The following is a 46,318-nucleotide window of genomic DNA, read 5'->3' as shown; positions in this document are numbered from 1 at the left end:
ACCAATTGTCCCTTGGCCAGCCATTACTTCTACATCATCATATGGATGTAGGTATGTTTCTCCTGTTTCTTTTATAATCTCTTCACATTTCGCCTTTGCATCATCAAACGTATCACCGTATAAAATAACTTCAGAACCATATCCTCTAGTCGCATCCACTTTAGCTTGCGGTGCGGAAGTTGGCATCACAATTTTGCTTTTGATTTTAAGTAAATGAGAAGATAATGCCACACCTTGTGCATGATTTCCAGCTGAACAAGCGATTACACCACGTTCTTTTTCTTCATTTGTTAGTTGGGAAATTTTATTAAATGCACCACGAAACTTGAATGAACCTGTTAACTGCATATTTTCTAACTTCAAATAAATTTCTCCACCGGTTTTACTGGTTAAATAGAAAGATTTAACCAAAGGTGTTTTTCTAGCATTTCCATCCAAAATTTCTTGTGCTTTTTTTATATTCCCAATGTTGAGTGGTAAAATTGCATTACTCATAATAACACTTCTTTCAATGGCTTATAATCTAATTCTAGTGTTGTTCCTAAGTTCTCATAAGTTATCGTACCCTTATAAATATTTATACCAGTTGCCAAAGCTGGTTTATGTTGAATTGCATTTTCTAATCCATCTTTAGCTATCGCTAGTAAGTAATCAATATTCCCCTTAGCCAATGCCATAGTAGAAGTACGTGGGGTAGCACCAGGCATATTGGGTACTGCATAATGGATTACATCATGTTTAATAAATACAGGATCATCGTGGGTTGTATAATGATCGACCGTCTCGATCGTACCACCTTGATCTATTGCAATATCCACAATAACACTTCCAGGCTTCATGGATTGTACCATATATTCTTTTACAATTTTCGGAGGTTTAGATCCTGGTATTAAGATTGTTGAAATAAATAAGTCAGCTATTTGTATATGTTTTTCTAAGTTTTGAGTATTAGATTCAATAACTTCAACAGGATCATTTATATATCTCTCTTTTAAATATGTTATTTGTATTTGGTTCAGTTCTAAGATAGTTACACTACACCCAATGCCAATTGCCATATCACATGCATTAATTGCAGCATTTCCTCCACCTAAAATGACTACATTTCCGGCAGGGATTCCCTCAATACCTGATAATAAAATCCCTTCTCCTTGATGTTGTTTTTCTAAATAATATGCTCCCATAAATACGGCACGACGGCCAGCAATTGCACTCATTGGCTTTAATAATGACAAAACACCATCTTCGCTAATTGTTTCTCCTGCAATTGCAGTAGTTCCTGCGTTTCTCATCGCCTCCACACATTCTTTAGAGGCAGCTAAATGTAAAAACCCCCAGACTATAAGGTCTTTTTTAAAGTAATGATACTCTTCAGGTAATGGTTCTTTTACTTTTACTACCATATCAACTTCCCAAGCTTCTCCTTGTGCTACCAAATTTGCTCCTGCATTTATATATTCATCATTTGAATATCCAGAACCTACACCAGCATCTTTTTCTACTAAGATTTGGTGCCCTCCTCCAACTAACTTCCGAACATTTTCAGGGGTCATTCCTACACGTGCTTCTCCTTTTTTTATCTCTTTTACTACTCCAATTCTCATTTCTAACACATCCTTTTACAAACGATTTGATTTACATAGACTTACCTGCGAGTGAAAATAGGTAATGGCTGAATACACCAAACTTATTATGTCCATTTATGATATTCTTATCGCCTGTTTGCCCTTATAAGATAGAAACATTCAAAATCACATTTTGTGATTTATTCACATGAATTCATATCTGTTTGTAATTATTTTCATTCATTATAAATTTTTAAAACAATATTAATGTTGCTTCCTTTTATATAAAAGTACTCCTTAGGTAAAAATCAGATTAAAACAATAAATAATATTCTATACAAGGTAGGAGATACTATCTAATTATCAACAGAAAAAGCTTAAATTTATTACAAATTGTGTTTATAACAGGAGTGATTGTTTTGTCAAAACAACAATTAAAAAAAGAAATTGGCTTCTTTGCTGCTCTAACTACTGTTATTGGTACTGTAATCGGAGCTGGAGTTTTCTTCAAACCGACTGCAGTATATGGTGTTACTGGAACAGCAAGTTTAGGGCTACTTGCATGGGTAATAGGTGGAATATTAACCATTTGTGCAGGCTTAACAGCAGCTGAACTATCTGCTGCTATTCCTGAAACGGGCGGAATGATGGCATATCTAAAACGGACTTATGGTAGCTTAACTGCTTTCCTTCTTGGATGGGCACAAACTGTCATATACTTCCCTGCAAATATTGCAGCACTTGCTATTATTTTTGGGACCCAAACTGTTAGTTTATTTGGACTAAATGCTAATGATAACAAAATGATGATTGTAGGAATCGCAGTCTGTATTGCGACCTTTGTAACCCTTATGAACTTTTTAGGTGCGAAAGCAGCTGGAAGCATTCAGATGGTCTCCACCATATGTAAACTACTTCCTTTAGCCCTTATTATTATTTTCGGTTTGCTACACAAAGGGGATGTACCTTTTCAATTGTTCCCAATTGAAGCTGGAGCAAATAAACCTTTTATATCTGCTCTTGGTTCTGGTTTACTAGCAACAATGTTTGCCTATGATGGATGGATTCACGTTGGGAATATTGCTGGAGAAATGAAAAATCCTAAAAAAGATTTACCTAAAGCAATCATATCGGGATTATCAATTGTTATGGTCGTTTATTTATTAATTAATATTGCATTTCTAATGGTGATGTCTGCAACAGCACTTGCAGGAACTGATACTCCTGCATCCGAGGTAGCAACGATTATTTTTGGTACTTTGGGTGGAAAATTAGTTAGTATAGGTATCTTAATCTCTGTATTTGGAACAATTAATGGATATATTATGACGGGAATGAGAATTCCTTATGCAATGGCAATAGAAAATAAATTACCTTTTAGCAAATGGTTTGCTACATTATCTAATAGAAGCATCCCTTATAATTCTGGAATATTTATCCTATTCATTTCTGTTATTATGATGCTCGTAGGTGGGTTTAATACTTTAACAGATATGTTAGTGTTTGTTATATGGATATTCTATACCATGACTTTTTTAGCTGTTTTTATTTTGCGTAAAAGAGAACCTGAGCTCCTACGTCCTTACAAAGTACCTCTATATCCATTTATACCGACAATAGCTTTAGTAGGTGGATTATTTATTGTTTTTAACACCCTGTTTACACAACCGTTACTAGCATTGTATGGAATAGGATTAACTGCTTTAGGTCTCCCTATTTACTTTATAATGCGTGATAAGCACATCAATATACAGAAAGAAAAGCCGTGATCCATTTATCATTTTAGCCAATTGATCTCCCTCCTCAAAAAACGTGAAGGATATATCCCCGTGAGTAGGAGGGAGATCAATTGGGCTTTTTTCGTTAGCAAAAAAATGTGGTGTTTCGGTTCATACAATAAACATCATGCGCTGGGTTCATGACCTATCAAATGTGAAAAAGAAAAAATAAACACGTACAACTGTCTTAGAAATTGGATAAGGCCTAAAATTTCTTAAGTTGATGGGCATAGACCATTTCACATAATGGATTAAAAACTACAAATTAGACAAAAATAGCTACAGTCTATTGATAAATAGGCTGTGGCTATTTTGAGTAATCTCCAAAAGAAGTAATCGTTGCCGTGCTCCTTATTTATCTTAATTTCAGGAATATATCATAATATACCTATTAAAAATCAAGAGATTTTAATACATCTATGTGTTACTTTGTATTAAAAATTACATTTCATTATAGTAAATACTAGTTATTAATGTATACATTTTATAAAATCGCCTAAAATTGTGTCATTATATACTATGAAGCTATGAGTTATATGTTTTCCGTACCATTAAATTCGTTATATCGTATGTTTAGGTGAGCATAACATTTACCGTTTTGGATGATGAAGAAAATCTAAAGCTAGTCTTTGTATTTTCAACATCTACTAAAGGAATCTCTGTCTATTGCATATTTATTTTTGCAATACCTTCTTTATGAAAAATCTTATAAGAATAGGAGCTATACCATGAAAAAAAATAAAAATATAAAAAAAGAATAGCCGCTACGTCTTCTATTATTACTTTAGCTACATCAATTGCATTCACATCACCTGAATTAGCAAATGCAGGTTCCATTAATATTAATAGTTTTGAAAAGCAACAGCATTCTATAGTCCCTGAATATGTTATACCTGAACGTGAAGATGTTAAAGGGTTTGAAGATTATCTCACAGAAACAGATACGTTATTATCAACTTTACAAGGTCTTACCAATTGGAATGTAAAGAAAATCACTGCTTACCAATTTATATATTCTAAATTTCCTAGTTATTCTGTTGAAGTAGTTCCAAATACAAAAAAAGATGAATTACTTTCTCCTGAATTTGTAGGAACGAGTGAATTATCCCATACTGGGGGAACAAATAAACATTATATTCATCATCGTTTTCTAAAGCAATTACATCTACAGTGACCTCTACTACCACTCACGGAGGAAAAGTAGGATCAAAAGCTGGCGGAAAACTTAAGCTTCCTCTTGTTGCAGAAGGATCTGTAGAATTAACTGCAGAGTATAATTTTGCACAAGCATGTTCTAAAACCGATACAGAAACTATAACATATACGGTCCCTGCACAGCCTGTAAAACTTAAGCCTAATGAAAAAGCAGTAGTAACCGCAACTTTAAAGATGATGGAAAGTACAGGAGATGTAAAACTTCGTACAGCATACAGCGGAGAAATAAACACAAATTATATAAATTATGCAGACCAAAAGATGGAACATAGTGAATTAATGGGTAACTGGGTAAAAACGCTGTTAGCTCAAAGAGAAAATCACGGATTAAATGGGATTCTAGATTATTCTCGAACAGAGCCAAATGTTGCATACCAAGATGGTAAGGGAACATATCAAGCGAAATATGGATCTAAAATGACTATAGAAGTAAATATTTTACCCAAAAATACAAAAACTGCAGATGGCACGCCAATTAGGAGTTACTCATATGAAGTAACTCCAGAAATCATAGAAATTAATTAGTCTTTTTAGAGAGTGTTGCAAAATTGTTTTAGTACAAGAATTGAACTTACCCCTATCTCTCCTCTAATTGAGCTTGAGGTGGGGGCTAGTATTTCTGTCGAAACAAAAAGCTTCCTCTCGATAAATTTTTTTGTTTTATCCTGGTTAACATACTGTATATGCAGAGCTATAGGTTTTTGCTTCTTCAGGTGTATCTTTATCACGTGGGTGAACATAGAATTTACCTTTTGCTGTACCAACTCTCTCTAGGTCATTACTATTTCGAGATAACCCATCTAAACATTGATTTAGCGAGTCTATACACTCCATTAAATATCCTTCAACTCTGAGCGGGGCCCCTAATACAATTACTGTACCAGAGCTCCTTTCAGTATTTCAAACTATAAACGATTTTTCCACGCCACTTGTTAATTCAATACTGACATAACTTCTTATCTTTTCAGTTTTATAATTCAAATACTTTTATTCTTGTAGATACTGGATAGCATGTTTTGTCTTTTCTAATTGCTCCACTGTGAATTCATATTGCGAAGAAGAGTATGTAAAGAAGACAACATCGATTACTAATAGTTGAGCAAATCGAGAACTTGTTGCTGCACTACGAATTTCCGCTTCAGGTGCACGTGCTGTAAATAAAGATACATCTGCTAACTCAGAAATTTTACTATTCCCTAAACGAGAAAGACTAATTGTTTTCAGCCCAAGCTCTTTTGCTGTTTTCATTAGTTCTATTACGTCTCTTGTTTCTCCACTATAAGAAATCCCCCAAAATAATGCATTTCCTGATTGAGTAGCCATCGCTACTGCTAACAAATGGCGATCAGAAATTGCATAAGCTTTTTTACCTAGACGAATCCATTTCTGCGCTACATCCTCTGCAATAAGAAAAGACGCCCCTATTCCATAAATATAAATAACTTCTGTAACTCTTAGCAATCCAACTGCTTCTTCAATAGATTTTGCTTCTAATTGTCCGACTGTATCATGAAGAGTTTGAACTGTATTAGATAACGTCTTATCAATAATTGATTGCACTTTTTCATTAGGTTCAATATCAAAATATCCTACATGATGTATATGCTCTACTTCAGCGTATAGACGGGCTTTCAAATCTGGAAAACCAGTTACTCCTAATGATCGACAAAAGCGAACAACAGCCGCACTACTCGTTTCTGCTTCTTTTGCTAATTTATGTATTGTCATCTGGGTTACTTCTTTTTTATGAGAAAGAATATATTCTCCTATCTTTTTCTCTGAGACAGGTAATCCATCTAAAACTAATTCTATTTGTGTTCCAATACTATGTACCGCCAATTATTTCAGCTTCTTTCTATTTATACTTTTCCTCTTGAACTTTAGCGTTTCGCTTCCTTTATAAAAAATTCATACCGTTTTTCGCGGACATTCATACTTCCACCTCAAATTCCGGCGAAGAAGTTAAGTGGAGATAATGAAGAAACTCCATTGATTAAAGATTGACTTTATCTATTACTTGTACCTAAATTATTAACAACTTTCTATGTTTATTATATAAAAAAAGTACGACTATCCAAAGGATTAATCGTACTTTCACAAAATTCCGCACTATTATTCTTGTTCCACCATTGCTTCTTTTGGTACACCAAAGAAATATGTGAGAATAAATCCCGCAGCATACCCAGCAAATAATCCAATGACATAGTTCAACCATGCTCCATTTGAAATTAATGGAACTAAAGCCATACCCGATGGTCCAATTGCAATTGCTCCAACTTGACCCAATAAACCAATAACTGCTCCGCCAATACCTCCGCCAATGCAAGCGGTAATAAACGGACGTCCTAGTGGTAATGTCACACCATAAATAAGCGGTTCACCAATCCCGAGGATACCAACTGGAAGCGCACCTTTTATCATATTTGTTAATGACTTATTCTTTTTACAGCGAACCCATAACGCAATTGCTGCTCCAACTTGTCCGGCACCTGCCATTGAAAGAATGGGAAGTAATTGTGTCGCACCTGTTGAATTAATCATTTCAATATGAATTGGTATTAATACTTGATGTAGACCTAACATAACCAGTGGTAAGAACGCCGCTCCAAGCACAAACCCTGAGAATACACTACCATGTACTAATACCCAATTAATTGCACCAATTAAATTATTTGATATAAACCCAGCGAATGGCATGATTAAGAAAATTGTAATCAATCCTACTACTAGCAATACAATTGTTGGTGTTACAATAATATCTATTGCATCAGGAACAAATTTACGTAATTGCTTTTCAACAATTGATAAAATCCAAACAGCTAATAGAACTCCAAGTACCCCACCTTGACCTGGTGATAATGGATCACCGTTGAATATATTGTTTATTTGAAGGTCAGCTGTTACTCCCGTTAAAAGGGGTACACCACCGATGACCCCACCAAGAGATGGTGTTGCTCCAAATTCTTTTGCCGCATTAATCCCTACATAAATAACCAAATAACTAAATATTGCATTTTTAATAACATTAAAAATAGTTACATACTGCTGCCAAGTAGCACTGTCTAGATTCCCTGCAGTAATATTATTTGACAAAATCGATGCAATACCCGCGATTAAACCGGCTCCAACAAAAGCCGGAATTAAAGGGATGAATATATTCCCGATTTTTCTTAAAAATGTTTTAAAAGGTGTATTATTTTTTTTCTTTTGTTCAGCCTTCATTTCTGCACCTTTTGCTTGTAGATCTTCAGCGGAAGGTGTTGTTGAGCTAACAGACTTTTCTTTCCCTTGCGCTAAAACAATATCGAACTGTTCAGCTACTTTTGTAACAACACCTGGCCCAAGAATAATTTGATAGGTTTCATCATCAACAACTCCAAGAACTCCGTTAATTTTTTTTACAGCTTCTTCTTTAATGTGGTCTCGATTTACAGGTATTATTCGAAGACGTGTCATACAATTTGTATAAGATGCTACATTATTACTTCCACCAATAGCTTCTAATATTTCTGATGCAATATTATGATATTTACTCATGATAAACACCTCGCTCGTTTTTGGTTATTTAACTGCTTGACGAATAAAACCTTGAGTCTCTTTTAATCGCTGTATAGCTTCTTCTTTGGAAAAACCTGCTAAGATCATTACAATTGCAATCTTAGGTTTATTATCAGCCTTTGATAAATATAATTCAGCTGTTTCATAGTCACAAGACGTAGCTTCCATTACAATATGTTTTGCACGTTCTACAAGCTTTTCGTTTGTTAATTGTAAGTCTACCATTAAATTTCCATATACCTTTCCTAACCCAACCATAGATGCTGTTGAAAGCATATTACATATTAATTTTTGAGATGTTCCCGCTTTCAATCGAGTAGACCCAGTTAATACCTCCGGTCCATTATTAACTTCAATCACAATATTTGCTTCTCTTCCAATTGCCGAACCTTTGTTACAACTTACTGCCACTGTTTGTGTTCCAATAGAATTCGCATATTCTAAACCACCAATCACATAGGGAGTACGTCCACTAGCAGCAATTCCTACTACAATGTCTTTATTTGTTAGATTGATGTCCTTTAGATCTTGAATTCCCAATTCCTTATTGTCTTCTGCACCTTCTACTGCTTTAATGAATGCTTTCTTGCCACCAGCAATTAATCCAATCACCTCTTCAGACTCTGTACCAAAAGTTGGTGGACATTCAACAGCATCTAGTAAACCAATGCGCCCACTTGTTCCAGCACCAATATAAATTAAACGGCCTCCTTTTCTTTTTGCTTCTACAATTGCCTCTACTGCTTTTGCGATTTGTGGAATTGCTAATTTTACTCCAGCTGCCACTTTTGCATCCTCATCGTTTATTACTTTAAGAAATTCTATTGTTGACATTTCATCTAAGTTCATCGTTTTTTCATTACGAGTTTCTGTTGTTAAATTTTCTAACATATATACCACCCTTTTTTATCGGAATTTTTTATTTGTATCATTTCGCGAAAACGTTTTCTTAATTACAAATATAGAATAGCATTTTTGAAATATAGTTTCAACATTTTTATATTTTTACTGAAATTAAATTTCGAAATTGAGAATATCTATAATATTCCAAACAAAAAATGTGGATTTATCATGCTATATAGTAAATCATCAGTTTCTAGCGTTGATTAATAAATTATTCTTCGCGGAATGGTATTTTATACTATAAAGAGAATGAATTACCCCAATAAAAAAAGTTTTTTAAAAATAACCTAATATAGGGGTAAGTAGTTTTAATATGAGATAGATGAATGCAAAAGATACAAAAAACATTATGAAGTTTTTATTAAAAATGAGAGGAGATATTTATTGTTTAGTATTGGTGTTTCAAGCGTTGGAAGTTGGGTTTACCGTACGTTAAGAAGGTTACTTAAACGATATTCAATGTTTGTTATTGTACTTTGTTTTTGATAACGAGTTTCGGAAGTTATTTCCAACTTTATTTCAGTCCGTTTCGATAGAAATAAATAAAGTCCCTTAAACGGTCGTTTATGGGACTTGTTATATAGAATTTAACACTCATTATAAAGGGATCAAAAAAATTATTAAAACCACTTAAAGCGACTTAAAATAAGAGATATTTACGCACTTTATCACTTAAATAAACTTGCGAATAGACTTAAGGCGACTTAAATAAGCTTAAGGAGGTTACTTATGAATCAAGAAGAACGATTGATACGAGTCCTTAATTATTTACAAACACATAAAACCATGAATATAAAACAAATGTGTGAAATCTTTCATATCTCACGAGATAATGCAAGAAGAGATATAGTAAAAATCCCCAACAATAAGGCAATAGTTAGAACTTATGGTGGAGTCGCCTTAGCAACTGTTCATAAGAAAATTGATACTTATCAAGAGCGGTCACAGACTGAATTAGAAAAGAAAAAATCGATTGGAATGAAAGCTGCAAATTTGATTGAAAATAATGACATGATTTACTTAGATGTTTCAACAACAGTCAATTTTGTAGCTCAACATTTACAATCAAAGAACGTAACTCTTGTGACGAATTCGATTGATAGTGCATATATGTTAGCTCAATCTGAAGATGCGACTATTCACCTTTTGGGGGGCGCTGAATAAAAACTCTCGACATACTACGGAGGCTACCACTGAAAAACTCAAAGATTATCACTTCCATAAGGCGTTTATTGGAATCGCTGGTATTACGGAAGACGGAATATACTATGGTTTTGAAGAAGATATTTATTTCAAGCGTGAATTAATAAAACATGCTGATCAAATTATGCCTAATGATTTATATAACACTTTGAAGGAAAACGGTGTTGAAATAGTAATTGCAAGTGAAGAGTAAAAAAATTGGGAGGTTTTATTTTGATTACATCTCTTATCTTTGACGTGGATGGTACAATTTTAGACACAGAAAAAGCAATACTAAAATCGTTACAAAAAATTTTAAAAGAAGAATTAAAGGAGGATTATGTGTTACACGATTTAAGATTCGCATTAGGAATTTCAGGGAAAGAAACGTAAAAAAATTAAACGTACCAAATATAGAAGTTGTTCATCCTAAATGGTCCAAAGCTGTACTAGATTTTTCTCATGAAGTTTCCGTATTTGAAGAATTAGAAGACGTTATTAAAGAGTTATCCCTTAGTAAATTAAAGCTTGGTATTGTTACATCAAAAACTAAGCAAGAATTAATAGATGAGTTCGAGCCATTTGGTTTAAGTGGTTACTATGAACATACGATTTGTGCATGTGATACTGATAAACATAAACCACACCCTGAGCCATTATTAGCTTGTTTGCAACAGTTAGATATTCCTAATAATGAGGCAATTTATATTGGGGACTCTATATACGACATGCAATGTGCAAAAAGTGCTGGTATTAAATTCGCACTCGCTTTATGGTGTTCAAAGACAAGGAAAGGTTTTGAAAAAGCTGATTATGTATTAAATACACCAAAAGATATTTTGGATTTAATTTAACCAAGCTCAAATCTAATAAAGCCATTAAGTTACTCATTAAAAAGTCATTTTCTTAACATACAGGTGCATTTTTTATGGCTAAATTTTCTTCAACAGAGAAAATCCAAGCAGTGAAACGATATTTAGATGGTACAGAAAGCGGAAAAACAATTGCTAAATCTATAGAAGTTACTCCTAGCTTACTTCGTGAGTGGATTAGACGATATGAATCTTCAGGTGAAAATGCTTTTGAAAAACGCTATACATCCTACTCTACCCAGTATAAACTAGACGTACTTAATTATATGAATGAACACGGGACATCTATCAGAGAAACAGCGGCACTTTTCAATATTCCGTCTTATGAAACACTTCGGAAATGGAAAATAGCTTATGAAACAGGAGGATTGGATGCCCTACATTCAAAGAAAAAGGGGCGTCCAACCATGAAAGATAAAAAAATAAAACCAGTAGTAGAGGGCTCAATAGAAGCACTACAAGCGGAAAATGAGCGTTTACGTATGGAAAATGCATATTTAAAAAAGTTGAATGCCTTAGTTCAAAACAAGAAACAATCACCAAACAAGACAAAGCCCAAGTAATCTATGAGTTAAGGCATGAATTTCCTGTCAAAGAGTTACTTCAACTCGCAAACATTCCACGTAGTACGTACTATTACTGGATCAAACGGTTCAATCGTCCTGATTCAAATGCGGAGGTAAAAGAACTGATTCAAGCTATTTATGATGAACATGGTGGGTGTTATGGGTATCGGCGTATTCGTGATGAACTGATGAATCGTGGACACAAAATAAATCATAAAAAAGTGTATCGCCTTATGAAAGAATTAGGGTTGAAATGTCTTGTTCGTATGAAAAAATATCGCTCTTACAAAGGGACAGTTGGGAAAATTGCGCCGAATATTTTAAATCGCAACTTCCAAGCCGACAAACCAAATGAAAAGTGGGTTACAGATATTACGGAGTTTAAGTTATTTGGGGAGAAGTTATACCTATCACCAATGTTAGATTTATTTAATGGTGAAATTATCACGTATACAATTGGTTCAAGACCGACCTATTCCCTTGTTTCAACAATGTTAGACCAAGCCCTTGCACGTGTAACAGATCAAGACAAACTCCTCATTCATTCTGATCAAGGGTGGCACTATCAAATGAAACAATACCGTCATTCTCTTAAGCAATGTGGCATAACACAAAGTATGTCTCGCAAAGGAAACTGTTATGACAATGCCGTTATTGAAAACTTTTTCGGTATTATGAAATCGGAATTTCTGTATCGAAAAGAATTTGAAAGTATAACACATTTCAAACAAGAATTAGCAAAATATATAGACTACTATAATCATAAAAGAATTAAGGCAAAATTAAAGGGTATGAGCCCGGTACAATACCGGGCTCATACCCTAGAGGCTGCCTAATGAAACGACCTGTCTAACTTTCGGGGGTCACTTCAAGGAAATCGACTTTTTATTTATGAAATTAGGATTAGAGTACGAAATTCGCGTATTGTTGGTGCTATCTTTTCAGTGAAGTTTTTATTGATATTCTAGTTTTTTTTAAGCATAAAAACACCTTAACTCTTGGCAACTTTATGCTTCTTATTAAAAATTTCCGGCAAGTTTACGGGTTACTAATTAACTTACGGCCAATTTATAGGTAAAGTGACATGGAGAAATTGCAATACCTCTTGGATTGTTCCATATATATGGCAAAATTATATATGAGATAATTTGGTCAATTGCAACCTCATAAACGCAGATGTACTTGTATTGCTTATTAAGAAATCCCTTCAAAGAAAAAAGCCCTGATTAGGGACTCTTATTCTGCTTTTACAGCAAGGTTATCTAAGAAATTGCTAATTGAAAAAGCTTGAAAAATACGTAGATTAAAAGATCTAATATCATAATGCTTTTCAGTAATTATAAGTATTGATGGAAAGAATTTAGATTCTTTTGGCTGCCAAGATTCGTTATGCCAATTCTGACTCTGGAAGTACAACTCATACCTATTTATTTTATCTTGCATAACTTTTTTACTGTAAACTGAATTCTGAACTTCAATGAAGAATGGAGATCTACGCCAAATTGTAAATGCATCAGGTTCCATGAAATCTTTACCGTACTTTGGCTCCACTTTAAACAGTTTCGGTTTTTCATAATGGATAAGCTGTTTATAAACATCTACGATACCAAGAAAGTGGGGAATCTTCTGGCTAGTTTTGCAAAGTGTGCTGGGTTGAGGGAAGTAAATGTATGGCTGCTGCGAGATATTGGCATCCACATGACCATCTCTTCTTAATCGTTTCATCACCGTATTACAGCAAGTCACTGCGTTCTTTAATCCTTGAAAATGCAAATCAACAATATCATCACGAGACATACATCTAAAACGTTTCAGATTGCTAAGTATCGCTTTGTCTCTACTCATCATAATTCAACACCCCGAATAATTGATTTTCTTCTTGTGGTGGATTTTGAACTTTTATATTCTCTTTCAGAACACGATAAGGTTCAACTATCTTCTTAGCTTTACTTAATTCTAAATATGGAGCTTGCACTTTCTTTAATCCACTTAACTTTAATATCATTTGGCCCGATTGTTCTAACTGTTCTGAACCAGGTGTACCCATGATGTTACTGTTAATTGCACTATCACATTTAAAACCCATTCTAACTGTCATATTGAGCTTTAACTTACCGTCCAATACTTTTGCGTCGGGTCTCTGCATACTGAGCATGAGAAAGACTCCGAGTGCCCTGCCGACTGCTGATATTCTTTCGACTATAGACATGCATTCTTTTTCGTCTTGCAACATGGCAACTTCATCTATGGCGAGTATGATATATGGTTTCTGATTGTCAGTGTTCAATTTGTTATATTCATCGATATGATCCACTTCATATTCTTCCATCAGCTTTCTACGTTCGCGTATTTGCTTCCACACTTTCTGTAGCATGATCTTCATTTCAATTTCTTCCATGCAAACCTCTTTTACGTGTTTCACTCTTCGCAAGAAATGAAATTCAGAATTTTTCAGGTCACCTAGGTACAAATGCAATTTATCAGAGGACATATGCTGAACAAGTGTAGATAGCACAACACGTACCATACTACTTTTCCCACTCCCTGTTTCTCCTGCAATTAGAAGATGTGGTGTATTCGAATCGACCAGGTCATACGTAATCATTTTGCCGAATTGGTCTCGCCCTACCACAACAGGAAGACGATGCTCTTTTAGCAACGGCTGCCATTTCTTATAACTGTAATTGTATGTTTGTAATCCTGCATCCGAATGAAATACATTTAGTACAAACCGTTTAATATCACCTTCAATTGCTACATTGCGTCCTAATATTTGTTGAAAGCAAAACCATTTCTTTTCGATAATCTTCGGATCCAAACCATTTGGAATGGTAAATATATATCGAACTTTTTCTTTCGAAGAAGCAATGTCATGTATCTTCGGATAAATGGATACTTTCCCACCCCGTGTTTGATGGTCTACATATAAACCCGCTTTTCTAAATACCTCTATAAGTTGATTCCTCAAACTTTGTTTATGAATCCATTCTTTGATAAGTCCCATGTAACACCTCCTAGAACATGATTAAGATCTTGACAAATACATAGCCAATGAAACAAACTCCACCTATTCTCATCCCATGATACATTCCATCATTTAAAAGTTTAGCTGCTGCAACGTGATCATTTTTTACAAGATGCTTTTCTAGCAGCACCCCTCCGATTGTCGTTACTCCTAAAACTCCTAAAGAGATAAATGTAGTTAACATATAAATCTCCCCTTTATAAACAGAATTTTGAATGCTGATTAAATATAGGTTTATAGGCCAAATACCTTTGTAGCATTACTTTGATAGCTACTTTGATAACAGGTTTGATAGTTACTTTGGTAGCGACCTTGATAAAGCATATTGCTGATGGCTTGGACAATATGCCAAATCTTTTGTGCAATTGCGTATAGTTTTTGGCGTTTTGGACAATGATGGTTAAAAAAGATTATGGAGGAGATTCGCGTGTGGGGTAGAGGTATTGGGAGACATAAAACAAAGCTAGCCAAATTTATGGCTAGCTACGATTATTCAATTCTAGATTTTTCAAAGGCTAGTAAGGTAAATAGAAATACATTAGGACAACTGTGTAATGACAAGGATTATGTGCCATCACCAAATACAATGCAGAAAATAATGAAGGTAGTTAGAAAACACGATCCACGAAAACGAGTAACTGACTTTTGGCATATATAGGGATATTAATCTCGCTATATACTGTTTTTCCTGCAAACTTTACATTGGCTTTTATAGGCTTTTCCCTGTTTATGAAATTGATCCACATGCAATATTTTTTCGCATTTACTACATATTTTCAGTGCAGATATTTCTTGCGGACTTAAAAATTTATCCGATTTATAATAAAAGCTACCTATCCTGTAAACTAAATTTTCTTCGAGTAACTTTAAATTGTCGTGTTCATGAAGGATATTATAAAAATATCGTTCAAAAGATTTATTTTTTTACATCATCTATTTTGAAAAAACCTCTTTATAAAAGAACTGACATTCGCACTTGGTACGAACTAACACTCTGTTGTTTAAGGGGGATCATCTGGATTAAATGCAAAATTTACATTTGAAGAGTTAGTGAGGATAAAAAAGCGTCCAATTAAGGATGATTCTGACTTATCGCTTCAGATATACATTGCTTTATGATAGTTTGATAACTTTTGTTCATTGCTATGTACCTGTTTCTGGATAGGTTGAGTTACACAAAATGACCTGTGTGTTACATGAAGCTCGTTATCTCTTTCTCCGTATGAGCCTTTAATTTATTTTTGGTAGTGGAGAATTGTTTTCTTCAATTAAATCATTAATAAATTTGTCTAGTACACTTCCTACTGCTTCTCGCATTTGATTTGGTGTTGAATTACTAAACACCTTTTCTATCTCCCGGAGTAGTTGCCTTAAAGAATGATTGTTCTCGCTATTTTCTAGGAATTCCTCACCCAAACCTTGAACAAATGTGCTAATAACAATTACCTTTTCCAATTTAGTTAGTTCCATCTCTATTCCTCCTAATCAAATCATCATTCTCATCAAGCATGATATTTTCACTATTTAATAAAGAGTTACCAAACGCCTTTGTGTTATAACAATGTAGACTTTCATGAATCAATGTGGTATCTCAGCTGTATATATTCTGTGGTCTACAATCAATGGTATGGTTTCCATTATTCCCCTTCTGTTCTTTATCATAAATATGTGAGATGTCATTTAGAAAAACTACAGAATCTCATTACAAATTTACTCATAAAAACCGAATTACAATTTTTGATTTATTCCTATTTCATGAAACATTTACTACCTTAATATAGTTTTTAGTCTAGAGCACCCTAATCTTCAATGGTTCTCTTTTAAATTCAAATAACCCCTATCTATTTTGGACAAATTTACCGGCTGAATTAGCAGAAACTTTGTGTTATTCTGAACTTGTTGGATATCCCAATACATTCAACAATGCTCAAAATTGCATATTTATTATGCAACCATCCATCCAGATACCTTAGCTAATACTTCTCCCTAATTGTCGTTATTGCTAAGGTATCTTTTTAGATGTCCTGTGTGCAGGGCTTTTATCTCAGTGATAAAACTATTTTCCCCATCATGTTATCAATATTTTTATTACATTTTCTTAACAAAATTCAATTCCGTATTTTTACTTTATATATTGATTTTAAGTTTTCAAGTTTTGTCCTTACCATTTTGAAATCTTATTCTAAAATCTAAACATATTTTTGCGACCACTAAACTAATATATAAAGTTTAAATAACTAACTTTTATTTCATATAAAATGGTTGCCATAAAGATAAGGCAAATATCCAAGTAGGATCTCCATTTCCTTGATAGCTTTGAACCGCTTCATAAAATTTCCCTTGATATTCTACTTTGTCCCCTTTTGTATATGCCTTTTTCGGATCCCATTTTTCATAAGTTACATTTTGACTCTTTGTTGTTACTGTAAGGATGTTGCTTTGAGCCGAGATATTTCCAGCCGCATCTACAGCCTTTACAGTATATTTATATTCTTTATTAGCTGTAAGATTCTGATCAGTAAACATTGTCCCTTGTACAGTTTGAATCAATTGTCCATCGCGTAACACCTGATATCCCTTTACACCCACATTGTCTGTAGAAGGATTCCATTTTAGCTCTACACTGTCTGATGCAACATTGCTTGCATATAATCCTTGTGGCTGTGTTGGAGATTCTGTGTCCGGTTTCGGATTAACAATTTGATTTACTTTCTTCAGGCCATCCTTTGTAACTTCATATATTACTTTTTTATCAAAGCTTTCGCGTTTATTATTATCCAGATTTGTTAATGTTGCCCTCTCTCCACCTTCTAGGTGTGTAAGTTCAATAAAATTGCCCACTTTTACTGGGACTGTTTTTGTTTCAGCATTTTGTCGGTTATTCCCATAAATCTCTTTGTTATATACCACTTTACCTGATGTATCCTGTACATTAATACTTGCATACGTACTATCAAAATAATTGTGTGGTGTCCCTGCTATTAAATTAACTTGCAATTCTTCTGTTGACTTATTTAAATTGACTTTTGCAAATTCAAAATCTCCTATACCTTTCATCGACCATGCAAACTTATCCCCTTCTAAAATGTTTGGAGATTCATTTTTGATTTGTACCTTTTTCTCAACAATTTGATCAAATATATCCGTTAATACAATTTTTGCATAAGCATTTTCTGGTAATGATATAGATTGACTGATTCCATTTTGATAAGATTTAATATCATCAATTATGTTAATAGGTTGGCCCGTCATATTTTCATTATTATAAATTTCAATTTTTCCATTAAATTGAGGTGTACTACTCTCTTTTAATTGCCAAGATATATTTAATTTTTCATTTTCATAATACATAGACTTTATATCATAATCTAGTTTTCCTATTTCAGGTTGGCTAGGTTGATTTAACGTGAATGTTTTTCCTGTACCAATAGTTGATTGAGAGTTCCCACCAGCCTTAAACCAAAGATATTCTGAAGTAGCTCCCCCATCCCAATTATTATTTAATGGCTCTTGCCCATCTATTGATTGAGTATTCCAAGATACCCATTTTTTATCTGAGATATTTCTTCCATATCCATTTTTTACGCGTGCCTCTCTTACATCTTGTCCATTACCAGCCCAATCTTCTTGAAACAACGTTTGTCCGTAGTTGAATGTAACGTTTGGAACTGGAAAGTCCATAATCCCAATAAGCTTCCATTGATTTTTTGAAATATCTTTTAACCACTGTCCAAATTTTGTGTGTCCATTCTCTTGCCAAGAACGCATTGTCATGCGATACCAATTATAATTCTTCCAATCATATGTCGTCTGAATTTTAAGACCCGTTCCCTCTCCGCCAAAATTACTTGCAACTGATGTAGGGGATACATATTCTGCTTTTATTGCTTCCTTAGAGGAAATTGGATCCCAAACTGCAAAATGTAAAGTACGCTTTCCATTTTCGTCAAAACCGCTTTGTTGTTGAAATCCAGCATACCCACCAGCTTCTCCTCCCTGGTTCCAGTTATGTACAGCCCAATATGTATATGGTGCTGTTTGAACAGGGGACCAGTCTATACTAATAATATCTGAGGAAACACTATTTTTAGGTGTAACATAAACTCCTGGAGCGTTCGTATGAGACGCCGCCTCTATGCTAGAAATAGATGATCCAAACATTGAAAACATTGTGCTAGCAGCTGTAATCGTTAGGATTTTTTTGACGCCTTTTCTTGTTCTTTGACTGAACATAATTTTTCCTCTCCTCCTTCATTAGTAATAACCTTTTAAAATAATAACTCTGCATATTAAATTAAACAAATTTCTAGAAAATATAACACTCTCTAAATAAAACGAATATGTTTAATGTTATTTTCACTGTTATTCAATAAGCAATTGTAGTATTTCATTATAATTTTAAGTTATATATCGCTGGATTTATCCTAATAACAACAGAAAGATTCATAAAAATAAAGATATTTCAGAACTTTCCAAGCACTTATTAATTAAAAACCCCCATTTTTTACAAATGAGGGCATAATGAGTTAAAAATCTTATAGTGTACTTTCTACATCTTACTTGTCTACAAAATATTGAATTTATTTTTAAGTATTTGATGATATTGTTTCTCTGTTATTTCTTTTTTAGTTTTCTTTCCATGCCGGGTTTCTGTAAAACTTTGCTTAGTAAGTGCAATATGCCCGTGTTCAATTAATTTACAAATAATATTACCCTTATTTACTGGCGATTCTGGATGCTCTATAACCATGTTTTGTATAGCATTCACTTTCTTTTCATTAATTGCATTTAAATAAAAAGCATAGCCGATAGACCAGGTATCTGTAAGATCCGAATCAAAAAAATGCGAAGTTTCTCCATTTTTTCCTTTTTTCATTTCAAACACATGGGTTCCTTTCTCCGTATTTTGTTTACGAACACGATATTCACCCGTTACAGAAGTCACGCTGGCACCATTAAAAGGAACAGGGTATAAAGGAAGATAGGATGCGAAACCCGCATCTATTATATAGTTCTCATTTTTGTGTTGTAAAACGATAAGTGCGTGGCCATCATCAGGGCTCCACTTTCTTGTTTTCGAATCATAAAGAGTCCCAGCTATTCGATACACATTAAATCCACAATCACACAAAAAATAATATAATAAAGAATTAATTTCATAACATAATCCGCCACGATTCTTTAAAAGCAGCTTTTCTTCAATATTTTCTCTAGAAAATTCTTTCATATTTCCTTCCATAATGTCTATGTTTTCATAAGGTAATAAGTGCCCCATCTGTAAAAGAATTGTATGTAAATCTTCAAATTTCACATTTTCTCTTGGTGGAATTTTTAATTTTGAGAAAAAATTTATTTGTAATTCAGTTAACATTATATATCTCCTCCATTTACAGAAATAATATATATATACCTATATATTAAGACTATTAATTATATATGGCGTACAGCTTGATTAATACATTTCAGAAGAGTGTGTAGCAATAAACATTAGCGGACATTAAGGAGAAAGTGCTCAAAAATTCCTTAAATATTTTTTCAAATGTATATTTTTGATATTTTGGTATCTTTACAAATCCCCAAAGCTAAATTAAAAAAAATTTTAAATGTAATGTCTAAAAGTGTACATTGTGACAAATCAAAAAATAAAGACTTTTAGACGCAGTTATTATTCAGATTAATAATCTATACAGCCTTTAATCCTTCTACTTATACATATAATACTCTTTATATCGTTCAAACTTCGATTTTTTTGTTTTTGCTGGTATTATGGGTGACCTTAATGTTTTAGAGGATGCTGCTTGCTTTGGCATTTCTAATACTCCACGTTTCTTCAGCTCTCTATACAAACTACTCACTTTGCATCCTACTATTTTCGCAATATCTGGATATTCAGTCCCTTGATTAAATAATTGAACTGCTTGTTTACATCTTTCATCCCATTTTTCTTCTGTCGTTCGATTTTTAACTGATTTTTTGTCTTGCTTGATACACTCTCTTTCTATATTACATTGCTCGGCATTATACTGTTCTGCGTCCGCTTGACGTTTACAATTCTCCTCCCCCTGTAAGCGTATCATTTGTTCTTTTTTCGCAAGCGTTTTCATTTTTCATTCACCTCATTTTGTTTGATAAATTCTCGCATCCTACTGCGTTATCTGCAATTCCTACTAGTTTTTCAGATAATTCTTATAAGAAGGCCATTAATACTTCTATTTCTTATCCTTCTATCACAACTTTTAATTAATTATTTACAATCCACATTGATTTAGTTGTTTACTCAAACTACTTACGTAACATCCAAATTGGTAAAGATTTTTTATATGTAAATATCCATTCCTTCTGGATGGAAAATGAAACAAAAATTTCTTTAAATCTTTATTAGTGATAAATTTTAAAGAACAATCTACCTTGGTTATAGTTTTACATAATTGTAAACTATAGTAAATTGATATTATTAATATTGAATATTCTTAATATTAATTCCGTTTATACACATCAACAAACAAAACATTAACATTAATTTCTACTAGTTTTTGTAAACATACTAAATTATCACCTTTTTAATGGATTTACACAACTTAATTTATATATTAGATTTTTATATTATTAATACCTTTTTGTATTTAATATTTCTTTTACGAATACAGGTAATCTATTAAATATAGTGAATCTGAATAAGGGATATGAATTTTACACATCCCCTTTAATTTCTATCATTTCTAATTTGAAAAATATATAAGTAACTATTTATTATAGTTACATTTTTTCACAGCGCATCCTTACTTGAATAAATATTCTGTTCTTATAGGTCCATAAATCCTCTTTCCTTTAATGCTTTTACGTTATCTGAGTCTTCTCATGTAAATGTATTATTTATTTCTCTCTCTCGTATTCAATCTCCCTTGAATCTGTTGGTATAAGGTTTCTCTAGAAATATAGTCTAGGATATATAGGATTTTTGTGTACGAAAGAAAGTATTGTAATCTCAACCCAAAACCATTTATTTAGCTATTTTAGGTTTCTAAATTTGTATTGATAATTCTTAGCTTTAGAAGTATCATATACATATTCAAACATTTGAAGATGTATATGATACTTCTGAAATGTTAAATGCAAATAAATACTAGAGGTGTTTTAATGGGGACTGAAATGCAACAATTTAAAGCAGATTTCTTTAAAGCTTTATCGCATCCTTTACGAATAGGGATTTTAGAAGTTCTATCAGAAGGTGAAAAAAGTGTAAATGAAATTCAAAGTATTCTTAAAAAAGAAGGTTCTGCAGTTTCTCAACAATTAAGTGTATTACGCGCGAAAAATATTGTTGTTGGCACTAAAGATGGAAAACGAGTATTATACTCCCTTCGAGATCCTATGATTATGAATTTATTGGTGGTTGCGAGGAAAATTTTTAACAATCATTTAATTGATACAATTTCTATGTTAGAAGAGATAGATGAAGTAGAAAGTGAAATGATAAAGGAGGAATAAATTGAGCATTGAGGCTAAAAGAGAAGATATCATCCAGCATGGAATTGAGATATTTCACTCTATAGGAGCTCATCATGTTTGTAATGTTTGCATTACAAGTGGGTATTCTTGCTGCGTTTCATGTCAACATTTACAAGATGGTATTGGATGTCAAAAAAGGAACACAGCTTGTACAGCATGGTTATGCGGCATTCAGAACTTTTTGTTTGATCAAATAGGATTATTAGAAGACTGGAATAGTTTTTGGGCTGATATTCCAGGACAGATGTTTCGTAGAGATATTACCCCAGATAAAATAAAAGTCACATCGTTTATTGATACGAAAAAGCTAGATAGTCGGGCTGGAGAACTTCTAGCGGAAAAATTACAATTCCATGTACAACAAGGTGGAGATATAGGGAAATTAGAACGTCATTTAAGCAAAACTTATAATAAGTATTAGGATGTCGTTCTATTTTATGAAAATAAAAATCTCCTGTATAAGCGAATGAGAAACACATTTTTAATCCGGATTTATTAAAAATAGAAAAGAAGGGTTTGTAATGAGAGGTTTATTTACGGGAAGATTTGAAGGATATTCATTAGGGCATTTACAAAAAGATCTTCTTTCAGGAATGATTGTTGGAGTTGTTGCAATTCCTCTTGCTATGTCTTTTGCTATAGCTTCTGGTGTAAAACCAGAGTATGGAATATATACAACATGTATTGCAGGAATACTTATTTCTCTATTTGGTGGTTCAAGGTATCAAATTGGAGGACCTACAGGTGCTTTTGTTCCCATACTTTTAGGAATTGTCATTACTTATGGGTATGAAGATTTACTACTTGCTGGTTTACTTGCTGGAATTATCTTATGCCTTATGGGAATTTTCAAATTAGGTTCGCTGATTAAGTTCATCCCACGTCCTGTAACAATTGGTTTTACGTCAGGTATTGCTGTTATTATATTCACTGGTCAAATTGCTAGTTTTTTAGGTTTAACAGGCATAAAAAAACATGAGGCTTTTATAGCAAACTTGAAAGAAATCAGTACTCATATCGGTACCACTAATTTTTATAGTGTAGTGACTGCTCTTATTTGCTTTTTCGTTATACTCGTAACACCAAAAATTTCGCCAAAAGTACCTGGTTCATTAGTAGGTGTTGTGATTTCAACTGTAATTGCAACTATATTTTTCTCAGGTCATGTGCCTACTATTGGTACAGCATATGGTACGATTCCAAATACACTACCTCAGTTTGATATACCAGAGATTACAATAGAGCGTATCCAACATTTAATTGGCCCTGCATTTGTTATTGCTATGTTGGGTGGTATTGAGTCTCTTTTATCTGCTGTCGTCGCGGATGGTATGACAAATAGTAAACACAGCAGTAATAAAGAACTTATTGGGCAAGGAATTGCTAATATTGTTACCCCGTTATTTGGAGGAATTCCTGCGACTGGAGCGATTGCTCGAACAGCAACGAATATTAAAAGTGGCGCTGTTTCACCTATGTCCGGTGTGATTCACGGAGTATTTGTGTTATTTACGCTTCTACTGCTAGCTCCATACGCTTCGCACATCCCACTTGCTAGTATGGCTCCAATTTTAATGGTTGTAGCATGGAACATGAGTGAGCAGAAGCATTTTGCTCATATACTTAAAATGAAGACAGGGGATTCTCTTGTATTATTGGTAACATTTTTTCTCACTGTATTTACCAGTTTGACAACAGCTGTGGAAATCGGTCTTATTTTAGCTATTATTTTATTTACAAAACGTATGAGTAATATGCTTGTCATGTCAAAAGTTCTTCCTGATCATACAACAAAGAATGAAAAATTATTACCGCATGTGGTAAATAAAGCTCATGATTGCCCGCAAATTAGTATTTATACAATAGAAGGGCCATTATTCTTTGGAGCTGCGCAAACATTTGAACAAAACATTTTAGCGACGATTCATTATAAACCCAAAATTCTAATCTTACGTATGGGCAAGGTTCCTTTTATTGATACAACAGGCGAAGCCTACTTTAGGAATATTGTCCAACATTTTAAAAACCAAGGTGGCGTACTTCTCATTTCAGGGACTCAATCAGAGTTAAAAACAACACTGATTAAAAATGGATTATACGCTGAGATTGGAAAAGAGAACTTTTTTGCTCATACTGGAGAAGCAATTAACTGTGCTTTAAGACATTTGAATACAGCAAAATGTGTAGGATGTAAACATTTTGCTTTTCATGAATGTGCCAAGCTCTCCCAGCAATGCCAGGATATTAATACAATAAAAAATAAATCAAATGCATTAGAATTTTAAAAAATATATTTCATATACCAAGTTTACTGGTTTTAATTTACTCTTTTAGATATTTTGTTAAAAAGTAGAAAAGGAGAATGTTTAATTTGGAGAATGCGAAGAAGATTTTTGTAAAATTTGAACAAGAAGGATTTTCATACATTCAACAAACAATCATTAAACAGCAAGAAGAGAATATATTCCTTACATTTCAATGCAAAAAAAATTGTACAAATAGTGCCCTTTCAATAGATGATAAAAAGAATTACGAAAAAGGTATATCGTTTTTTTCTCATGCTTCTGGTGGTGTAATTATATGGGGAATAGTTTCAAATAAAAATAAAAATGGTGTTCACATAGCTAAAAAAATCCAACCTATCTCTAATGGAAAAGAATTTTTTAGTAATCTAAATGATTTATTATTTAAAAATCCCAACACTACAAACCAGAATGTTAAAAATATATATATTCCTTTTCCTAAAGAAGAAAACCGTGGATTTGTAATCACCTACGTGCCAAGGAAAGACTATCTGTTAAAACTTAATGACTACTATACAAAGACCAGAGATAACTTTGCAATGATGATGGGACAGATTCTTTTAAATGATATGTTAGAAAATAGAAAACCATTAAGGGAATCAATATAAATCATGTATATAGAGGAGTAGAAATAATGTCTGAATTTAAAAATCAAGTTTTAAATGTGCTAGAAGAAGTATGTGAAAATGATATTGTACAAGATAACCTAGATGTACAATTATTTGAAGAAGGAATTCTAGATTCTTTTGCTACAGTATCTTTATTAGTAGAGTTTCAAGAACGTTTAAACATTGAAGTATCCATTTCAGACTTTGATCGTGATGAATGGGCAACACCAAATATGATTATTGCGAAATTGAAAGATATGCGATAAAAGTTGGTTCTTAAAACATTTATAAGAAGAAAATTTGATAAGGCTAATTACAATGAATAATAACAAGTGGAGGAATTTAAAATATGTCTAACTTACCTAATTGTCCTAAGTGTAATTCAGAGTACACTTACGAAGATGGAAATCTTTTTGTTTGCCCAGAATGTGCCGAAGAGTGGACTTTAGAATCAGAACCTGAACATAGTGAAGATACAAAGATAATTAAAGATGCAATTGGAAATGTTTTAAACGATGGGGATTCTGTTACCGTAATTAAAGATCTTAAAGTAAAAGGAACTTCATCAGTTGTGAAAATTGGTACAAAGGTTAAAAAGATCCGTTTAGTAGATGGGGACCATGACATTGATTGTAAAATTGATGGTTTTGGAGCTATGAAATTAAAATCTGAATTTGTGAAAAAAGTTTAAAAGCTGGATGTATACAGCAGTACTAATTTGAGTTAGTTGTTTTAGACCAGTATATATAATTTTACAAGGTAGTAATCAAGTGACTTAATAAAAAGAAAGATCTTACTCAAAATAATATTTTGAATAAGGTCTTTCTCTTTACTTTAAATTTAATTTTGAGATAAATTATTCTCTTTTCATAACAGCGATGTATAGCAGACATTACAATATTTAACCTGATTTCCAAGCCTTCAATTCATCAATAAATGTCATTTGACTGTCTGTTTTATTTATGGATTTATAATACAAACAAGAGCACCCTTTTAAAAAGGATTCTGTAACAAGAAAGAACGAATATATAATAATAAAAAGAATTTTTTAATTAATTTAGATCGATTAATTCACAATCAAAAATAAGATGGAGGGATTGGAAATGTCAGATTATTCAAGTATTGCTCGGATTGATTTAGTAGAGCGATTTAATTTTATTACAATTGATTTGGAAAATAAAAATTTTTATATTCAAGTCGTAGATGAAAAAAGCAATAATGTGCTGTTAGGATTAACTATGGATTTAATGAAAGGTACAACAAAAGTTGCTGGGAATGGAAGTGTAAAAAAATATACTGATGAAGAAATAGAACACCTACTAATAGGGTTGAAAATAACAGCACAAACTTGTATAGATAATAATTTGTATAATGCTTACGAACTTAGAAAATATCTTGAAAGGTGAACTACCTGCCACTTTACGTCCTAACGGACTGTTTGAAGTGGGGGCTTCTCGGTTAATCATAACAAAACTTTTGTTCAGATAGTTGCTGGTTCATCATGAATCATAATAATTCTGTGGTTTTACAATAAATAATTTTTTTAATATGCTATTCATTATTGAGGTTGGAAAATGCTTTAACATTGCAATCTTAAAATACTTCATTAAATGATGGTCAGATGAAGAAAATTTCGCAGCTTTGATAGACTTTTGTTGTATTTTTTCAATTTCATATTTTAAATAAGATTCATAGTTATAGAAGGCTTCTTCATAAGAAGGACAATTTATTAATTCTTGAGTCAGCCGGTATGCCCCCAACATAGACTTCCCTCCACCAGTTCCGGACATAAATGTCATAGCATGAGCTGCATCGCCGAGTAATGCTATACGTCCCTCACTCCATTTGTGTAACTGGACAAGGGTCATTTTATCTTGAAAAATAAGATCTACGTTACTTATATTTTCTATTACATCACGTATCCCCCATTGAATGTCTTTGCACAATTCTAATAAGAATTCTTTATTATTTTTATCCTGAAACCTTTCTCGATATTTATTTTTATAAATAAACATTCCCCAAATGTAAGTATCATCCATCCCACAATGAATATAGCATCCTGGTAAAAGAGTCTCTAATGTTTGATTTTTCTTTAATTTCTCAGGAATAAGGACTGGCCTTGGTATAGTAAATACAGAAAAACCTATATCAAGTTGTTTCATATATTCGTCTTTCATTAATAAATTACGTGTTACTGAATGAATCCCATCTGCCCCGATAACTAAATCATAGAATTCCCTCCTTCCATTATGGAAGGTAACCTCTACTCTATCACTATTTTGATGAAATGAACGAATTGTTGTATTAAACTTTATATCAATAGAATTTCGTATAGACTCATAAAGAATCTGATGTAATACAAAACGGTGTATACTTATTGATCCCCCCTGCTGTATATGAAATTTTCTAAAATCGATTTTACGCAGTTTTTGTCCCTCTTTATCAACAAATTCTCTCATTTCTACTGTGACTCCCTGTTGTTTAACCTGTTCTAATAATCCTAACTTATCTAGAACAAATAGCGCATCTCCTCTTAAACTAATTACCGATCCAATCGACCGAAATGAATGAGCCTTTTCAATAATAGTTGGAGAATAGCCATTAGATAAAAGACAATTTGCTAAAGTTAAACCAGTAATCCCACCACCAGAAATTAAAACTTTCATAAAAACCCTCCTTTTAACATTGATATTGATAATCATTATCACTTATAGATATGATAATAGAAAAAATCGTTTATCACAAGAGGGAACTGCATAATAAATAAACTACTTATTTTTAAACGGAGCTTCTTCCATAGAACATTTTAGTGTTGTCAACAACACTTAGGTTCAATCTATGACATACGCGGCTTTTCATACACAAACAGTATTAATTGTGTTGACGCTGTAAATAATACTTAGCAAAGTAGTTGTAGTGTAATGGCTAGAGATGTTCTTTGTGAGGTAAATAACTGTAAGTATTGGAATTCTGGAACAACGTGCAATGCAGATGCTATTTATGTAATCAGTCATACAGGTAAACAAGCATCTGATAGTAAAGAAACTTATAACCATCACATGAGCGAAAAGCCCCTATCGAAGGTTTTCCATTACACTGGATGCCTTGGATTTAATATCCACTTATAAGATGCTTTATCGTTATTAAAAGCATAGCTCCAATTACCTGTAAGTTCTCCTTAGATCAATAGTTGATGTACAGCTCTTTAATTTTGAAAAGCTCAATGTATTTTACATTATTTTACATTTATTTTCTTGATAATATATTGAAATGATTATCCATATTTCATCCTTTCCTTGCAAATATAATATGAGTTTTCACTTAATTAGTGCGTTAAAAGATTGTTTATTAAATGGAATTTTCTGTCTTACTACTCTTTTGGAGGAATGGGAAAAAATATTCTAATACAAAAAAGAGAACCCTTATAAAAAGGATTCTGCAACAGGATAGAACAAATATATAATAATAAAAAGAATTATTTATATTATAATTTAATATTAAAACTAAAATATTGAGAAAATACAGAATGAATTGAACGTATATGTGTACTTAGCTATAATTAATTAAGAGCTGGAGTAGTACTCTTTAATCTGTCATCTGTTCCTTTTTTAAAGAAGATTGATTTCAATCTTCTTTTTTTTTTATTTTTCCTCTTTCCTCAAAAAAAGGAAAAATAATTACTTAAGAATTGTGGAAATTGCTTGCTTGTAAACTAATTGTTGCTTACCATGAACCATCATAAGAATGGTAAATTTATCCGTTGCAAGGATTTTCCCACGTATGGGAACGCCACTCTTTAAAAATATAGTAATCTCCCCTTTTTTTTTCTTTTAATTGTTCATACGTATTTTCTTCTAAGTTATACATGAAATGTGCCCCCTATTTGTATCTATTTTTCTATTAATGCTTACTGCCGCTCATTGTTGTCTATTTGTATTCCCCATTCACCTTCTATTTTTCTAAACCATATTCCTATTTTGCTTACATAGTATTTTTTCACTTCACCATACGGAATCCAAATTTCATGTTCCTGTATTTGATTCATCACTTCATAAAGAATCTCATCATGCTCGTATTTTCTAGCTTTTCGATGATCCGTTCTTACAAACTGTGTGTATTCTCTACGTAACTAACTAGAAATATGATCTTTTTATTTTTGCCGGAGATATGACCACTTTTTATTTGCCTGAAGGCGTTTTCCATTTACTTTTGTACGGTTTTCCATCAACACTCATCCCCTTTTACCTTCTAAATGCGGCTCTAAGCACATATTTCGCAAGAAATCTATCAATTATAAAAACTAAATGCTGACTACTAATTAATTACTTTGTTTTTTATTTTACATTTCGGTGCGTGAAATTTTCACCTTTATAAAAATACCCCCAAAGATTTTATACTCATGAGAGCTTTCTATAGGACTATCGCCTTTTGACTTGATTCTACAGTTTTTTTTGCTACATCTTTTTATATGGGACTCACCACATGCCCATCAACTTAAGGTATTAAAGTATCTTTAGAAACAAAAATCATCTTTATAAAATAACATCACTATATACTAGTATCGATTAAAAAGGAACCCTCTTGCTTTTGCAAGAGGATCTCACTTTACATTATTTTATTTCGGTATAAAGATAAATAAAAAACTGTCATTTGAATAAAGAAAACACTAAACAAAATGTATAAGGGATATCCTGGAATATATATACTGAAGATAGGAGAGAGAACTAAAAATCCAGCTGCAAAAATTAACACATACCAGAGTGAAACAAATGCTGTACGACAAGCTCTTTCAGTAATTAACTTTTCACGTTCGTCTTCTAAGGGAAACAATAGTGGATACATCAGATATGAAAGGACCTTATGTTTCTTCTTCTGCATTTTATAAAAAACTGTCATTACAATGCCTATAACTAATAAAAATAAGACTGGTGTAATATTTAACGATACTTCAAATGGTACTTTCTTAGCTTCAATAATATTGGAAAGTTCTATAATGCCGTAATAAAATTCAATAAATGCCCAACATGCTAATGCCATAATAAATACATTAATCACATAAGAAATCATCAATCTATTCATAATCTTCTTCCTCCTTATTTAATACAAACACTTCTTCCATTTTCAAATCAAACACATCACAAATTGACAATGCTAGTAATAATGAAGGAACGTAATCCCCTTTTTCAATTGCTGCGATCGTTTGTCTTGTCACTCCAACTTTTTCAGCTAACACACTTTGTGTGAAATTAAAACGAGCTCTAATTTCCTTTACTTTGTTGAAAATAGTCAAGTTCACCACCTCTTACCTTCAATATATACTATACTTAACAAAATGTAAAATCAACTTAACATTCATTCTACTAAAAATCCAACTTTATAATAAGCGGTACCGCCACACATTCATCAATTTTAAAATTTTATAGTGCTCTAAAGCTCAATTAATTGATATAGCAGTAAACTTCAAATACTCCCCACCTTCAAGCAATTAATAATGTGGAAAAATCAAGTAAACTCTTCTTGTTCAGGTCTTTTAGGCACCCGAAACTCACAAGAAAAAGAAAGATGTATATTTAAGTCTTAGGAAAGAAATACACATTAGAAAAACTGTCAATAAAAATTCAAGTAGACTCTCTAATATAGTTTTATAATCAAAGAAGAGAAACTTTTGAACAGGGAGGCACCAACCTATGAATCGAATTGAACGTGAAGAGAAAACAATTAGCATAATGATTGATATGTATTGTAAAAACGAACATAAACAAAATACTATATGTGAAAAGTGTCAAAGATTGGAAGATTATGCTTATTTTCGTTTATCAAAATGTCCATTCCAAGAAAAGAAACCAGCATGTCAAAATTGCAAAATTCATTGTTATAAATCAGATATGAAAGATGTAGTTAAGGACGTTATGAAGAAGATCGGGCCGAAAATGATTTTAAAACATCCATATTTCGCGATCATGCATGCTGTTGACACAATGAAAAAGTCTCCTGACTTACCAAAAAGAAAAAGGTACGAAAAGAAAAAACGAGTTGTGTAACAAGCAAGTTTTTTCTTTTCGTATCAAAACCGAACAATTTTAAAATATTAAGTGGCCGCACCTTTAAAGGTGCGGCCACTTAATATACGTATGAATCACATGCTGTTAATGATTTCAATCCACGCACTTATAAAAGCTGCGACAGCGCTTTGTGTTCAAAATAATACACAAATGCGTTAATTCTGTTCAAAAATATGCAAAATTTTAATTTGATAAAGAAATTTGTATAGAAAATCATACACTTTAATTATAATTTATAAAAACTCAGGTGCGTATGCACGATTCATATCATTCTGTTTAAAAAAACGTAAAAAAACATCTGAGAGATATTTCAATGAGAATCGAAGGTTAGTACCATCTACTTCTTTAATAGATTGAGCTCGCAAAGCAAGAAAAATAGGTTAATCTTTTCCTGTTTCTTTATAGGTACCATTCCAAAGAGAAAGAAAACAATTGAATACAAAGCGACTGCTCCAAATAGTTTTCGCAAATAATATCCCTTGCTCCTTTTAGGATATATACGAAATTTATATGTTTTATTTACAAATATGGATTGCACCTACCGACTTTCATCCCCCGCCTAAAATGGGTGTTTCACGCTTTCACATTTTTTTAGAAGAAGACTTCTGTCGGAAATAGAAATAAATAAACATATAGTCGAGTTGTAAATAATGTTTTAAGGAATTTCTCATCATTAATTTCCCCTTAAATCTAGCTTTTTACAGATCTTTTATTCGTTAATTTTGGTAAGCAAATATTTAAAGGGAGCAATTTCTGCAAAATTGAAAGTGTTGGATACCATATAACATTAGATAACCATTTTCTTTATTATAGTCCATCAATAATTTCAACTTTTAAACCGTCTAATTCATGTACCAAGATGGTATAGTCATCAATCGTTTTTGGCACGTCAATATTCCGATTAATATCCAGTAAACGGTGTACTTTTGCAGAAGAGTACTGACCAAGTTTTGAATTATGCTCCCACCAACAAACTCTCTGTATTTCTATACTTCCTTCAGGACGTGCTGCTGACGCGTCATTTTCAAACAATGTAACAAGTGCATTTTTAATTTTTTCTGCATCCTCCTTAGTAAAACCTGTCTTTTCAGCTAATTGTGTATTTATACTTCCATAAAAAACATACACTCCAAAATCGACACGATGTTTCATTCCCATCGTATCTGAACTTTTATCCTTTCCGGGCTCAGAATTTACACTTTTCGTAATTTGCATACTAGTGATGTCAATCACATCTATACTAGTTGCCGTATGGATAGAAACAGGTCCTCTTACTCCAACAGAGACACCTTTTCCGGCTCCTCCTTTAAATGCAAAAACTTGCCCAAAGCTCCTGACATCAATCCACTCCTTACATGCGATTGCAGCAAATTTCTCATAAGGATTCTCTTCTGATTTTAATACTTTGATTAAATCTACATTATTCTCTGCTCTTTCCTTTAAACTATTAAACTGGTCTACTCTCCTGTCATTTGATTGAACAAAAATAGATTCCTCCATATCCTGAAGGCGATTTCTTATCTTTCTTTTTATGGCTACATCAGAGATTTCACCATAACCATCATAATTTTGCCTCGGACGATTTCCGTTCAAAGGGTCTCCATTTGGATTGGCCTTTGTAACAGACAGAACAACTGCAAAATCGATTTTATGGTTTAAAATTGTCATTTTTAATTCTCCTCCCCTTTATTTTCTGTTGCATCTAATGAAACGTTCCCTTCCTTTTTTTGATACAACTCATGTCGCTGACTATAAAATCCCAACAAGTATCTACCAGATAACGGTTTGTTATTGAAATCTTCAATATTTATTTTTGAGCCAACCTCATCAATTAATTTGTTATAATACCAAACTTTTTCCCCTAAACGTACCTGATATGGTTGTAGAGCCCCTTGAATCGTCTTCCATGTTCTTTCTGGGCGTTGAGAAAAAGAATTCATACACCTTCTGGCATTAGTAGCACGCTGATTATTTATATCTAAAGATTTTCTTTCCAAAACATCCGCAATTGCAAGAAGTCTTCCGAATAGATAATCACGATCATTATTTTCCTTATCTAATACCAATTGATATCCCTCCATAGTATTAATCAATGCACATGTAATACTTAATGTTTTTTCCCATTCCCACCTTTCCATCGATACAGGATTTGATGCACGATGAAAAGCACTTTTGACGATGTCAGATGGAATTTTTTTTTCGTCTATAATACAAGATAGTATACGTTCCATCAATCCTTTGACTAGTTTCTCATTTGCGTTTGGTCCATAAGCTGCAAACGCGATATCTATCATTGATGGTGCTCCATAAAACCCCACAAATTTATTATCTTTATTTTTAAGATAGTGATGTTCCCAGGCACAAGTGGAATGCCAGTACTTTAACCTGTTTAAATAAAGATTTTTATCCATATTACGGTAATAGAGAACAGCTAATCTTCCTGTCGTTGCTGAATCAAGCATGAGAATATTTACATTGGACAATAAATTATTTTTATATCCATCAATTTCCTTAGAAACTTCATCAGCAAATTGCTCATGTGTATACGAATTAATTTCTCTTTTTTCTGTTAGTCTTAAATTCATAGAATAAATGTTGTAACTATCTTCTATGAAATCTGGAACATCCTCTGAATCATTACCCCAGACAAGAAATACGCGCTGATCAACAAATTTTCCTTGCTTGTTAATAAGCCATTTCAATGCATTATGTGCTTTTTGGGATACATCATAACTGATATTTGCTACATCATTAGCCCTGCTAAATCTTCCTCTAAACGTAAAGCCACTCGTATCATTTGCGGAAATCAATTTCGCCTTGTCCCCCGCATTTCTAATTTTATTAGCATGCTTGACTGTACTTGGCATTTTATTTCCTGTCACATAACAATAATCATCTTTACCCAAAAAGTTACTATAAAACTTGATAAAAGAATCGTACATTTCAGGATCTTTCCAGACTTTTGTCAACATCTTATTCGGAGAATACACATTAAACCTTACAAAAGCATTTTCTTGGTTACCTGTAACTACTGAAAAAATGGGTGGTTTTTCACCAAGTAATGCTTCAGCATTTTTATCCCACGCCTCCAACAATTCTCCCTTTGTATCCATATGCAAAATTCCTTCATCGACTAGGTCCTTTATTAATCGCCTCTTCCTTAAATAAGTATAGATGCTTTTTACCTTAGCTGTAGCATATGGAGATACTGCCCATTCCTCTAATTGCCTTATGTAGTATGAGAAAGGCTCATCTTTTTTGATTTTCCCGCCATATGTAACAAAATCACCTGCCACATAACTCAATTTATCATGTAATGGATAAGGAGCTATTGTTGCCCCAGCCCTGTTTGCTGAATTCTCTGTACATGGAATCAATGTATTTGCATCACTTTTATCAATGATTTCCGCTGTGTGATATTCACCATCATCTGTGACTGAAACTTCGATATGGGCCGTTTGAGTCGTATGGGAGATAGGCAGTAATGTATATTCTTGGCCATTATATTTTTTTTCCATTTTACCGACTCGATCTAAGTTTAATTGATATGTCTCATATAAATTCAATAGCCAACTCATTTATTCTCCCCTACTTCTAATTGATTTATAAGCTCATCAACTGATTCAACGTTTGATCGGTCAAATACTTTTGGCTCCATCTTCGATATTTTGCGGATTTGTGAACATTCTTCCGGTAGGATAAATTGAATAATTCCATCTCTAATTACCGGATTCCATAAACGAACTTCTAGTTGATTTCTTCCTGTTTCATCTGGATAATTGAGCCCATGAACCATTGTTCCTAAATGGATATCTCCACCATAATCATCATAAAATCCTTTGTCTTCACCAAAAACACAAGGCTCCACATATCCTTGGCACTCTCTCGTTCCTAAAAATATGTCTCTACGGCCTCCAGCTTTAAGTGCACGTTTTAGTATGTTATGATGCTTAAATTCGTTGCGGTCAAAAGCTAAATCTTGTCGATGAGGATTAAAAATAAAGTAGGCCTTAACCTGATATCGAACATCCTTTAAATATGTGTAATTTGCAAGTGTATTCCCACCACCATATTCAATAGGACGAATACCTTTTGACTCCATTTTGATTGCATTCATAATTCTTATTTTATCGACGACCATAAGAAGAGTCGGCTTCCAGTATATTGATTCGACGATACCCTTGATAGCTTGGTAAGTTGGCACTTGATAAGATAATTTTTCTCCTCCCATTTTCATCAAGGGATCTGTAAATAGAGCATAATTACCGAACACTTCAAATTCAATAGAATTCCTCAAATATTCATCCTCCTTTTCTTTACAATCTATATCTTAAAATGCAATATTTTTTTGTTCCCTTTTAGCAAAGTTACAAGATACAGATATAATTGCTAACATCTTTGTAACCAACTTTATATTCCTTTCTATAGTATGTTCTTCCAATTCTAGTTCTAATAATTCTGTATTACTCATACTAGAATTATTAACTAAATATTCTTTTATTCGATATTTTTTTCCTGCTACTAAGTCTTCACCTTTGATTAACTACCCAAATCTTTTTCCGTCCTAACTCCTAACGTAACCTTAAGATAAAAGATAAATCTTAGTCAGTGCCACACTTATATATTCTAGATGGATCGCCGACTAAATAACGAAGCGCACTATTTAAATCTGCATTTCCAATATTCAGTGGACAGAATACTTTTTTAGCAAGAGTACACTTTTCCACATTAGGCTAAGGTGCTTAAAGCACTTGTTTCAAGCAATCAAGGATGCTTACTTTTAATGATGGTCAATTTTATTTGTTACACTCTTCTTATTAGGGATTATGTTTATATAGAAGCAAAAGAGATTTTAATTTAAATGTTTCATATATAATTATCGTCCTTGAATTCGTATTAGGTGTATTTTTAACCATATATATGGCATTTAATTATTTAGTTGCTTAGATGAAAATATAAAAAGAATACTGCCTTTTAAGGTGGCATTCTTTTTTATATAAATGAGATATTTTTTGTTTACAGATTTCTTGATTTATAGAGTTTTGAAAGTATACTTTTGTGATTGGTTTTGCTATATATAGATAAAGTCAGATATGATTAGTGCAATCAATATTTCGAATATACACTAATTGCTAACAGTTTATTTTCGGTTTTATTAGAAAAACAAAGAGAACTTGTAAATACAAGGGCAAAACAAACAGCGATTTATCACTGTGATATCTTGGACGCACTGGTTCAAGAATAGTTTTATATTAATGATATAAGCATAATTTAACCTCTTCTTTTAACTGGATTATATGATTGATTTTTGTATCTTCAGGAATAGGTAATGTATTGCTCTCAAAATGCAAATGTTTCATTCGTAAAGCAACAAGCTCATGTAGAGGTAATCCGTAGTCTTTACGCTAGATATTTTTTGAGGAGTGTTATCATATAGTAGTAGGTTAGCTTTTATTTGCGACTTTCTCCTCAACGACTTTATCGATAATATCATCAATAACTTCCGTGCATCTTATAATAAAATCAACATCCTCACGAGTAGTATCACTATTGCTAATACGTTCAATCACTTCTGTTCCATATTCTCTATCTTCATCTGTTTTTGCTAAATACCTTTTGTAAGCCCTTACAACTAGTATTGCTTCTTTTTGATTCATATCAATTTGGCGTAGCTCATCATCAAAGTCTTCCAATGAAATCCCTCCTGTTTGTAAATAACGAAGTCTATTTAATTATATTATAATATGAAAATTTATTGTTGTACTTTTTGTGAACTTGTGTAAAAGTGTAAATGTCCACTTTTACACTTTTACACATTAAAGAGGAAATAACGTGAGAAAATATGAAGTTGGATATGAAGATCAATATTCATGTGAATCTTGTGGAGAAGGATTTATGGAGGGTGTATATATTGTGATAACTGTGTGATAGAACAGGGGCTTTTAGATTAAACAATATATATTAAATGTCGAGTAGATACTATAGCTCGATGCTGCTGAAAAAGGGATATAGCATTTAAATCAAAGGAGTGGGGAATTGAGTACGCAATATCAATAAGGGAACTAAAATATCTAATGGATTTCAAAAATAGTATAGGCAATGTATATAAAAAGATCACTTGTCTTGGAAACAAGTGATCTTTTTATTAGATAAATTGCTACTTGCCAACAGCAGGTAGTTGTTATCCTATTCATATGTTCAATAGATATTATAACACATTTATTAGTTATATAGACGGAATTGTTTCTAATGAATTGAGACCAAAAATATTTCAAAAGGTACCATTTTAATTATTTAGTACTTTAAAAATGCATTGTAGAACCTTTCGAAGCACTAAATCAGGTAGATTTTAATAAACTTCAAAAGGTGTACCTTTTGATATGTAAAATAATTCTAGTTATAAAGGGTAGTTAATATTAATTTTTTTGGCAGAAGTTTTGATAATGTATTTAGACAATATTTACGCTAAAGCTTATTAAGAAAATCCAGTTGGAATTTTTCAGATTTTTACTATTTTTAGGGATTAAAAGCAGAACGTAAGGGGAATTTACAATATAATGTAAATAAAGAAAGAATACTGATGAAAAAATATTATTCGATAAGAAAAGAACACAAAAAGGAGTATAAAAAATGTACCTTTCAGAAGTTTATATAAAAAATTTTCGTAAATTCGGAAACCAAGGGCTCCATTTAACCCTAAATAAAGGGTTTAATTTGTTTGTAGGAGAAAATGACTCTGGGAAGACCACAATAATTGATGCTATTAAACTGGTTCTTGGCACTCAAAGTAATGATTTTAGTAGAATTGAGATTGATGATTTTCATATTGCAAGTGAAAATTCTCCTGAAAATGAAAGGGCTAAAACTCTAGAAATTTCTTGCATCATACGAGATATTTCATTAGATGAGGCAAAACATCTATTAGAATGGTTATCATTTGAAAAGGTAGACGGCAAGACAGTGTACGTACTCCATATCTCTTATTTTGCTAAAAGAGAAGGTAAGAAAGTTTTTTATGACGTAAAAGCTGGTATTGGAGATGGGGGAAGATTACTAAACAGTGAGGCAAGAAATAGGATAAGGGCTACTTATTTAAAACCTTTAAGAGATGCTAATACTGAATTAGCACCTCGAAAAAACTCAAGGCTTTCAAATATTCTAAACAGTCATGCGGCTTTTGAAAATGAAGATAGTCATTTTTTACTTGAAACATTTAAAGAAGCGAACAAAAAAATAGATTCTTATTTTAAGGGAAAAGATATAAATGAAGGAGATTTACCAGATCAGCTTGGGAAAAATCTTTTAGAAGAAATTAATACATACCTTAATAAATTTTCGAACAAAAATAAAGTTTTAGAATCTAGTTTTCGAATTTCAGACTTAAAACTAAGAAACATACTTGAACGGCTTACATTGGAGTTTGAAAGCTCAAAGCCAGGACTAGGATCGCATAATATTTTATTTATTGCAGCCGAACTTTTATTGTTAAAAAGAGAAGAATTTGATGGCTTAAAATTAGCTTTAATTGAAGAAATCGAGGCTCATTTACATACCCAAGCTCAAATCAGACTAATTGAGTATTTACAGGAAGAAGCTGAGAGCTCAGATATTCAACTTATATTAAGTACTCACAGTACTGCTTTATCTTCAAAAATAAAATTGGAAAATTTATTTATCTGTAATAATAACAATATTTTTTCAATGAGATCTGACGAGACTGAGTTATTAAAAGGAGATTACTTATTTTTAGAACGATTTTTAGATGCTACAAAGGCGGATATGTTTTTTGCACAAGGAGTAATTATGGTAGAGGGTGATGCTGAAAATTTAATCTTACCGTCCTTAAGTAAAGTGATTGGGAAACCATTTTCACAATATGGTGTAACAGTACTGAATGTGGGGAGTACGGCATTTTTAAGGTACTCGAGCATTTTTAAACGGAAGAATAGGGAAAATGGTTTATTTAACATCCCTGTGGCTTGCGTGACAGACTTAGATATAGATACTAATGAATATATAAGTGATGAAGGATTAAGTGAAGCTTACAAAGAGAAACGACAAGAGAAACAAGCTAGTATTGTTAAAAGATATGATGGGCAACTTGTCAGAACTTTTGTTTCGCCTTATTGGACGCTAGAACATGATATTGCTTTAAGTGAACTTCGGCCACTATTATTGAAGGCGATTTTACAAGCGAAAAAAATCCAAAATAGTGATAAGTATGGATTAACCGATGAAAAAAATGCAGGAATCGAAGAAGAAATTAAAATCATAAATGCCTCTTGGAAGAAAAAGAACTATAATAATTTTCAAATAGCTCATGATATTTATAAAAATCTAATTACCCCAAAAAACAATAAAATATCAAAAGCAATTATAGCGCAGTGTTTTGCAAATTTAATCGAGGAATATGCAGATAAGGAAGAATTAAAACAGAATATATTAAGAGATGAGAAATTAAGGTATTTAGTGGAAGCTATCACGCATGTGACTTCTGAAGGAGGTACTGAAAATGATTGAAATTACAAATGAAGATATAGATTCAATCGAAACAGTATTGCTGCCTTATGGAAGTAAATTTGATAAGAATCATAGAAAAGTTATTAAAAATCTAGAAACGATTGATATAAAAGCGTGTCCTGGAAGTGGAAAAACAACAACTCTAATTGCCAAGCTTTTAATTCTTGAAAAGAAACTTCCGTTTAAAAATAATCAAGGTATATGTGTTTTAACGCATACGAATGTTGGAGTAAATGAGATTAAAGAAAGAAGTAGTAATCAAGAGGGGCGTAAGCTTTTTCAATATCCCAATCATGTATCAACAATACAGGTATTTGTTAATAAATACTTAGCAATTCCATCTTACCAACACTTTTATAACGACAATGTTTATAGCATTGATCAAGAGACATATAGGGACAACTTTAATCAAGCCTTTTATAAAATTCCAAGAGGGTATAGAACAAGCATTAACCAAAAATATAAAACTGAAGATCTTTGTAATAAGTTGAATTTCGGCTTAGAAGACGATGAATGTGTTTATATAGGGAATAAGAAATTAAGTGATGTTTATAATGTGACAACAGATACTTATAACTATATAAATGGGCTTAAGAAGGAGCTCTTTGCTAAAGGAATCCTTTCATATTATGATGCATATGTATTGGCTTTTAAATTTTTAAGAGAATTTCCTGAAATAAAGAATTTAATTTCTGCTCGATTTAGATTTTTATTTATGGATGAAATGCAAGATACCTCAAGTCTTCAGATGGAATTATTAAACAGTATCTTCGATAAAGAACAAGTAAGTATTCAATGTATTGGAGATGAAAACCAAGCAATATTCGAAAATCCAAGTGATAAAATATGTTGGAAACCAAAGAATTCCATTTCTTTGGATGAAAGTAAACGATTTTCAACATCAATTGCAGAGTGTATAGATAAAGTATGTGTTAAACCACAAAATATAAAAGGAAACTCAGATATAAACAATATTTCCCCTATAATACTTGTATTTAATGATTCAAATATCGGGGAAGTGTTACCAACATTTTCTAAGATAATTATTGATAATAACCTACATAATGAAGATAGAAAGATTTTCAAGGCAGTTGGTAGGGTTGCTAAAGTTCACAATGAAGGGCACATAACGATTCCGAGCTATTTTCCCTCTTATATTAAAAGTGGAAATGACAAAATAAAAAAAAGTTATAAATCTTTAGGTGGTTATTTACAGGCAATTTCACAGTTTGAAGATCTTAATGTGAGTGATTGTCGCAAACTAATAATTAATTGCTTGTTGCACGCAATGAGAATTGAGAATATTAGAATTGATGATAAATGGTACTCAGAAAAAAAACTGCTAAAGAAGTTAGAAGAACGAAATAAAAATCTAGTAGTCAACTTAAATACCTATATAGCAAAATGGATTTTAAAGGTTCAGAATGGTGAAGATATTAATGATGAAATGGCTACATTTATTATGATGAAGTTTCTACCTTTTTTAAAAGAAAATAAGCATATAAGTACTTCCTTGAAAGAATTTTGTAATAAAAAAGAAAATGAAACTTGTGAAGATTTAGCTGAAGCAAATCAGAGAAATATATTTATCTATCAAGATACAAATAATGAAATAATAGTTAGCTTAGATACAGTTCATAATGTAAAGGGCGAAACCCATACAGCAACACTGTATTTAGAGACATATTTTAAACAGTATGATTTGATGAGAATACAGGAGTATTTAAAGAAAAAACATACTTCTCCAAAAGGTAAGGAATTACCAGCGGCTTTAAGTGTAGCCTATGTCGGGCTAACTCGACCTACTCACCTTCTTTGTTTGGCCATGAGGCAAAAAACTATTGATGGACATGAAGAGGATTTTAAAAAAGCTGGTTGGCAAATACGATATATATAAAGTTGGAGGATTGAATATAAATAGACATTTCTATTGTTTTAATATTTCTTATTCAGATAATAAGGAACATAATAGCGTGTTTCTGTAACTAGCTGTAGCGCTATGTGTGTAGGAATTTCCACGCAAAATACTGTTCTTCTCAAAATTTTCACGTAGTTCATCCATTATTTTCGTTAACTTCATTTCTTTTTCTCGCTGCGGTATGTTATCCAAAAGAGAAATTTGTTCCTCTTCTTCCAGGATTAGATTCGTTAGAGAAATGTTTATGTTACGAATGGGTTCGCCAGTATATTGTTGATGTGAAAAGTATGTACAGATATGACAAATATTGATCGTTAAATTTGTAGGGCATTTAAAGCAAAAAGAACTTGTAGGATTCCTACAAGTTCTTTTTTAGATAATGTAAAAAGTTGAAACAGACTATCTCATAATTTGAATCGGAGCAAACACTATAACCACGGGTTGATTTTATTATATACCAAATCTCACCATACGCACTTTTAATATTTGAAAATTATGTGAATTAAGAAAATAAGTAGGTGTATTCAGTTGTTTGTTCCTAAAAATACTAATTGTTTATTTTGTACAAAATATTTTAAATCAATATACAGTTCATAATAAATTAGTGAAAATGCATACATAGGTAAATAAAGAAGAATGTAGCATTCTTATAGAAGGACATATATTTATATTCAGGATTAATTAACTATAAGAAAATGGATTTCATATTATAACTAAATATAATTTATGAATATATGTAGATGGTTTTTCTTTATCTTTTTTACTTATATGATACAGAAGTTAGTTATGGAAAAATTAAACAAATGCTTATTTATCATATTTTAGCTACGAAACAATGTTTGAGATATGGGATGAGTTACGGAGGTCAATGGTCCGCTTCGTTAAATTATGCTTTTACTATATAAATTTTATATAACAAAGAAAAATCACCTAATTTCATAGGTAATTAGGGTACGGAAACGATTCGAGGTATGAGGGGCCACTCTGGGAAAGTATTCAAATTGATACAATAAAAAACGTAGAAAAGAATTATTTCTACGTTTTTTATGTTTACCTAAGTTCTTTTTAGTTATTTTACAACAATATAGTACTCATCTGGACTTTTTTTTTGTGCATCCTGAAAAGTTTCTAAAATTAAATCAGCATATGAACCTAGCATTTCTTTACTTTCTCTAAAAAATTCCCATTCTATTTTTACAGGAGTGTCGATCCATCCAGTAAGACAATCCCATAAAGCATCAGCATTCTCACCATAATAATCAGGTAAGTCTAATTGATCTTTTAATATTTTATGCAGCATCTCTTTGCTAGTAAATTTACGTCCATCTAATTGTATCGTTTCCATAATGAATGTCCTCTCTATTTTATCTCGGTAAGGGTTTTATAATGATCTGAAGTTTTATACACTAATCCATCACTGGAATAGAGAATCCTATCATTACCTCGATATCCTGAAAAATAATTAACATCCGCTTCATACCAAGTTCTACCAGGAGCGGCCGGTAACAAGCCTTCTTTATTTGCAAAAATATCGCCACCCATACTTTTACCAGGAGCTACTTTATGCAGATTTCCTTCTTTCTTCACCCAACCTAGTGATTTAGCTTGATCTTTCGTAATATAATTATCCGGTAATTTTTTATGTTCTTTTACATATTTAGCAACTTCATCAAAACCAGTAGGATACTTCGTAAATTTTGTGTTTTTTGCCGCTGCTTCTAGTGCTTTTCCTTTCTTCTCAAGGTCACCAATCTTTCCTACAACTTTTCCGACTACACGTGAAGTACCACCTGATACAACAGCTAGTGTACCCCAGCCATAATCTTCAGGTCCATATTTTTGTCCTGTTACTACGTCTTTCCCAGTAACAAGTTGTCCAATTTCTTTCCCTGTCCCAATTACTGGTGTAATATCCAATATAAATGATAAGTCTCCGTCATTCTTACGGTCATATATTTTAGAAGGGTTTCCACCCAAATCATACAAAGCACTACTTAAATCAATATTCCCAATATTTTTAGCTGCAGCAGATACATCAACTTTATGACTTTTTAATTTGTTCGCGGAATCCATAAACAGATTCGCAAGATCTAATCCCATGTTGAAATCTGTGAAGAATCCTGGGACTTTCGCATCTAATGCCTGTAAGTCTTGTGCAATAACTGGAACATTTTTTCTAGTTACTTGCACAAGTTCCTCCATCCCAGGTTTTGCCTCATCTATGGAATGTTTCAAACGAATGGAGCTATTTACAACTGGTCCTAAGTCTTTAACTACACCAGAAAGCCCTTCTGCTAACTCACGATGATTTTTCTCAATTTCAACTGTTGCATCAGCTACATCTTTTAAAAAGTCTGCCGACTTACCAGCAACCACATCTAATGCTTTGTAGTAATCAGCATAGGCTTGATAAAGCGCTCCATAGTTTTGGAGTATAGTAGTATATACATCAGCACTAAATCCCATCCACTCTTTTCCATACGCTAGAGCATCTTCTTTCGTATTTCCAAGCAGTTTAAATAGCTCTTTTCTTTGAGTGACCGTTAAATTTTTAATGTCACCTTTCATTGCATTCACTAATTCTTGCAATTTATCATGTGATTCTTTAATTACTTTCATTTTATACTGTACATCTTGCTTTGCGTTGTTTACGTTCCTTGAAATACTTTCCCAGTTCTCTGCAGCATCTAACAACCCTTGTTCTGATTCTTCTAAAATTTTAATCGTGTTATTTATGAATGGTTCGTCACTTTTTAAATAATCTAATACACCTTCAAATATCTTTACTTTTCCATCAAGCAAAGTAAGTGGACTTTTAGCCTCCTGATCAAAGATAATAGCATCATGGATACGTACATATCCTTTTTCTCCTTGATAATTAACCTCATACCAAGAACCGACTTTCCCAGTTACTTCTATCACTTCACCCTTATTTACACGTTTTGCACGTAATGCTTTTCTTAAATCTGGCTCAGGATATACTTTTTTAACAAGGGATTCTAATGTAACCCATCCTTTAACCATTTCTCCATCTTGATTAAAGGAGAATTTCTTATCTTTATATGTAAAATCTCCTGTTTGTAATGCACCTGAAGGCTGTAGCAAATACCAATTAAACTCTTGCTTCATCCAACCATTTCTTGATTCATGAGAAGCATCAAAATAATACGGTTTCCCATCAACATGTGTAAATCCAGATTGTACAGGACCTAACGGGCCAAAGTAATAAGTTTTTCCGTCAATATGTTGGATTCCAGTTTGCACCACGCCATCGGTTCCCAAATAATAATCGTATCCATTTGTATGTACCCATCCGGTTTGCATAAAACCATCGGTACCAAAATAATAACGTTTTCCATCAATTGATTGGAAACCTGTTATTCTTTGCCCATCTTTTTTATAATACGTCCATTTTCCTTCTTCTTGTACCCATCCTTGTTTATTGTCTAAATAGAGTGCTTCTTTTAATTGATCAATCCATTTTAATCCATTCGCAAGAAGAGCTAAATCACTATCTAGTTGTTTATCAAATTTCTTTTGAATATTGGGTGGAAAGTATTTTTCAGGATCTTTATGATACTCCGTTATCATAAAATGAGACAAATTCGTTGCTTCCTTTGTTACATCCCATGAACGAACTGGTGATTCACCAATTACAACAGATTCAAATATCCGAACATAACCGACTTCTCCTTGATATTTAACCTGATACCATAACCCCTGCTTTGAAATGACCTCTAAGACATCCCCATCCTTTACAGGTTTAGATTTAAATAGAAATTTTGTTTCTGGCTTTGGATAGATTCTTTTAACAGCAGAACGAAGAGTAATCCATCCTTTTTCCATATCCCCGTACTTATTAATTTCAAATGTTTTTCCTTGATAGGTAAATGTTCCTGTTACATACTTCCCATCTTTTAAATAGCTCCATGAAGTTGCAGAAAAACTCCATCCAGTCTTTAATTTACCAGGCTCACTATAATATAAATCGTCTTTTCCTACCTGTTTTCTCCCTTGGAATAGCCTCCCATCTTTAAAAAAGGAATACTCTATTCCATCTAAAGTAATGTTATCTATTTGCTTACTTCCATCTTTTTGATAATAGTACCAATTCTCATTTTCCTTCACCCAGCCTACTTTATTTAAAACTTCGGCTGCTGCTGTAAATGTTGGTGCATAGGTAGAGAATAATAAAAATAATGATACTATAAGTCCTATGACTTTCCTCATACTCGCATCTCCTTATTAATTCATTAAAAACTTTTTAATTATATATTAGATTTTATTACTATTAAAATAATAAAGACGGATATGCATAATTGCATATCCGTCTTATCGATTTTCCGAAAATAAAGAAGCATCTAATTTAAACTAGATGCGGAATGTATCAAGTACATTATCTTTTTCTTCCTTATTAATCCCGATATATCTTAGTGTAATTTGTGGTGTACTATGATTCAATATTTCTTGTAACATAGCAATATCTTTTGTTTGCTTGTAAAACCAATATCCAAATGTTTTACGCATAGTATGAGTACCTAAAGATTCGACTCCAGCAAAATCTCCGGCTTTTTGTAACTGTCGATAGGCCTGTATTTTACTAATAGGTTTATCACCTTTTCGAGAAGGAAATAACCAGGTACTTTTTAGATCTTCAGCGTATGGAAGTACTTCCTCAAAAATGGATGTAATATTTATGATACGCTCCTTTTTTGTCTTTCCTTCCTTCACTTT

Annotated in this window: 37 protein-coding genes and 8 pseudogenes; 17 read left to right on the top strand and 28 right to left on the bottom strand. The window is 32.5% G+C overall.

Features of this window, described 5'->3' with window-relative positions:
• Positions 1-495 (bottom strand): pyridoxal-phosphate dependent enzyme (locus BM089_RS28130; RefSeq protein ID WP_139213344.1); only part of this gene is annotated, 495 nt, incomplete at its 3' end.
• Positions 492-1,604: an alanine dehydrogenase gene (gene ald, locus BM089_RS28125; RefSeq protein ID WP_090978677.1), complete on the bottom strand. Its 1,113-nt coding sequence runs from the start codon at positions 1,602-1,604 to the stop codon at positions 492-494. The genes ald and BM089_RS28130, both read right to left, overlap by 4 nt.
• A 380-nt stretch (positions 1,605-1,984) precedes the next feature.
• Here ald and BM089_RS28120 point away from each other — a divergent pair, with 380 nt between their 5' ends.
• Both BM089_RS28120 and BM089_RS28115 read left to right on the top strand, forming a co-directional pair.
• Entirely contained in the window at positions 1,985-3,334 is a 1,350-nt protein-coding gene (locus tag BM089_RS28120; RefSeq protein WP_090978675.1) for an APC family permease, read from the top strand.
• 1,152 nt (positions 3,335-4,486) lie between these two features.
• Positions 4,487-5,083: pseudogene (locus tag BM089_RS28115) on the top strand (ETX/MTX2 family pore-forming toxin); the annotation flags it as partial.
• 144 nt (positions 5,084-5,227) lie between these two features.
• Here the strand turns inward: BM089_RS28115 and BM089_RS31245 are convergent.
• The 4 genes from BM089_RS31245 to murQ all read right to left on the bottom strand — a co-directional run bounded on the left by BM089_RS31245 (position 5,228) and on the right by murQ (position 9,007).
• Positions 5,228-5,392, bottom strand: a complete 165-nt coding sequence (locus BM089_RS31245; RefSeq protein ID WP_175495702.1) for a hypothetical protein — start codon at positions 5,390-5,392, stop codon at positions 5,228-5,230.
• A gap of 153 nt (positions 5,393-5,545) precedes the next feature.
• Positions 5,546-6,397, bottom strand: coding sequence for a MurR/RpiR family transcriptional regulator (locus tag BM089_RS28110; protein WP_090978668.1), 852 nt, complete (start codon positions 6,395-6,397; stop codon positions 5,546-5,548).
• 273 nt (positions 6,398-6,670) lie between these two features.
• Positions 6,671-8,095: a PTS transporter subunit EIIC gene (locus BM089_RS28105; protein ID WP_090978666.1), complete on the bottom strand. Its 1,425-nt coding sequence runs from the start codon at positions 8,093-8,095 to the stop codon at positions 6,671-6,673.
• A gap of 24 nt (positions 8,096-8,119) precedes the next feature.
• Complete coding sequence (gene murQ, locus BM089_RS28100; RefSeq protein WP_090978664.1) at positions 8,120-9,007, bottom strand: N-acetylmuramic acid 6-phosphate etherase; 888 nt, start codon at positions 9,005-9,007, stop codon at positions 8,120-8,122.
• Positions 9,008-9,748: 741 nt separating this feature from the next.
• On the opposite strand from murQ, the pseudogene BM089_RS28095 reads away from it, so the two are divergent.
• From BM089_RS28095 to BM089_RS28085, 3 genes and pseudogenes are all read left to right on the top strand, one after another.
• Positions 9,749-10,415 (top strand): annotated as a pseudogene (locus BM089_RS28095) (DeoR/GlpR family DNA-binding transcription regulator).
• A 20-nt stretch (positions 10,416-10,435) separates the two neighbouring features.
• A pseudogene (locus BM089_RS28090) lies at positions 10,436-11,055 on the top strand (HAD family hydrolase).
• Positions 11,056-11,129: 74 nt separating this feature from the next.
• Positions 11,130-12,475 (top strand): IS3 family transposase gene (locus BM089_RS28085; protein WP_090978662.1). Its coding sequence is split into 2 segments (ribosomal slippage): positions 11,130-11,571 and positions 11,571-12,475, totalling 1,347 coding nucleotides; the frame shifts between segments, so codons are not numbered across the junction.
• A 400-nt stretch (positions 12,476-12,875) separates the two neighbouring features.
• Here BM089_RS28085 and BM089_RS28080 read toward each other — a convergent pair.
• From BM089_RS28080 to BM089_RS28070, 3 genes are read right to left on the bottom strand one after another with little or no spacing between them, the layout of a single operon-like run.
• Entirely contained in the window at positions 12,876-13,487 is a 612-nt protein-coding gene (locus BM089_RS28080; protein ID WP_090978660.1) for a replication-relaxation family protein, read from the bottom strand.
• Complete coding sequence (locus BM089_RS28075; RefSeq protein WP_090978658.1) at positions 13,477-14,643, bottom strand: FtsK/SpoIIIE domain-containing protein; 1,167 nt, start codon at positions 14,641-14,643, stop codon at positions 13,477-13,479. Before BM089_RS28075 ends, BM089_RS28080 begins: the two co-directional genes overlap by 11 nt.
• Positions 14,644-14,653: 10 nt before the next feature.
• The gene (locus BM089_RS28070; protein ID WP_090978656.1) at positions 14,654-14,848 is read right to left on the bottom strand and encodes a hypothetical protein; all 195 of its coding nucleotides are present in this window, start codon (positions 14,846-14,848) and stop codon (positions 14,654-14,656) included.
• A 243-nt stretch (positions 14,849-15,091) separates the two neighbouring features.
• Between BM089_RS28070 and BM089_RS28065 the strand changes: the two genes are divergently transcribed.
• Positions 15,092-15,322, top strand: coding sequence for a helix-turn-helix domain-containing protein (locus BM089_RS28065; protein ID WP_061530211.1), 231 nt, complete (start codon positions 15,092-15,094; stop codon positions 15,320-15,322).
• 572 nt (positions 15,323-15,894) lie between these two features.
• On the opposite strand, the gene BM089_RS28060 is transcribed toward BM089_RS28065, so the two are convergent.
• From BM089_RS28060 to BM089_RS28045, 4 genes are all read right to left on the bottom strand, one after another.
• Entirely contained in the window at positions 15,895-16,134 is a 240-nt protein-coding gene (locus tag BM089_RS28060; protein WP_090978654.1) for a hypothetical protein, read from the bottom strand.
• A gap of 774 nt (positions 16,135-16,908) precedes the next feature.
• The gene (locus tag BM089_RS28055; protein ID WP_090978652.1) at positions 16,909-18,897 is read right to left on the bottom strand and encodes a DUF3472 domain-containing protein; all 1,989 of its coding nucleotides are present in this window, start codon (positions 18,895-18,897) and stop codon (positions 16,909-16,911) included.
• Between the two features lie 331 nt (positions 18,898-19,228).
• Complete coding sequence (locus tag BM089_RS28050; protein WP_090978650.1) at positions 19,229-20,035, bottom strand: arylamine N-acetyltransferase family protein; 807 nt, start codon at positions 20,033-20,035, stop codon at positions 19,229-19,231.
• A gap of 331 nt (positions 20,036-20,366) precedes the next feature.
• Positions 20,367-20,768 (bottom strand): hypothetical protein, encoded by a 402-nt coding sequence (locus tag BM089_RS28045; RefSeq protein WP_061530207.1) that lies wholly within the window; start codon positions 20,766-20,768, stop codon positions 20,367-20,369.
• A 1,033-nt stretch (positions 20,769-21,801) separates the two neighbouring features.
• Here BM089_RS28045 and BM089_RS28040 point away from each other — a divergent pair.
• From BM089_RS28040 to BM089_RS28010, 7 genes are all read left to right on the top strand, one after another.
• A complete protein-coding gene (locus tag BM089_RS28040) occupies positions 21,802-22,152 on the top strand; it encodes an ArsR/SmtB family transcription factor (protein ID WP_090978648.1) in 351 nt (116 codons plus the stop codon).
• Between the two features lies 1 nt (position 22,153).
• A complete protein-coding gene (locus BM089_RS28035) occupies positions 22,154-22,594 on the top strand; it encodes a DNA mismatch repair protein (RefSeq protein ID WP_090978646.1) in 441 nt (146 codons plus the stop codon).
• Between the two features lie 100 nt (positions 22,595-22,694).
• Positions 22,695-24,458: a SulP family inorganic anion transporter gene (gene sulP, locus BM089_RS28030; RefSeq protein WP_090978644.1), complete on the top strand. Its 1,764-nt coding sequence runs from the start codon at positions 22,695-22,697 to the stop codon at positions 24,456-24,458.
• Positions 24,459-24,544: 86 nt separating this feature from the next.
• Positions 24,545-25,084 carry a hypothetical protein gene (locus tag BM089_RS28025; protein ID WP_090978642.1) on the top strand — a complete coding sequence of 180 codons (540 nt, stop codon included), beginning with the start codon at positions 24,545-24,547 and terminating at the stop codon, positions 25,082-25,084.
• 26 nt (positions 25,085-25,110) lie between these two features.
• Positions 25,111-25,350 carry a D-alanine--poly(phosphoribitol) ligase subunit DltC gene (dltC, locus tag BM089_RS28020; protein ID WP_061530202.1) on the top strand — a complete coding sequence of 80 codons (240 nt, stop codon included), beginning with the start codon at positions 25,111-25,113 and terminating at the stop codon, positions 25,348-25,350.
• Between the two features lie 83 nt (positions 25,351-25,433).
• On the top strand, positions 25,434-25,775 hold the full coding sequence (locus tag BM089_RS28015) for a zinc ribbon domain-containing protein YjdM (protein WP_061530201.1): 342 nt from the start codon (positions 25,434-25,436) through the stop codon (positions 25,773-25,775).
• Between the two features lie 412 nt (positions 25,776-26,187).
• Entirely contained in the window at positions 26,188-26,490 is a 303-nt protein-coding gene (locus tag BM089_RS28010) for a protein Dhp61 (protein ID WP_090978640.1), read from the top strand.
• Positions 26,491-26,583: 93 nt separating this feature from the next.
• On the opposite strand, the gene BM089_RS28005 is transcribed toward BM089_RS28010, so the two are convergent.
• Entirely contained in the window at positions 26,584-27,750 is a 1,167-nt protein-coding gene (locus BM089_RS28005) for an FAD-dependent monooxygenase (protein WP_090978638.1), read from the bottom strand.
• Between the two features lie 255 nt (positions 27,751-28,005).
• On the opposite strand from BM089_RS28005, the pseudogene BM089_RS28000 reads away from it, so the two are divergent.
• Positions 28,006-28,131 (top strand): annotated as a pseudogene (locus tag BM089_RS28000) (DUF1540 domain-containing protein); the annotation flags it as partial.
• 630 nt (positions 28,132-28,761) lie between these two features.
• Here BM089_RS28000 and hfq read toward each other — a convergent pair.
• From hfq to BM089_RS27980, 4 genes and pseudogenes are all read right to left on the bottom strand, one after another.
• Positions 28,762-28,951: pseudogene (gene hfq / locus BM089_RS27995) on the bottom strand (RNA chaperone Hfq).
• 40 nt (positions 28,952-28,991) lie between these two features.
• Positions 28,992-29,309, bottom strand: a pseudogene (locus tag BM089_RS27990) (transposase).
• Positions 29,310-29,689: 380 nt separating this feature from the next.
• On the bottom strand, positions 29,690-30,163 hold the full coding sequence (locus tag BM089_RS27985; protein WP_090978635.1) for a DUF2178 domain-containing protein: 474 nt from the start codon (positions 30,161-30,163) through the stop codon (positions 29,690-29,692).
• Positions 30,156-30,374, bottom strand: a complete 219-nt coding sequence (locus BM089_RS27980; RefSeq protein ID WP_000151821.1) for a helix-turn-helix transcriptional regulator — start codon at positions 30,372-30,374, stop codon at positions 30,156-30,158. Before BM089_RS27980 ends, BM089_RS27985 begins: the two co-directional genes overlap by 8 nt.
• A gap of 397 nt (positions 30,375-30,771) precedes the next feature.
• Here BM089_RS27980 and BM089_RS27975 point away from each other — a divergent pair, with 397 nt between their 5' ends.
• A complete protein-coding gene (locus BM089_RS27975) occupies positions 30,772-31,125 on the top strand; it encodes a nitrous oxide-stimulated promoter family protein (protein ID WP_090978633.1) in 354 nt (117 codons plus the stop codon).
• 401 nt (positions 31,126-31,526) lie between these two features.
• Here the strand turns inward: BM089_RS27975 and BM089_RS31635 are convergent, their stop codons facing one another.
• From BM089_RS31635 to BM089_RS27945, 6 genes and pseudogenes are all read right to left on the bottom strand, one after another.
• The gene (locus BM089_RS31635; RefSeq protein ID WP_254791371.1) at positions 31,527-31,604 is read right to left on the bottom strand and encodes a hypothetical protein; all 78 of its coding nucleotides are present in this window, start codon (positions 31,602-31,604) and stop codon (positions 31,527-31,529) included.
• A 349-nt stretch (positions 31,605-31,953) separates the two neighbouring features.
• The gene (gene cas7c / locus BM089_RS27965) at positions 31,954-32,814 is read right to left on the bottom strand and encodes a type I-C CRISPR-associated protein Cas7/Csd2 (RefSeq protein ID WP_090978630.1); all 861 of its coding nucleotides are present in this window, start codon (positions 32,812-32,814) and stop codon (positions 31,954-31,956) included.
• A gap of 2 nt (positions 32,815-32,816) precedes the next feature.
• Positions 32,817-34,724 carry a type I-C CRISPR-associated protein Cas8c/Csd1 gene (gene cas8c, locus BM089_RS27960; protein WP_090978628.1) on the bottom strand — a complete coding sequence of 636 codons (1,908 nt, stop codon included), beginning with the start codon at positions 34,722-34,724 and terminating at the stop codon, positions 32,817-32,819.
• On the bottom strand, positions 34,721-35,443 hold the full coding sequence (cas5c, locus tag BM089_RS27955; RefSeq protein ID WP_090978626.1) for a type I-C CRISPR-associated protein Cas5c: 723 nt from the start codon (positions 35,441-35,443) through the stop codon (positions 34,721-34,723). The genes cas8c and cas5c overlap by 4 nt, the downstream gene beginning before the upstream one ends.
• 895 nt (positions 35,444-36,338) lie before the next feature.
• Positions 36,339-36,545 (bottom strand): annotated as a pseudogene (locus BM089_RS31630) (integrase); the annotation flags it as partial.
• Between the two features lie 45 nt (positions 36,546-36,590).
• Complete coding sequence (locus BM089_RS27945) at positions 36,591-36,839, bottom strand: hypothetical protein (protein WP_061530192.1); 249 nt, start codon at positions 36,837-36,839, stop codon at positions 36,591-36,593.
• Positions 36,840-37,776: 937 nt separating this feature from the next.
• Between BM089_RS27945 and BM089_RS27940 the strand changes: the two genes are divergently transcribed.
• Together BM089_RS27940 and BM089_RS27935 are read left to right on the top strand one after the other, a co-directional pair.
• Positions 37,777-39,666: an ATP-dependent nuclease gene (locus BM089_RS27940; protein ID WP_090978624.1), complete on the top strand. Its 1,890-nt coding sequence runs from the start codon at positions 37,777-37,779 to the stop codon at positions 39,664-39,666.
• On the top strand, positions 39,659-41,563 hold the full coding sequence (locus tag BM089_RS27935; protein ID WP_090978622.1) for a UvrD-helicase domain-containing protein: 1,905 nt from the start codon (positions 39,659-39,661) through the stop codon (positions 41,561-41,563). Before BM089_RS27940 ends, BM089_RS27935 begins: the two co-directional genes overlap by 8 nt.
• A gap of 48 nt (positions 41,564-41,611) precedes the next feature.
• Here the strand turns inward: BM089_RS27935 and BM089_RS27930 are convergent.
• The 4 genes and pseudogenes from BM089_RS27930 to BM089_RS27915 form a co-directional block, all read right to left on the bottom strand.
• Positions 41,612-41,911, bottom strand: a pseudogene (locus BM089_RS27930) (DNA repair protein); the annotation flags it as partial.
• Between the two features lie 742 nt (positions 41,912-42,653).
• Entirely contained in the window at positions 42,654-42,929 is a 276-nt protein-coding gene (locus BM089_RS27925) for a barstar family protein (RefSeq protein WP_000447923.1), read from the bottom strand.
• 14 nt (positions 42,930-42,943) lie between these two features.
• The gene (locus BM089_RS27920) at positions 42,944-45,814 is read right to left on the bottom strand and encodes a ribonuclease domain-containing protein (RefSeq protein WP_090978620.1); all 2,871 of its coding nucleotides are present in this window, start codon (positions 45,812-45,814) and stop codon (positions 42,944-42,946) included.
• Positions 45,815-45,955: 141 nt separating this feature from the next.
• Positions 45,956-46,318 (bottom strand): tyrosine-type recombinase/integrase (locus BM089_RS27915; protein ID WP_175495701.1); only part of this gene is annotated, 363 nt, incomplete at its 5' end.

Source organism: Bacillus sp. 5mfcol3.1 (assembly GCF_900114335.1).
GTDB lineage: Bacteria > Bacillota > Bacilli > Bacillales > Bacillaceae_G > Bacillus_A > Bacillus_A thuringiensis_S.
The sequence above is the reverse complement of the archived record's forward strand: the minus strand, read 5'-3'. Positions and strand labels throughout refer to the sequence as shown.

Coding starts and splice junctions, on each gene's coding strand:
- ald (WP_090978677.1), bottom strand. CDS start 1,604: ATGAGAATTGGAGTAGTAAAAGAGATAAAAAAAGGAGAAGCACGTGTA.
- BM089_RS31245 (WP_175495702.1), bottom strand. CDS start 5,392: ATGGAGTGTATAGACTCGCTAAATCAATGTTTAGATGGGTTATCTCGA.
- BM089_RS28105 (WP_090978666.1), bottom strand. CDS start 8,095: ATGAGTAAATATCATAATATTGCATCAGAAATATTAGAAGCTATTGGT.
- murQ (WP_090978664.1), bottom strand. CDS start 9,007: ATGTTAGAAAATTTAACAACAGAAACTCGTAATGAAAAAACGATGAAC.
- BM089_RS28080 (WP_090978660.1), bottom strand. CDS start 13,487: ATGATGAGTAGAGACAAAGCGATACTTAGCAATCTGAAACGTTTTAGA.
- BM089_RS28075 (WP_090978658.1), bottom strand. CDS start 14,643: ATGGGACTTATCAAAGAATGGATTCATAAACAAAGTTTGAGGAATCAA.
- BM089_RS28070 (WP_090978656.1), bottom strand. CDS start 14,848: ATGTTAACTACATTTATCTCTTTAGGAGTTTTAGGAGTAACGACAATC.
- BM089_RS28060 (WP_090978654.1), bottom strand. CDS start 16,134: ATGGAACTAACTAAATTGGAAAAGGTAATTGTTATTAGCACATTTGTT.
- BM089_RS28055 (WP_090978652.1), bottom strand. CDS start 18,897: ATGTTCAGTCAAAGAACAAGAAAAGGCGTCAAAAAAATCCTAACGATT.
- BM089_RS28050 (WP_090978650.1), bottom strand. CDS start 20,035: ATGTTAACTGAATTACAAATAAATTTTTTCTCAAAATTAAAAATTCCA.
- BM089_RS28045 (WP_061530207.1), bottom strand. CDS start 20,768: ATGAAAACGCTTGCGAAAAAAGAACAAATGATACGCTTACAGGGGGAG.
- BM089_RS28040 (WP_090978648.1), top strand. CDS start 21,802: ATGGGGACTGAAATGCAACAATTTAAAGCAGATTTCTTTAAAGCTTTA.
- sulP (WP_090978644.1), top strand. CDS start 22,695: ATGAGAGGTTTATTTACGGGAAGATTTGAAGGATATTCATTAGGGCAT.
- dltC (WP_061530202.1), top strand. CDS start 25,111: ATGTCTGAATTTAAAAATCAAGTTTTAAATGTGCTAGAAGAAGTATGT.
- BM089_RS28015 (WP_061530201.1), top strand. CDS start 25,434: ATGTCTAACTTACCTAATTGTCCTAAGTGTAATTCAGAGTACACTTAC.
- BM089_RS28010 (WP_090978640.1), top strand. CDS start 26,188: ATGTCAGATTATTCAAGTATTGCTCGGATTGATTTAGTAGAGCGATTT.
- BM089_RS28005 (WP_090978638.1), bottom strand. CDS start 27,750: ATGAAAGTTTTAATTTCTGGTGGTGGGATTACTGGTTTAACTTTAGCA.
- BM089_RS27985 (WP_090978635.1), bottom strand. CDS start 30,163: ATGAATAGATTGATGATTTCTTATGTGATTAATGTATTTATTATGGCA.
- BM089_RS27975 (WP_090978633.1), top strand. CDS start 30,772: ATGAATCGAATTGAACGTGAAGAGAAAACAATTAGCATAATGATTGAT.
- cas7c (WP_090978630.1), bottom strand. CDS start 32,814: ATGACAATTTTAAACCATAAAATCGATTTTGCAGTTGTTCTGTCTGTT.
- cas8c (WP_090978628.1), bottom strand. CDS start 34,724: ATGAGTTGGCTATTGAATTTATATGAGACATATCAATTAAACTTAGAT.
- BM089_RS27940 (WP_090978624.1), top strand. CDS start 37,777: ATGTACCTTTCAGAAGTTTATATAAAAAATTTTCGTAAATTCGGAAAC.
- BM089_RS27935 (WP_090978622.1), top strand. CDS start 39,659: ATGATTGAAATTACAAATGAAGATATAGATTCAATCGAAACAGTATTG.
- BM089_RS27925 (WP_000447923.1), bottom strand. CDS start 42,929: ATGGAAACGATACAATTAGATGGACGTAAATTTACTAGCAAAGAGATG.
- BM089_RS27920 (WP_090978620.1), bottom strand. CDS start 45,814: ATGAGGAAAGTCATAGGACTTATAGTATCATTATTTTTATTATTCTCT.